This is a genomic window from Acinetobacter sp. S4397-1, from assembly GCF_024129285.1.
In the GTDB taxonomy this organism is placed as follows: domain Bacteria; phylum Pseudomonadota; class Gammaproteobacteria; order Pseudomonadales; family Moraxellaceae; genus Acinetobacter; species Acinetobacter lwoffii_C.
The window spans coordinates 1-57671 of sequence record NZ_JAMXXZ010000011.1 but is presented as its reverse complement, the minus strand read 5'-3'; the positions used below and the strand labels follow the sequence as shown (position 1 = coordinate 57671).

The 57671-nt window shown below is 44.3% G+C and carries 49 protein-coding genes and 1 pseudogene (1 of these 50 running past the window's edge); 22 read left to right on the top strand and 28 right to left on the bottom strand.

Going from position 1 to position 57671, the window contains the following annotated elements; translation table 11 throughout:
• Together NI467_RS07840 and NI467_RS07835 are read left to right on the top strand one after the other, a co-directional pair.
• Positions 1 to 169, top strand: partial view of an SGNH/GDSL hydrolase family protein gene (locus NI467_RS07840; protein ID WP_253152141.1) — the 3' portion only. It extends 542 nt beyond the left edge of the window; only the last 169 of its 711 coding nucleotides appear in the window; its start codon lies off the left edge, out of view; the stop codon is at positions 167 to 169.
• 32 nt (positions 170 to 201) lie between these two features.
• Positions 202 to 786: a uracil-DNA glycosylase family protein gene (locus NI467_RS07835; protein ID WP_253152139.1), complete on the top strand. Its 585-nt coding sequence runs from the start codon at positions 202 to 204 to the stop codon at positions 784 to 786.
• Between the two features lie 154 nt (positions 787 to 940).
• Here the strand turns inward: NI467_RS07835 and NI467_RS07830 are convergent, their stop codons facing one another.
• Complete coding sequence (locus NI467_RS07830; protein WP_253152137.1) at positions 941 to 1378, bottom strand: hypothetical protein; 438 nt, start codon at positions 1376 to 1378, stop codon at positions 941 to 943.
• A 173-nt stretch (positions 1379 to 1551) separates the two neighbouring features.
• Complete coding sequence (locus tag NI467_RS07825; RefSeq protein WP_253152135.1) at positions 1552 to 3105, bottom strand: phospholipase D family protein; 1554 nt, start codon at positions 3103 to 3105, stop codon at positions 1552 to 1554.
• Between the two features lie 120 nt (positions 3106 to 3225).
• Between NI467_RS07825 and NI467_RS07820 the strand changes: the two genes are divergently transcribed.
• From NI467_RS07820 to NI467_RS07810, 3 genes are all read left to right on the top strand, one after another.
• The gene (locus tag NI467_RS07820) at positions 3226 to 4338 is read left to right on the top strand and encodes an S-(hydroxymethyl)glutathione dehydrogenase/class III alcohol dehydrogenase (RefSeq protein ID WP_151207687.1); all 1113 of its coding nucleotides are present in this window, start codon (positions 3226 to 3228) and stop codon (positions 4336 to 4338) included.
• A gap of 404 nt (positions 4339 to 4742) precedes the next feature.
• Entirely contained in the window at positions 4743 to 5273 is a 531-nt protein-coding gene (locus tag NI467_RS07815) for a hypothetical protein (RefSeq protein ID WP_151207689.1), read from the top strand.
• Between the two features lie 520 nt (positions 5274 to 5793).
• Positions 5794 to 6843, top strand: a complete 1050-nt coding sequence (locus NI467_RS07810; RefSeq protein WP_253152134.1) for a 3-deoxy-7-phosphoheptulonate synthase — start codon at positions 5794 to 5796, stop codon at positions 6841 to 6843.
• Positions 6844 to 7294: 451 nt separating this feature from the next.
• Here the strand turns inward: NI467_RS07810 and NI467_RS07805 are convergent, their stop codons facing one another.
• The 10 genes from NI467_RS07805 to NI467_RS07760 form a co-directional block, all read right to left on the bottom strand.
• Positions 7295 to 8467 (bottom strand): MFS transporter, encoded by a 1173-nt coding sequence (locus tag NI467_RS07805; protein ID WP_151207693.1) that lies wholly within the window; start codon positions 8465 to 8467, stop codon positions 7295 to 7297.
• Positions 8468 to 8721: 254 nt separating this feature from the next.
• Entirely contained in the window at positions 8722 to 9096 is a 375-nt protein-coding gene (gcvH, locus tag NI467_RS07800; protein WP_151203382.1) for a glycine cleavage system protein GcvH, read from the bottom strand.
• 81 nt (positions 9097 to 9177) lie between these two features.
• Positions 9178 to 10206, bottom strand: coding sequence for an AraC family transcriptional regulator (locus NI467_RS07795; protein ID WP_253152132.1), 1029 nt, complete (start codon positions 10204 to 10206; stop codon positions 9178 to 9180).
• A 380-nt stretch (positions 10207 to 10586) separates the two neighbouring features.
• The gene (locus NI467_RS07790; protein WP_253152129.1) at positions 10587 to 12443 is read right to left on the bottom strand and encodes an ABC transporter ATP-binding protein; all 1857 of its coding nucleotides are present in this window, start codon (positions 12441 to 12443) and stop codon (positions 10587 to 10589) included.
• 274 nt (positions 12444 to 12717) lie between these two features.
• Positions 12718 to 13974 (bottom strand): mechanosensitive ion channel family protein, encoded by a 1257-nt coding sequence (locus tag NI467_RS07785; RefSeq protein ID WP_151203385.1) that lies wholly within the window; start codon positions 13972 to 13974, stop codon positions 12718 to 12720.
• Positions 13975 to 14172: 198 nt separating this feature from the next.
• Complete coding sequence (locus tag NI467_RS07780) at positions 14173 to 14709, bottom strand: DUF2058 domain-containing protein (RefSeq protein WP_253152128.1); 537 nt, start codon at positions 14707 to 14709, stop codon at positions 14173 to 14175.
• A gap of 15 nt (positions 14710 to 14724) precedes the next feature.
• On the bottom strand, positions 14725 to 15399 hold the full coding sequence (locus NI467_RS07775; RefSeq protein WP_174659822.1) for a YoaK family protein: 675 nt from the start codon (positions 15397 to 15399) through the stop codon (positions 14725 to 14727).
• A 44-nt stretch (positions 15400 to 15443) separates the two neighbouring features.
• Complete coding sequence (gene sstT / locus NI467_RS07770) at positions 15444 to 16640, bottom strand: serine/threonine transporter SstT (protein WP_151203388.1); 1197 nt, start codon at positions 16638 to 16640, stop codon at positions 15444 to 15446.
• A 326-nt stretch (positions 16641 to 16966) separates the two neighbouring features.
• Positions 16967 to 18715 (bottom strand): SulP family inorganic anion transporter, encoded by a 1749-nt coding sequence (locus tag NI467_RS07765; protein WP_253152127.1) that lies wholly within the window; start codon positions 18713 to 18715, stop codon positions 16967 to 16969.
• A gap of 210 nt (positions 18716 to 18925) precedes the next feature.
• A complete protein-coding gene (locus NI467_RS07760; protein ID WP_151206368.1) occupies positions 18926 to 19246 on the bottom strand; it encodes a helix-turn-helix transcriptional regulator in 321 nt (106 codons plus the stop codon).
• Between the two features lie 282 nt (positions 19247 to 19528).
• Here NI467_RS07760 and cysK point away from each other — a divergent pair, with 282 nt between their 5' ends.
• The 5 genes and pseudogenes from cysK to NI467_RS07740 all read left to right on the top strand — a co-directional run bounded on the left by cysK (position 19529) and on the right by NI467_RS07740 (position 24088).
• Positions 19529 to 20527, top strand: coding sequence for a cysteine synthase A (gene cysK, locus NI467_RS07755; protein WP_174659825.1), 999 nt, complete (start codon positions 19529 to 19531; stop codon positions 20525 to 20527).
• A 196-nt stretch (positions 20528 to 20723) separates the two neighbouring features.
• Positions 20724 to 20888: pseudogene (locus tag NI467_RS14915) on the top strand (cation transporter); the annotation flags it as partial.
• Between the two features lie 36 nt (positions 20889 to 20924).
• Positions 20925 to 23414 (top strand): copper-translocating P-type ATPase, encoded by a 2490-nt coding sequence (locus tag NI467_RS07750; RefSeq protein ID WP_374982204.1) that lies wholly within the window; start codon positions 20925 to 20927, stop codon positions 23412 to 23414.
• Complete coding sequence (cueR, locus tag NI467_RS07745; protein WP_253152125.1) at positions 23411 to 23836, top strand: Cu(I)-responsive transcriptional regulator; 426 nt, start codon at positions 23411 to 23413, stop codon at positions 23834 to 23836. The genes NI467_RS07750 and cueR overlap by 4 nt, the downstream gene beginning before the upstream one ends.
• 54 nt (positions 23837 to 23890) lie before the next feature.
• Positions 23891 to 24088, top strand: coding sequence for a heavy-metal-associated domain-containing protein (locus NI467_RS07740; protein WP_253152124.1), 198 nt, complete (start codon positions 23891 to 23893; stop codon positions 24086 to 24088).
• A gap of 15 nt (positions 24089 to 24103) precedes the next feature.
• Here the strand turns inward: NI467_RS07740 and NI467_RS07735 are convergent, their stop codons facing one another.
• A complete protein-coding gene (locus NI467_RS07735; RefSeq protein WP_151203395.1) occupies positions 24104 to 24733 on the bottom strand; it encodes a TetR/AcrR family transcriptional regulator in 630 nt (209 codons plus the stop codon).
• A gap of 312 nt (positions 24734 to 25045) precedes the next feature.
• Between NI467_RS07735 and NI467_RS07730 the strand changes: the two genes are divergently transcribed.
• The 3 genes from NI467_RS07730 to NI467_RS07720 all read left to right on the top strand — a co-directional run bounded on the left by NI467_RS07730 (position 25046) and on the right by NI467_RS07720 (position 29706).
• Positions 25046 to 26827, top strand: a complete 1782-nt coding sequence (locus NI467_RS07730; RefSeq protein WP_151203396.1) for an acyl-CoA dehydrogenase C-terminal domain-containing protein — start codon at positions 25046 to 25048, stop codon at positions 26825 to 26827.
• Positions 26828 to 26925: 98 nt separating this feature from the next.
• Positions 26926 to 28095 carry a thiolase family protein gene (locus NI467_RS07725; RefSeq protein ID WP_253152123.1) on the top strand — a complete coding sequence of 390 codons (1170 nt, stop codon included), beginning with the start codon at positions 26926 to 26928 and terminating at the stop codon, positions 28093 to 28095.
• Between the two features lie 114 nt (positions 28096 to 28209).
• Positions 28210 to 29706 (top strand): succinate CoA transferase, encoded by a 1497-nt coding sequence (locus NI467_RS07720; RefSeq protein ID WP_253152122.1) that lies wholly within the window; start codon positions 28210 to 28212, stop codon positions 29704 to 29706.
• Between the two features lie 82 nt (positions 29707 to 29788).
• Here the strand turns inward: NI467_RS07720 and NI467_RS07715 are convergent, their stop codons facing one another.
• Complete coding sequence (locus NI467_RS07715; protein WP_253152121.1) at positions 29789 to 30856, bottom strand: putative zinc-binding metallopeptidase; 1068 nt, start codon at positions 30854 to 30856, stop codon at positions 29789 to 29791.
• A gap of 597 nt (positions 30857 to 31453) precedes the next feature.
• On the opposite strand from NI467_RS07715, the gene NI467_RS07710 reads away from it, so the two are divergent.
• Positions 31454 to 32335, top strand: a complete 882-nt coding sequence (locus NI467_RS07710; protein ID WP_253152120.1) for an EamA family transporter — start codon at positions 31454 to 31456, stop codon at positions 32333 to 32335.
• Between the two features lie 58 nt (positions 32336 to 32393).
• Here NI467_RS07710 and pcaD read toward each other — a convergent pair whose 3' ends face one another.
• The 12 genes from pcaD to NI467_RS07650 all read right to left on the bottom strand — a co-directional run bounded on the left by pcaD (position 32394) and on the right by NI467_RS07650 (position 43594).
• Complete coding sequence (gene pcaD / locus NI467_RS07705) at positions 32394 to 33173, bottom strand: 3-oxoadipate enol-lactonase (RefSeq protein ID WP_253152119.1); 780 nt, start codon at positions 33171 to 33173, stop codon at positions 32394 to 32396.
• Positions 33174 to 33240: 67 nt separating this feature from the next.
• Positions 33241 to 34446, bottom strand: coding sequence for a 3-oxoadipyl-CoA thiolase (gene pcaF, locus NI467_RS07700; RefSeq protein WP_253152118.1), 1206 nt, complete (start codon positions 34444 to 34446; stop codon positions 33241 to 33243).
• 148 nt (positions 34447 to 34594) lie between these two features.
• Entirely contained in the window at positions 34595 to 35248 is a 654-nt protein-coding gene (locus NI467_RS07695) for a 3-oxoacid CoA-transferase subunit B (RefSeq protein WP_253152117.1), read from the bottom strand.
• 23 nt (positions 35249 to 35271) lie between these two features.
• A complete protein-coding gene (locus NI467_RS07690; RefSeq protein ID WP_253152116.1) occupies positions 35272 to 35940 on the bottom strand; it encodes a 3-oxoacid CoA-transferase subunit A in 669 nt (222 codons plus the stop codon).
• Between the two features lie 27 nt (positions 35941 to 35967).
• A complete protein-coding gene (gene benE, locus NI467_RS07685) occupies positions 35968 to 37185 on the bottom strand; it encodes a benzoate/H(+) symporter BenE (protein WP_253152115.1) in 1218 nt (405 codons plus the stop codon).
• A gap of 52 nt (positions 37186 to 37237) precedes the next feature.
• Positions 37238 to 38023 carry a benzoate diol dehydrogenase BenD gene (gene benD, locus NI467_RS07680; protein WP_253152114.1) on the bottom strand — a complete coding sequence of 262 codons (786 nt, stop codon included), beginning with the start codon at positions 38021 to 38023 and terminating at the stop codon, positions 37238 to 37240.
• Positions 38024 to 38039: 16 nt separating this feature from the next.
• A complete protein-coding gene (gene benC / locus NI467_RS07675) occupies positions 38040 to 39056 on the bottom strand; it encodes a benzoate 1,2-dioxygenase electron transfer component BenC (RefSeq protein ID WP_253152113.1) in 1017 nt (338 codons plus the stop codon).
• 90 nt (positions 39057 to 39146) lie between these two features.
• Complete coding sequence (gene benB, locus NI467_RS07670) at positions 39147 to 39638, bottom strand: benzoate 1,2-dioxygenase small subunit (RefSeq protein WP_151206351.1); 492 nt, start codon at positions 39636 to 39638, stop codon at positions 39147 to 39149.
• Positions 39635 to 41023, bottom strand: coding sequence for a benzoate 1,2-dioxygenase large subunit (benA, locus tag NI467_RS07665; RefSeq protein WP_151203409.1), 1389 nt, complete (start codon positions 41021 to 41023; stop codon positions 39635 to 39637). The genes benB and benA overlap by 4 nt, the downstream gene beginning before the upstream one ends.
• 77 nt (positions 41024 to 41100) lie before the next feature.
• Positions 41101 to 42021: a catechol 1,2-dioxygenase gene (gene catA, locus NI467_RS07660; protein ID WP_253152112.1), complete on the bottom strand. Its 921-nt coding sequence runs from the start codon at positions 42019 to 42021 to the stop codon at positions 41101 to 41103.
• A 157-nt stretch (positions 42022 to 42178) separates the two neighbouring features.
• Positions 42179 to 42469 (bottom strand): muconolactone Delta-isomerase, encoded by a 291-nt coding sequence (catC, locus tag NI467_RS07655; RefSeq protein WP_151206349.1) that lies wholly within the window; start codon positions 42467 to 42469, stop codon positions 42179 to 42181.
• Positions 42470 to 42484: 15 nt separating this feature from the next.
• Positions 42485 to 43594 (bottom strand): muconate/chloromuconate family cycloisomerase, encoded by a 1110-nt coding sequence (locus NI467_RS07650; RefSeq protein WP_253152111.1) that lies wholly within the window; start codon positions 43592 to 43594, stop codon positions 42485 to 42487.
• Positions 43595 to 43710: 116 nt separating this feature from the next.
• Between NI467_RS07650 and NI467_RS07645 the strand changes: the two genes are divergently transcribed.
• The 6 genes from NI467_RS07645 (at position 43711) to NI467_RS07620 (ending at position 52519) form a co-directional block, all read left to right on the top strand.
• A complete protein-coding gene (locus tag NI467_RS07645) occupies positions 43711 to 44622 on the top strand; it encodes a LysR family transcriptional regulator (RefSeq protein ID WP_151203413.1) in 912 nt (303 codons plus the stop codon).
• 224 nt (positions 44623 to 44846) lie between these two features.
• Entirely contained in the window at positions 44847 to 46226 is a 1380-nt protein-coding gene (locus NI467_RS07640; protein ID WP_174659843.1) for an MFS transporter, read from the top strand.
• A gap of 103 nt (positions 46227 to 46329) precedes the next feature.
• Positions 46330 to 47661: a DcaP family trimeric outer membrane transporter gene (locus tag NI467_RS07635; RefSeq protein WP_253152110.1), complete on the top strand. Its 1332-nt coding sequence runs from the start codon at positions 46330 to 46332 to the stop codon at positions 47659 to 47661.
• Between the two features lie 678 nt (positions 47662 to 48339).
• Complete coding sequence (locus NI467_RS07630) at positions 48340 to 49983, top strand: long-chain-fatty-acid--CoA ligase (protein WP_253152173.1); 1644 nt, start codon at positions 48340 to 48342, stop codon at positions 49981 to 49983.
• Positions 49984 to 50289: 306 nt separating this feature from the next.
• The gene (locus tag NI467_RS07625) at positions 50290 to 51312 is read left to right on the top strand and encodes a flavin reductase family protein (RefSeq protein WP_253152109.1); all 1023 of its coding nucleotides are present in this window, start codon (positions 50290 to 50292) and stop codon (positions 51310 to 51312) included.
• Between the two features lie 34 nt (positions 51313 to 51346).
• A complete protein-coding gene (locus NI467_RS07620) occupies positions 51347 to 52519 on the top strand; it encodes an acyl-CoA desaturase (protein ID WP_253152108.1) in 1173 nt (390 codons plus the stop codon).
• A gap of 405 nt (positions 52520 to 52924) precedes the next feature.
• Here NI467_RS07620 and NI467_RS07615 read toward each other — a convergent pair whose 3' ends face one another.
• On the bottom strand, positions 52925 to 53635 hold the full coding sequence (locus tag NI467_RS07615; RefSeq protein WP_253152107.1) for an HAD family phosphatase: 711 nt from the start codon (positions 53633 to 53635) through the stop codon (positions 52925 to 52927).
• 276 nt (positions 53636 to 53911) lie between these two features.
• On the opposite strand from NI467_RS07615, the gene NI467_RS07610 reads away from it, so the two are divergent.
• Both NI467_RS07610 and NI467_RS07605 read left to right on the top strand, forming a co-directional pair.
• The gene (locus NI467_RS07610) at positions 53912 to 54805 is read left to right on the top strand and encodes a LysR family transcriptional regulator (RefSeq protein ID WP_253152106.1); all 894 of its coding nucleotides are present in this window, start codon (positions 53912 to 53914) and stop codon (positions 54803 to 54805) included.
• A gap of 363 nt (positions 54806 to 55168) precedes the next feature.
• Positions 55169 to 57367: an OsmC domain/YcaO domain-containing protein gene (locus NI467_RS07605; RefSeq protein ID WP_253152105.1), complete on the top strand. Its 2199-nt coding sequence runs from the start codon at positions 55169 to 55171 to the stop codon at positions 57365 to 57367.
• 213 nt (positions 57368 to 57580) lie between these two features.
• Here NI467_RS07605 and NI467_RS07600 read toward each other — a convergent pair.
• The coding region (locus NI467_RS07600) for a 4Fe-4S dicluster domain-containing protein (RefSeq protein ID WP_253152171.1) at positions 57581 to 57671 on the bottom strand (91 nt) is incomplete at its 5' end.

Here is a 57671-nt window from a genome sequence, read left to right as displayed (position 1 = left end):
ACTGGCCAGGCTTGTAGGGGAGCAAAATAATATGCAATGGATTGAATATGATCTTGAAAAATATCAGCAATTAAATTTACAGATGGCGCAGGATGGCTTTCATCCGAGCAAGGAAGTTTATACACTTTGGGGACAAGAAGTAACTCACAGGATTCGCCAGGCATTTTAAACTAACCGAAATGCCTGAATTTGGAATAGTTTATGTCGGATATTGAAACCCATCCATTCCTACCATTTTTACCACCGAATGCCGAATTATTGATGTTAGGCAGTTTTCCACCACCTCCTACACGCTGGAAAATGGACTTCTATTATCCAAATTTTAATAATGATATGTGGCGAATTTTCGGATTAATCTTTTTTGACAATAAAGACTATTTTCTGGATTTACCGAATAAAAAATTTCAGGAGGCTTTAATCCGGGAGTTTTTAACCGAAACAGGGATTGCGATTTTTGACAGTGGCTATCAGATTAGACGTCTGAAAGGCAATGCTTCAGATAAGTTTCTGGAAATTATCGTACCGGCTAATTTACAGGAGTTGTTGAAGAAAATACCTAAATGTAATCATATTATGACCACTGGTGACAAAGCGACTGACACCTTGATGCTCTCCATGCCGGAAGGAACCTTGAAACCCAGTATTGGCCAACCCACCCAGGCTCACTTTTTAGGTCGTGATTTTTATTTATACCGAATGCCATCTTCGTCCCGTGCTTATCCTTTGTCTGTAGAGAAAAAAGCTGAAAGCTACCGGAGGATGTTTGAACATGTTGGCTTAATTTAAATTTACGATTTTAAAATAATTGGTCATTCGTGTTCTTTCATGGTCGCAGAAGCTTAGGGAGAAGCTCTTATCACAAGCTCCTCATCCTCTCTTTTGGAGCATGTTCCTCCTACCACCACCGGAAGAAAAACTTTAAATACTCATGAACAACACACTAAGCATCATATTCCACATAATCCCACAAATTAAGTCGTGCTTTTATTTCCTTGCGTATATGCGGCAGCATCGGTAATAGGCTGCCATCAATCCATAGGCTTAAGGCTTGTGCAGAAAGTAATTGCTGCTGTTCATCAATTAACTGGGCGCCTTTTACCACGACTAGAGTTTCTTCTGAAGCTTCGGTTTCTATCCCCTTAAAGAGTACCTGCAACTCATAACCGGTATCCTGAATCAGCCATTCCAGCTCTATCTGGATATTTTCACTAGATTTTAGGACGGCTTGACCTTCTATTAGGTCCGAATTAGATAAACAGTCATGTTCGACTCGAATTTTGCTCAGGAACCATTCCTGTTGCGATAGATCCTGAAGAGTTTTTACGGGTATAAGAATATCACTGAGCTTAAACTGACGGCTTAAATCAAAAAATTGCATGGGAGAAAATGGCAAAAATTCGCAAAATACTAAAAACCAAGATTTTAAAGCACCGCCTCGCTACTGTACAATATTTTGGTGCAGTTTCTTTCTTTTGGTCGATTTATATTCAGCTGTTTAAAGTCAGTTTTATTTTTCAATGCCTCTTTTCGTTAATTGTGCTGATAATGTCATTACATCATCCATTCAATAGGAAGATAAGACACTGCTTTCATCGCAAAACGCTGGAATTTAGTAGATTCCGGATCGTATGAATATTCTGTACTTGAACCATCTTTATGGTGATCGAGCCAAATGACTTCACCTTGTGAATCGAGTTTGAGCTCATAGGCGATTTGCGGTAAATATGTATTTAAAGCCGTAGAAATCTGATTTTGTAAAAGATCAGATTCGACCACCAATCCCACTTCGGTGTTTAAATTGGCTGAGCGTGGATCAAAATTAAAAGAACCAATAAATACCATGCCGTCAATATCAAAAAATTTGGCATGCAAACTGGATGCATTTTTACCCTTAGCGGGAATTACATTACCGGTCACTATCTCGTACCAGGTTCTTTTGGTGCGTTCTATATAGGGTTTAAACTCATACAGTTTTACGCCATTTTTCAGTAAATCTTGGCGATATTGCTGATAGAAAGCATGAACCAAAGGCACATCATTGGCTAAAAATGAATTGGTCAATACCCGAACATTGACCCCATTTTGAACTAAAGTCGCCAAATAGTCTGCGCCTTTACGGGTAGGCACAAAATAAGCCGAAACCAGTTCCAGGTGCTGTTTGGGTTCTCCCATAATATTGATCATCTGCCTGTAAATCAGTTGATCTGGGGAAGCTTGACCACGAATTTTATCGGGGGCATCGGCCACAAAATATGCTTTTGCCCAGTTCATTTTACGGGCTTTTAAATGCTCATTGATCTGTTGTGCAGCAAGTTCAATGCGGCTCTTTAACTGGTCTTTTTGTAAGGCCGTCAATTCATAATATTTGCGTAATCTAGCCAGTTGTTCAGGGTGGCCTTCACCTAATAGTTGCGGAACCGGATAACTTAAATCGTCATGCCAAAACTGGTGGAAAACTGTATTGGCATGCTTGACCGCAGTACCATAAAACAAAATATCCATATCGGTAAATTGGAAGTTGTCACTGGCTTCGAAATACTCGCGGCTGATGTTGCGACCACCAGTAACGGCAATAGCGCCATCTGCAATGATCAGTTTATTGTGCATACGATGATTGATATTTTTGAATCGGAATGCGTAGTCAATCACCCGTAGTTTTCTAAATTTATAGGGATTAAAAATTTTAATTTCAAAGTTGGGATGCTGGGCTAATTGTTTGAGGTTGGAGTCCAGCTGAGTTCCATTTTGGTCATCAATCAATAAACGGACCTTGACACCACGATCTGCTGCCTTGAGCAGTTCAGCCAGCATGAGCTGTCCAATCGAATCATCTTCCCAAATATAATATTGTAAATCGAGATTGTACTGTGCTTTGTTAATCAGATGCAGTCGCGATGCGATGCTAATAAAGGCATCATCCAAAGCCAAATAAGCACTTAAACCTTGGGCGAGCTGTTCATCCACCTTTGCACCATTTAACCAATGCTCAGCATGAGCCTGAATAGGCAATTGCTTTTGTGATTCATTCATAGGCAAACTGCATCCTGTCAAAGTAATGACTACAGATGAAAGTAAAGCAGCTTGAGTGCGTGGTTTAATCTGCATATTTATTATGAAGTCATTAAGTTATCAATATATTAACATCATGTTAATGGTTGAATCCGATAATAAAAAGAGGTTACTGTAGCTCAACTGTTAAAGAACTAAATGAAGGATGAGTTATCTATGAAATCACGTGCAGCGGTCGCATTTGGTCCAGGTCAACCTTTGGAAATTGTTGAAATTGATGTTGCTCCACCGCAAAAAGGTGAAGTATTGGTTAAAATCACGCATACGGGAGTATGCCATACTGATGCATTTACTTTGTCCGGCGATGATCCTGAAGGAGTTTTTCCTGCTGTTTTAGGTCATGAAGGTGCAGGGGTTGTGGTAGAAGTCGGTGAAGGCGTAACCAGCGTGAAACCGGGGGACCATGTTATTCCGCTTTATACCGCAGAATGTGGTGAATGTTTATTCTGTCAGTCAGGTAAAACTAATTTGTGTGTAGCTGTCCGTGCAACTCAGGGCAAAGGCCTGATGCCTGATGGCACAACTCGTTTTTCTTATCAGGGCCAGCCGATTTATCACTATATGGGCTGCTCGACTTTTAGTGAATATACCGTCGTTGCTGAAGTCTCTTTAGCAAAAATCAACCCTGAAGCTAATCATGAACAGGTCTGTTTGCTGGGCTGTGGTGTAACGACAGGCTTGGGAGCAGTAAAAAATACCGCCAAAGTTCAAGAGGGAGATACCGTTGCGGTATTTGGTTTAGGCGGAATTGGTTTGGCCGTAGTTCAAGGTGCCAAGAAAGCCAAAGCCAGCCGTATTATTGCCATTGATACCAATCCTGAAAAATTCAAATTGGCTGAACAATTTGGTGCAACAGAATTCTTAAACCCAAAAGATTATGATCGTCCCATTCAAGAGGTGATTGTTGAAAAAACTGGCTGGGGAGTCGACCATTCTTTTGAATGTATTGGCAATACCAATGTGATGCGTTCGGCATTAGAGTGTGCGCATCGTGGCTGGGGACAATCGATTATTATTGGTGTGGCTGGGGCAGGTCAGGAAATTTCGACCCGTCCATTCCAGCTAGTTACAGGTCGTAGCTGGAAAGGAACCGCTTTTGGTGGGGTGAAAGGCCGTTCACAATTACCAGGTATGGTGGAAGAAGCCATGCAGGGGGATATTCAGCTTGAGCCTTTTGTAACTCATACTATGCCACTTGAGCAGATCAATGAAGCATTTGACTTGATGCACGAAGGCAAGTCAATTCGCAGTGTCATTCATTTTGACTAAGTCATTTGACTCAAAAGACCGGCTTTGACCGGTCTTTTTTTATATTTTTGCTTCCAGATACATTTGCCTATTAAAGCAGCACATAGATTAACTGAAAAAACACAAGCCTTCTAAGGTGATTACATGACATATGTTTATATTAGGAACTATTGACACTTCTTTTCTATGTTTGCAGCATCGCATATTTTTTTAGCTGCTATAAGACATGAGACATGAAATTTAGCCCTTTTGAATGAATGACTCATCACGAGATAGCAGCAACAAATATGCTGGTCCTAAAAGGCTGCAGCTAAAACCCTTTCAGTTTGCGCTGCACCACAATCCATTTATGAAATGTCAATAGTTTCTGATAAGAGCGTATTTATACGTGATTAAAACCATTTTAAAAAATAAGGATAAGCACTATGTCGAATGATAATTTTGATCGTGATGCAATAAAGAACTCTCCAAAGGAAGTCCGGGATGATTTAAATGCCGATCCAATTACCGGTGAACCCGGTGCTCATCCGGTTGGGACAGGTGTTGGTGCTGCCGGTGGTGCAGCAGCAGGTGCAGCTGTTGGTGCTGCCGGTGGGCCTGTCGGAGCAGTCGTCGGTGGCGTAGTGGGGGCAGTCGTCGGAGGTCTTGCAGGTAAAGAAGTCGGTGAAGCGATAAATCCGACTGAAGAAGCCGCTTATTGGCGTGAAAATTCAGTACATACCCCTTATTATTCAGAAGCACGTAGCACTTATAGTGATCTGGATTATGACCGTGACTATGACATAGCTTATCGTGTGGGTTATGAAAATCGCGGGGCTTATGATGCCAATACCCGTTTTGAAGATGCCGAGTCTGATCTGAAGCTCAAATGGGAACAAATGAAAGGTGAATCACGTCTGACCTGGGAACAGGCAAAATATGCAGTACGTGATGCATGGAACCGCGTGACACGCTAATTCTGCTTGTTTAGCAACGAAATGCTGCAAAATTGACAAGACCTGCTTGGATTCAGTGCTTGTCAATTTTGCACTGAGTTGACCAATAATCGGATTAATAAGTAAAAATCATCTAACTCATAAAGATTTTTTTTGTATTTTAGGCTTGTCAAACCGGTTCAGAGCGCGTATTTTAAGTTAAGAACCACATTTTATGAACAGACATAAACATGTTAAAGCAACCTATCATTTCAAACGTTTATTTTTATTTTTGGCAGTTTAGATAATTGCCTGAATGCGTTTGGGCGATGAAAAGGTTGCCCACCAGTTGATACCTGATCGGCAACCCTGATCAGGTTTTTTTATGCATGTAATTTAACAATTTTTTCGGAGACAGCCATGACCAACTTTAACTATTCATACTTTAGCAACTTTTATTGGTCTTATTTTAGCCAGTTAGTAACTCTTTCGATTTCTTCGATCAGACCCATAACGCTCAAATAAAAGTTCGGACTGAGTAGCAGTCCCAGGATGAAAAGTCATGAATACCGCAAATACATTAGTAAAAAATCAAACAGAAACAATTCTAAGCTTACCCCAGCAGCTTAAGCAGCACTTGCCACTGTCTCCTCAGTTGACTGCTCAGGTGGTTGAACATCGCCAAGTTATTCAAAATATTCTAGCCGGTAAGGATCAGCGTTTGCTGGTGATTACCGGACCCTGTTCCATTCATGACGAAGCTTCTGCACTGGATTATGCAAAAAAATTAAAACAGCTCCAGACTCAAGTTGCCGACCAGATTTTTCTGGTCATGCGGGCCTATATTGAAAAACCACGTACCACCGTTGGCTGGAAGGGCTTTCTCTACGATCCCAATCTGGATGGCTCTTCTGATATGCAGCTTGGCTTGGAAAGATCACGTGCACTTTACTTAAATATCCTTGAGATGGGTTTGCCGATTGCCTCAGAGGTCTTAAGTCCTATGGCAACGGTATATTTCGATGATCTTTTGGCTTGGGGTGCGATTGGGGCTCGTACCAGTGAATCCCAGATTCATCGTGAAATTTCCAGCCATATGCCTTATAGCATTGGTTTCAAAAATGGTACCGATGGTTCTATTCAGATTGCACTGGATGCCATCCAATCTGCGTCTAAGCCACATCAGTTCTTAGGCATGAGCCAGTCGGGGCTGCCTTGTATGATTCACTCAGCGGGTAATCCTCAGGCTCATCTTATTCTGCGTGGTTCAAATAATGGGCCAAATTACCAGTTGGCCGACATTGAAAAGATCAAGGCTCAGCATGCAGCAGAGTTGCCCGCTTTGGTAATTGATTGCAGTCATGGAAACAGCTCGAAAAATCCATTACTACAGCCGCAAGTGCTGCATACGATTGTGACAGAACGTCTGAAAACCAATGTGCGCGGAGTGATGCTGGAAAGCCATTTAATAGATGGTAACCAGAAAATTTCTACGGAGATGCAATATGGCCAGTCGGTGACTGATGGCTGTCTGGGCTGGGAGAAAACCGAGCAGCTTTTACTGGAAGTGGCTCATACTCTGGCATCGACTTGTTTAAAACGTAGCGCTTAAATTCAGAGAACAGGACTTTCTTTCCTGAGGAAAGTCCTGTTTGTTTAGCGCTTGATCTGCTTTATAAAAGATAAATATGACATTTATCACACCTTTAAAATAATATTTTTATTGTCAGTAAATTATTTTGTCTCCGGACATAAAGCATTGCACAATTCGTAAAAAATCATTGATTCAATTTTTTTATTGATTTATTACCGCAGATTTTCCGCCAAGTATTAAATATCAAGGCCTGATAAAGCCTTTTAATCAGTAGGATTTAACTGGTAAAAAAACCAAGCTAGCAGACAGTTATTCTCAAGAAGAGCAAAAATCATTGTAAGTGCTAATCTAAGTAAAACTTCTCCTATAAGGTGTCCTGCCATTTATGTACACCCTTAAAATCTCGGCCTAAACTTCTAAAAAAACAGGCAGATTGATCTGCCTGTTTGTATTTTTAATATGGAGCCTGTTAGGTTGATTTGCGCTGAATGACCAGCTTAAAGTACACAATGCTGCTTAGAGTCAACAAGCTACACAGGATAAAGGCGAACTGGTAACTGTAGGCTGCAATAATGGCGCCAATCAACAGGGAACCAATGGCAATGCCCAGATCATAAAAGGTATAAAAAGTCGAAGTTGCATAGCCAATACGGTGTTTAGGTGCACGTTGAATGGCCAGCGTTTGCATACAGGGCTGTACGCTCCCAAAACCTACCCCCACCATCACCGCAGCCAGCATAAACCCCCATAAAGTTTGAATCTGGCTCAGTAGAAACAAGCCCAGACTAAAGGCCACCAGTGCAGGATAAATCACATATTGCGGCCCCTTACGATCATAAACTTTTCCAGTAAGGGGGCGTAAACTCATCATGGAAATTGCAAAAACCACGAAGAATAAGCCGGCATAGGCCATTAAGTTTTTGCTTTCAGCAAAGGGGGCGATAAAGGACATGATACTGGCATAAGAAAATGAAATTAGCATCGCCAGTACGGCAATTGGTAGAACTTTCTTTTCCACCAAATCTGTCAGAGCAATAGACTTTTGATTGGAATGACCAGCGAATTTTTCAGGTTCTTTGACCGGAATCAGAAAACAAAAACCGAAACCGATAAAGACCAGAGCGATCAGCAGGGTACTCACCTCAACATAAGACCAGTATTCAATTAGGCTAAGCCCCAGCAATGGACCAAGCACAATGCCCAGATTGACCGACATGACGAAATAGCCCATACCTTCGCCTTTACGCTGTTCTGGAATAAACTGATTGACTACAGGGACACAAACCGTGGTCAATATACTGAACCAGATCCCATGTAAAAATCGGATGATGAACAGGAGAATCAGCTGATCTGCCAGCAGATAAGCCAAAGAAAACAGGCTAAAGAATACTTCTGAAACAATCAGAGTTTTACGCACCCCAAATTTTTCAATAATCAGGCCACTAAAAGGACGAACTGCAATTGCCGAAACCATAAATAAAGTCATGGCCAGACCTGCTTGGGTCAAGTTGCCACCAAGTTCATTTAAGATATAAATAGGCAAAATTGTCGTTTGCGCAAAATAGAAAATAAATAAAAACAGGTTGTTGGCCAGACAAAGTACAAAGGACTTGGTCCATAACGGCGATGGAGCAGTATTCATGATTTTCCTAAAATGATGTGCTGCGAGATGCGGGGCTTAATATGAAAGAATTATTGTGATAAATAAGCACGACATATCTAGGAGCGAAGCAAGGTGTATAGGAACTTTAAGAAAAATACGTGAAAATTACAATAATATTTTAATGTGATCCATTAAATTGAATACTCACAGGACTTTTATACCATTGAACTGATATAAAAAATCAGCCCTTAAGCTGATTTTTTATATGAACCACTATTTTATAAAAAGTGGAATTATAAGCCTGCTTCATATTCTGTATTGGCGAGCAGCTTGCTCACATCATCCATATTGTCCGGTTTGATTTTATAGATCCAGCCTTTGCCATAAGGGTCGTCATTAATAAAATCTGGATCATCTTCAAGATCAGCATTAACTTCAACCACCACGCCCGATACAGGAGCATGAATGTCAGAGGCGGTTTTAACCGATTCAACTACGCCGGCCTGCTGACCTGCGGTAAGCTGTGCATTCAGTTCAGGTGCTTCGACATAGACCAAATCACCTAGTGCATCCTGTGCATGGTCGGAAATACCGGTCACAACAAGATCACCTTCAATGCGTACCCATTCATGTGTACTTGCGTACTTTAGTTCTGAAGGATGATTCATTGATAACTCCTTAAAAATCTTAAGATCATTTTTGACATGTTTTATACATTCTTTTTGGTCAAAACAAAAGGCTAGGATCCTTTATAAATAAGGATCTTTACGCCAGCTGCTTGGGCTGCGACCACTCCAGCGTTTAAATGCCCGGCTAAAATTGGCCACATCGCTATAACCGAGCTCATCGGCAATCTGTTCTAAAGTAAAGTCGGTCCGCGACAGCAGTGAGGTCGCATGCCGGTAGCGTACTTCATCGACCAGGGTTGAAAAAGAAGTGCCTTCAGCCGCCAACTGGCGTTTTAAGGTGCGGTCGGACATATGCAGACGATCTGCCACACTTTCAATACTCAGATAGTGCTGCTCCGAATGTGTCAGAATATCCCGAACCCGCATCGCAATCCGGTGCCGTTCGCCCAGTGCAGACAGTTCTGCTTCACACTGGTTAATGGCGATCTGGCTGGCAATTGGATCGGCGTGGACCAGCTTGTTCATTAAGTAGCTTTTATCAAAGCTTAAAATTAAATGTGGCTGTTCAAAACGGAACTGGTGATTTGGAAATTTCGCCATGAAACGTTCAAAACCGTCGGGCTTTTTAAAATCAAAATCAATTTCACCGGAGACATGATCAATGCCCGTAATGGCTTTGGCCATGCTGATCATGCCGATAATCAGCGCAATGGAAATTTCGGTACGCAGGGGTTCCAGCTGAATATCTGTTTGTAACTGTACTGTGGCCTTGCTGCCAAAAGTTGAAAAAAACAGTTGCAGAAAGGGCATACGCAACTGGATAAAACGGTTCGCAAGTACCAGTGCATCCGTAATATCGTGAGCTGTCATGATGGCATAGCCGATAAAGCCATGAATCGAAATCCGCATTTGCGTACCCAGATGATAACCCAGTGTTGGTTCACCAGTCAGTTTCAGGGCATGCTTAACCAGCTCATTGGCCACAGTAGTCGGGATCCGAAAATCAGGATCGGCCAGTTGTTCAGCGGTTAGGCCAAATGGTGTAAATAATGATTCACTATTATATCCCCAGCGAGAAATCACATCGAGGAGTAAAAGACCGTATACGCCAGGAATACCCTGGTCTTGGCGTGAGGCTATTATTTTCATGCGCGATCCGTTGCACTCATACAAGTTTTTCTACTTATGCCCTGATATTGGCATGAAACAGTCATTTTTTCATTCATATTGTTCGACAAAAGCTGGCTAAATTGTCCTGCTTAAATTAGAGGATGAGCCTGATTATAGCCAAAAATTGATCTAAAAGTTATATAATTCATGTATCTAAGAGAAAAGTTTATTCTTTCAGAATGATAAAAACCATTTTATTAAAAGGCAATCATGTCAACAGACCGCTTAATGAATGAAAAAAAGAGACATCACAATCAGTCTTAACCAAAGCCGCAGGCCTGATCTGAAAGATGTACATCTAGATCAGGCTTGCGGTTTGGAAGCGTTATTTCTTTTAAATCAAAGCTATTTGAAAAAAGTTATAGATCGGTCGAGGGCGCTTTGTGAGCTTGTTGTTCGATCAGGAAACCGCCTGTTTGTCGCTGCCAGAGATGAGCATAAATACCGTTTAACGCGACCAGCTCCTCATGCGTGCCTTGCTCTGCAATGCGGCCCTGATCCATGACAATCAGGCGATCCATCTGGGCAATGGTCGAGAGGCGATGTGCAATCGCAATCACTGTTTTATCCTGCATCAGGTCATCCAGACTGCTCTGAATTGCCGCTTCTACTTCAGAATCGAGCGCACTTGTCGCTTCATCCAGAATCAGAATAGGGGCATCTTTTAAAAAGACCCGGGCAATTGCAATACGTTGACGCTGGCCACCAGAAAGTTTCACGCCGCGTTCCCCCACATAAGCCTCATAACCTTTACGTCCACGTAAGTCGCTCAAGTTCGGAATAAACTCTTCTGCCTTGGCTTTGCGCACAGCATCATACATTTCTTCATCGGTCGCATCCGGACGGCCATACTTGATATTTTCTGCGACTGTACGATGCAATAAAGAGGTGTCTTGGGTTACCAGGGCAATATTTTTACGTAAACTGTCCTCAGTGACATGATCAATATCCTGACTATCGATCAGGATTCGGCCCTGATCCAGCTGGTAGAAATGTAATAATAATTGAATCAGTGTGGATTTTCCTGCACCTGAACGACCAACGATGCCGATTTTTTCACCCGGACGAATCGTTAGATCAAACTGGTCAATGACCGGTTTTTCATTATAGGCAAAGGTGATATTTTCAAACCTGATTTCTCCTTGCTTGAGCTGCAACTCTTTCGCATCCGAACGGTCTTCAATAGAAATTTTACGTCCCAGCGTACGCATTCCGTCCTGAATGGTGCCGACATTTTCAAATAAGGCAGAGGTTTGCCACATCATAAATTCGGCAATACTGTTCAGTTTCAGCACCATCGCGGTGGTAGCTGCAATAATGCCGAGTTCAGCCTGTCCCTGCATCCAGAGCCAGACCGCCGTCCCTAACACACCTCCATACAGAATTACGCTCAGAAATAAAATGCTGATTTCATATTGGGCGCCCAGACGCATTTGTTTATAAACGGTCTGCATAAACTCCTGCATGGAAGACTTGGCGTACTGACTTTCGCGTCCGGCATGAGCAAAGAGCTTGACCGTTTGGATATTGGTATAAGCATCGGTGACCCGTCCGGTCATCACTGCACGGGCATCAGCCTGTTGCGAGGAAATTTTACTCAGTTTTGGAATAAAGTAACAGGCAGCACAAATAAACAGCAGTAACCATAACAACAGGGGCAGAACCAGTAAAGGAGAAATGGCGCCTAGTACGATATTGATCGTAATGAAGTAAATCAGGACATAGGCCAGCATATCGCCCAGAATCACCCAGAACTCACGAATCGCCAGAGAGGTTTGCATCACTTTGGCAGATAAGCGTCCGGCAAAATCATTATGGAAAAAATCCAGACTTTGTTTAAGTAACAGATTATGAAAGCGCCAGCGCAAGCGCATCGGAAAGTTACTGTATAGAATCTGATGCTTGATAAGCGACTGGGCACTGGCAAATAAAATATTGGCCAGCAGAATAAAGCTTAACCAGATAAGATTACGGGCATGTTCTTGTAAAAAAGTCTCTGGCTGGCTGCGGCTGAGCCAGTTGACCAGTTCGCCAATCTGGGAATAGAGCACGGCTTCAAAGCTGGCAGCACCTGCGGTACATAGCACCAGAATCAGTAAATAACGGCGTACCCCATAGGCCGCCTGCCAGACAAAAGGAAAAAACTGGGTAGGCAAGGGCTGATTCAGATGTTTGGTGGGATAAGGGTCCACCAGCCGTTCAAGCCATCGAAACATTGTCGTACTCTTTTCTCATGCATGCTGCTTTTCAGGAAGTATAAAGGATTCTATTTTTTAAAGTCTGCAATTGGGTGAAATTGCCACACAATGATGAACGAAATCAAACTTTAGATTGCAGGTTGAACGCTTAGATGAGTTGTATCTCTATTGCTGTATTTAAAAGAAATATTTGATGGCATTGGGTAAAGCAGCAGACAATACGCATATACAAAGCCTGAAATGACGCATCATTTCAGGCTTGCATTTAGGCTTGCGCTATTCAGTGAAACGTTTAGTGAATAATTGGCGAAGGTGGTGGAGTAAAAGCTTCTTTTAGATCATGACCTGAAGGAGCCTGATACACTTTCAGCTCAAACTCGGGAATAATCGCCAAGATATGATCCATGATATCGGATTGGATATTCTCATATTCAGTCCAGGCAGTGGTATTGGTAAAGGCATAAATTTCAAGCGGTAAGCCTTCACTGGTCGGTTGTAACTGACGCACCATTAAAGAAAAATCTTTGGCAATCCCGGGATGCTGCTGTAAATAAAACTCCAGATAGGCACGGAACGTTCCCAGATTGGTCAAACGGCGCTGGTTATATTGGGAATGATGCTGTAACTGTTGGTTGAATTTTTCTATTTCTTCACTTTTACTATTCAAATATTGATCCAGCAGGATAAAATTTTTCAGCTTGGTCTGTTCTTCGGCACTCATGAAATGCACACTGCTTTGGTCAATGTGGATTGAACGCTTGATCCGGCGTGCACCAGCTTCCTGCATACCGCGCCAGTTTTTAAAGGTATCCGTGACCAGCTTGTTGGTGGGAATGGTCGTTATGGTTTTGTCAAAGTTTTGCACTGTCACGGTATGTAATGACATATCAATGACATCACCATCGGCATTCAGTGAAGGCATTTCAATCCAGTCACCAATACGTACCATGTCATACGAGGAAATCTGGACTGAAGCCACCAGCGATAAAATCGTGTTCTGAAAAACCAGCATCAGCACCGCGGCCATCGCACCAAAACCGGCCAGCAGGGTAAATACATCCTTTCTCAGGAAGGTACCCAGAATCATCAAGCCGCAAACAATAAAAATAATCAGCTTTACCAACTGCAAATAACCTTTAATCGGCTTGTTACGTGATTTCGGATTACGCTGGTAAATCAGGTTGAAAATATTAAGCAGCTCGCCGAGTGCCAGTGCAATGGTCAGGAAAATAAAGGCTTGCGCGCCCATTTCGATAAGGGCTTGAGCCTTATCTGATAAATGCGGTACGGTACTGATACCATTCATGATCACGATGGCCGGCACAATATTGGCAATCCGGCGAATCACGCTATGCTGAGCAAAAATCGTGTTATTGGCAAAAGGCATTTTGGAAATGAGTTTACGAATTCCACGAACAACCACTTTTTTAGCAAATAAATTGGTAATAAGGGCAAATAGAATCAGGATGCTTAATGAAGACAGCATTTCCAGCCAGGGATACTGATCTGTCCAATCCTGAATGTTCTGAATAAAATTAAACTGTTCCAACTGATCTTTCTCTTAGACTAAAAAATTTGATAGAGTTTATAGCTTTGAAGCTGACTTTTTAATCCTGGATAACTTTTTAAAACATATCCCTCTAGGTCTTATACTTTTTTTAGCCTCATCGTTTCATTGAATATAAAAAAACCGGCAGGTTTGCCGGTTTATATTTCCAGATGTTTTCTGGCGAGGTGGCAGAACAAACTACCACATCAGGTCATCTGGAATGACATAGGCTGCATATGGATCTTCTTCATCAGTAATTTTTTCATTTTTCTCTGAATTGTTAACCAGAATAAAACCTTCCATTTTGGCATTGATACGCTCTGCCAATGCTTTAGGTAAGAAAGCATACTGGGTATTGTCACGTGCAATCACGAGACTGCCAGCCACTAAAGCATTATAAATCTGTTGATTGATATAGACTTTTTTGATTTTATCATTATCAATGAACTGGTAGCTGATTTCGCCATCGGTATCGCAGATTTTATGCTGATTGATCATCTGTATGATGGCAGCTTGCAGTTCTTTTTCCTGTAACTGGGCTTTTTTCGCTCGCTCAATGGCCTGATCTTTGGCCAGCTTTTCCTGTTGGTCCTGTGCAATCTTCGCCTTGATTTCAGCTTCACTGCTGTCACCCGTACGTTTTTCATGTACTGCCTGTTTAGACAGTTTTTTTGCTTTTTTATTATCGACCAGGCCAGCTTTTAACAATTGTGCCTGTAATGCATTTTTAACCATGAGAACTTCCAGAAATTAGTCGTGTTGATGCCGATAACGCAAATAGATGATCCAATAACTCAGGCTTAACAGAAAGCTGAGTGCCGTAGGAATCAGGAATGCATTCAATTTTAAATAAGGATAGGTCCAACTGGCAAGGATACCACCAATCAGAAAACCGAGAAAAATCAGCCCATGCAGAATGACACGGCGAGATTCCACTTCCAGCCTTCGCAGACGATAGCCCAAAGCCAGACCTAAGTCCGTGAGAACACCAGATAAATGGGTGGTCCTGATAATCGTACCTTTATAATGGCTGACCATGGCATTTTGCAGACCCATGGCGACACAGGCCCAAAGCAAGGCATACCGTGGAAAATAGGGCAGTAATAACCAGCACAGGAAAATAAAAAAAGCCACCAGACTGAGAGGGTAGCCATACAGGCGTCCCAGGCGAAAGTGGCTGTTTCCAAGAATCAGGCCACTATACATAGAACCCATTACATAACACAGGATGATCAATACCAGATATAGCATCATTTCTGGCTGCCATTCTAGTAAAGCCATAGTCAGCATGCTGACATTACCGGTCATATGGGAAACAGACTGATTCAATACAGTCAGCAGTCCCAGCACGTTAATCATACCTGCATTCAGGGCAAGTAAAAACGCACCCAACTGTACCCACACGGGCAAACGCTGTAACGGCATAACAACATCATTAACAAAAAAATTATTGATTAATCAATATAAAATCAATTTAAAGCGCGGTCTACTGCTACCGTAAATAAAACATCGGTAGAGGAGTTTAAGGCAGTTTCAGTCGAGTCTTGCAAGACACTAATCACCATACCAATCGCAACCACCTGCATGGCAATATCCGAAGAAATTCCAAACAGGCCACATGCTACTGGAATGAGCAACAGGGAGCCACCGGCTACACCTGAAGCCCCACATGCAGATACCGCCGCAACAACAGACAGAATCAGCATGGTGCTAAAGTCTACGCTGATGCCTAGCGTATGAACTGCGGCTAAAGTAAGTACTGTAATGGTGACTGAAGCACCGCCCATATTGATGGTCGCACCTAGGGGAATTGCTACACTTGAGGTTGACTCACTCACTCCTAAACGCTTGGCCAGATCCAGATTAACAGGAATATTCGCTGCGGAACTGCGGGTAAAGAAGGCGGTAATGCCACTTTCCCGTAAGCAGGTAAAGACCAGAGGATAAGGATTACGGCGTGTGACCAGCGCCACCATTAAGGGGTTAATCACCAGAGCAACAAAAAGCATGGTGCCCAGAAGAACCGTGAGCAATTGGGCGTAGTTGGACAAGGTTTCAAGACCTGCTTCAGCAAAGGTCACTGCCACCAGACCAAAAATACCGACAGGCGCGAAGCTAATCACCAGACGAATCACATGATTCACGGCAGAAGCAGTGTCATTCAGCAAGGTTTTGCTGCTGTCCGAAGCATGGCGAAATGCCATTCCCAAAGCCACTGCCCAAGCCAGAATGCCAATAAAATTGGCTTCCGAAATTGCCACTATCGGGTTTGCCACAAAGCTCAGCACTAAATTCTGCAAAATTTCACCCAGGCTCCCCGGTGGTTGCAAGTCAGCCTGGGCTGCAATGTCCAGAAATAACGTGCTTGGAAACAGCATGCTCGCCACAACGGCACTGAGTGCAGCCAAGAACATGCCGGCACCATACATCAGCATGATGGGACGAATCGCGACATTGGTCTGACCAACTTTAAAATTCGCGATTGAAGCTAAGACCAGAACGAATACCAGAATCGGCGCAACAGATTTTAGTGCTTTAATAAACAGATCACCCAACAGACGGAGTGACGGCGCAGCTTCGGGAAAAACCACAGCTACGGCTACACCTAAAATAATGGCGATAATGATTCGAGAGACTAAACTTATACGCGAAAGGGCAGAAAACATAAGGTTGCCTTGTGAAAATTACGAGGGCGAAATTTAAAAAAAATTGGCACTATTTTATACTTAAATTTCAAAGGGATTGAAAATATTTTCAGATAAAAAATAAACCCTTGATATGAAATGGAAATTATAGTTAAAACCTTTTTTAAAATAATCGACTCTGTCCATAAAATATCTATTTTGGGGCTTATTTTACCTAGAATTCCAGATTTTCATTTATAAAATAAATAGCAATTAAATATTAATCACCTGAAATTATAATTAAATGCAAGATAAAATAACTCATGGTTGAAAGTCCATTTCAACCATGAGTTTGAGCAGGATTGGACTTAAAGATTATCATCCTGAGGCGCTTCAAAAATTTCTGGCGCCAAGTCCTGAATAGCTTGAAAATGGGTCAAATAGATCTGACCACTTAAATAGGTCAACAGTTTGGAGGTATGTAAACGGTCCATCACCGGGCCTTTGACTTCAGCAAAATGCAGGCGAATATTGAGCTTGGCCAATTCAGCATTCAGCTCTTCCAGCATTTCTAGTGCACTCAGATCAATCGCACTGATACTGGAGCAGTTCAGAATAACATGCTGCAACTGATCATTATGGCTCAGCTGATTAATCAGATACCCTTTAAAACTGTTGGCATTTAAAAAGGTCAGGTTTTCATCAATCCTTAAGGATAAGACACGTTCAGAAGTCCGGGTTTGATGGCGCTGAATATTACGAAAATGCTGCGTACCTTCTACCAGTCCCAGCACGGCAATATGCGGCCGGCTGATTCTCCATAACATCAGGGCAAAAGTCGATACAATACCAATCAGCAGGCCTGCACTAATATCAATCAGCACCACGCTGAAGAAGGTAATCCACATCGCAATCCCGTCGGCTTTGGAATAACGCCACGCATCTACAAAAGGCTGAAAATCAACCAGCTTCCAGATGGAAACGATAATCGTAGCGGCCAGAATGGTCAGCGGCAAATCTTCGAAAAAACTGGTAAAGAATAGGCTGACAATAATCAGGGACAATGAAGACAGCACACCTGCCATAGGACTTTTGGCACCCGCATCGGCATTTACCACAGTACGTGACAAACTGCCAGTTACAGGAAATGCCGAACTGATTCCGGCACTGATATTGGCCACCCCAAGTGCAATCAGTTCCTGATTGCTATTTAAATTACTGCGTTGCTGTAAGGCTGTGGCTTGGGCAATGGAAAGTGATTCGACAAAGCTGATCATGGCAATCATGGCGGCACCCGGTAACAGGCTGATCACCAGATCCCAATTCCAGTGTGGAAAAGACAACGGTGGAAAACCAGATGGAATTTCTCCGACCGTCTGAATACCTTGAAGTTTAAGATCCAGAAAAACCACAGCAGTAATCCCGAGACAGACCAAGATCAGCGGTACGGCGCGCACGAGAAAGTCAGTTGACCCGATCAGGCTCTGAATGCGTTGCGATTTTAAAATCTTGGGAAGATAAATCAGTATCAGCAGGGCACAAATGCCGAAAATCAGGCTGGGCAGATGCAGACGCGGCAGATATTCCCATAAGCTTAGCGCCAGTTCCGGAATATTATTGGCTTTTAAGGGTAAATCCACCAGAAACTTGAACTGGCCCAAGGCTATCAGTAAAGCGGAAGCTATAATAAAACTGTGAATGACCGGATGACTGATCAGCTGAATTAAGAAGCCAAACCTGAGTAGACCCAAAAGTAGGGAAATGATACCGACCAGCAGAGCCAGCAATGTGGCTGCTTCAATATACGCCGCTGAACCGACCTCAAACAAGGGATTTAAGGTGGCAAAAGTCATCATTGAAATGATGGCGACGGGACCAATGGATAAAGTAGAACTGCCACCGAGCAAGGCATAAATGATCATCGGCAGAATACTGGCATATAAACCCATCATGGGTGGTAATCCCGCCAGCATTGCATAGGCCATCCCTTGCGGAACCAGCATGGCCACCACAATAAATGCAGCCAGTGCATCAGACTTAAATTTGATTGAATTATATTGGCTTAACCAAGCCCAGGCAGGGATTCTATGCAGCAGTTTGGACTTGGAATTGGGCATATCAAGGTCTAAATCACAAATATAGATATATTATGCACAAATTCTGCTAAGAAGTCTTAAAAATAAAATGCAGCTGATAAATTTTACGCAGCATGAGTAAAAAAGTTTAGATGAAACCTGATCGTCTAAAACTGTTCGATTAAACCTCCATTTAAAATGGTTTCATCTATAACTTAATGTATTTTATCAATTTAAATTAGAATCCATTCTTTAGCCCAAGAGTTCCTGAGGACAATAAAGCCGGTATAAGGTATTCAGCATTTCCACCAAGTGAGGATCTTTAATAGAATAATAAATCTGTTTACCATCGCGGCGGGTACTGACCATGTCGTTCCTGCGTAGCATCATGAGCTGCTGGGAAAGGGTGGGTTGTCTAATCTCGGTCATTTCTTCAATTTGAGAGACGTTCATTTCTGATTGAGAAAGATGACATAAGATAAGCAGACGGTCCGTATTAGCCAGAGACTTTAAAATAGCGACGACCTGTTGTGCTGAATCCCGCATGATGTCAATTTCGAGATCGGTTTTCATTCAGAATGTCCATTTATAAAATTACAGCGTCCCTGATTATATGAACTCATACAGGGGATTACATTGCTCAAAAAGATTAAGTTTTATTATTTTTAATGCGTCCAGTTATTAAAAAAAGTTATGTACTTGATGTTGATATATAAGCAGACTTTAATGCATAGTAAAAATGTTATTTCAGCAAAGTCTCGCCATTTTGTATAGAAGTCATCGGGCATCTACAAACAGAAAAAATGCTTGTATGATGGTGCCAACACTTGAACTTATAACATTAGGGATATACTCATGAGTACAGATCCAGCTTTTCCAACTCCTTCAAATCTCGGTATCGCCGTATATAGTAATAATGCAGACGCGATTGGAAATACACCACTAGTTCGTATTAACCGTGTAATTTCGACTGCGGCAACGGTACTTGCAAAAGTTGAAAGCCGTAATCCTGCTTTTTCAGTGAAATGCCGTATTGGTGCTGCGCTGATTGCCGATGCAGAAAAGTCGGGCAAGTTAAAGCCGGGCATGCATATTGTTGAGCCAACCAGTGGTAATACTGGTATTGCGCTGGCGTTTGTGGCTGCCGCCAAGGGCTATGATATTACTTTAACCATGCCTGCCAGCATGAGTATTGAGCGTCGTAAAGTGGTCAAAGCTTTGGGGGCGAATCTGGTACTGACAGATCCGGCCAAAGGAATGAAAGGTGCAGTCGACGAAGCCACACGTCTTCTTAATGAGAATCCGGATCTGTATTTCCTGCCACAACAGTTTGAAAACCCGGCCAACCCGAAAATTCATGAAGAAACCACCGGACCGGAAATCTGGGAAGCTACTGGTGGTAAGGTAGATATTCTGGTTGCAGGTGTCGGTACGGGGGGCACGATTACGGGTATTTCGCGTTATTTTAAACAGGTTAAAAACCAGCCTCTATATACCGTGGCAGTGGAGCCTGCTGAATCGCCAATTATCGGTCAGGCAAAGCGTGGCGAAACCCTGACACCAGGGCCACACAAAATTCAGGGAATTGGGGCGAACTTTATTCCAGCTAATCTGGATCTGGACCTGGTCGATGAAGTCATTGCCATCAACAGTACTGACGCCGTTGAATGGGCACGTAAGACGGCAACCCAGGAAGGAATTCTGGTGGGTATTTCCTGTGGCGCGGCAATGGCGGCGGCGGCACAACTGGCTGCACGACCTGAAAACGCGGGTAAAAATATTGTGGTCATTTTACCAGACGGTGGTGAGCGCTATTTATCTTCCATTCTGTTTGAAGACATCTCTGCTGAATAAGCTGATTTCGCCATCGTACTTACAATAGACCACACAAAATGTAAAAGACCCGGAACAGCTTCCGGGTTTTTTATTTTAAAAATCAGGTTTTAATTTTTATAGTCACCAGATAGAGAAATACTTGACCTTCCCATAGTGGGAATGTTTAAGCTATAGACTCATAAAAGTAAATATATTCCATGAGCCAGTGGAGAGCATGATGAGCAAAGTCGATAGCCCCCAACTGTATGAACAACAATTGCAGATTTCAGGAATGACCTGTGCTTCATGCGTAGCGCGGGTAGAGAAGGCTTTAAAAAAGGTGGAAGGCGTGACGGATGCGCAGGTCAACCTGGCTACAGAAAAGGCCTGGGTAAAAAGCCAGCAGCCCGTTGCAGCCGCTACCTTGCTACAGGCCATTGAAAAAACCGGCTTTGCTGTGGTGACCCAGCAATTGAATCTGGGCATTGAAGGCATGACCTGTGCCTCGTGTGTGGCACGTGTCGAAAAGGCCTTGAAAAAGGTGGAAGGTGTGACGGATGCGCGAGTTAATCTGGCGACTGAACAGGCACAGGTCATTGCTCTTTCTTCACTACAGACCTCCACTCTGGTTCAGGCGATTGAAAAGGCAGGATTTCATGTCCGTGCGGAACACATTGAGCTAAATATTCAAGGGATGACCTGTGCCTCGTGTGTGGCACGGGTAGAAAAGGCTTTGCTTAAAGTCGAAGGTGTTCAAGGAGCACAGGTCAATCTGGCGACTGAAACCGCGCGTGTACAGGCGTCACGCAGCCTGCTCCCCCAACTGATTGCTGCGGTCGAAAAGGCGGGTTTTCAGGCCAGGGAGCTGAGTCATGCAACCATGGATACTCATGCCGCGTTTCAGGAGAAAAAAGCCGAGGAAACTGCAGAACTCAAGCGTGACCTGTGGATGGCGCTGGCTTTGGCGATTCCGGTATTTATTTTGGAAATGGGCTCGCATCTAATTCCTGCATTTCATCATTTTATTTTGCAGACTCTGGGGACCCAGAATAGCTGGTATTTACAGTTTGTATTGACCACCCTGATTCTGGTCTTTCCGGGAAGACGTTTTTATCAGCATGGAATTCCAGCCTTATTGCGTCTGGCACCGGACATGAATTCGCTGGTGGCAGTAGGTACGCTTGCTGCCTATAGCTTTTCCTGTATTGCAACCTTCCTGCCTGAGCTTTTACCACAGGCAACCGTACATGTGTATTTTGAAGCAGCTGCCGTTATTGTGGCGCTAATTCTGCTGGGACGGTATCTGGAAGCTCGGGCGAAAGGCAAAACCTCGCAGGCTATTCAGTATCTCATTGGTCTGCAGCCTAAAACGGCGCGTATCCAGCAAAATGGAGTCTGGATTGATCTGGATATTGCAGAAGTCCAGCAAGGTATGCTGATTGAAATCCGCCCGGGTGAAAAAGTGGCCGTCGATGGGGAAGTTGTCTCTGGTCAAAGCTATATTGATGAAGCCATGATCAGTGGTGAACCGCTACCGGTCATTAAACAGTCAGGCGATCAGGTCATTGGCGGTACCGTCAACCAGAATGGAACCTTGCAGATCAAGGCCACTGCGGTTGGACAGGATTCGGTACTGGCCCAGATCATTCAGATGGTGGAACAGGCACAGGGCGCCAAACTGCCTATTCAGGCGCTGGTAGACAAGGTCACTTTATGGTTTGTACCTGCGGTGATGGGGCTGGCAGCACTGACCTTTATTATCTGGTTCCTGTTCGGACCGGAGCCGAATCTGACTTATGCACTGGTCAATGCAGTTGCTGTATTGATTATTGCCTGCCCATGTGCCATGGGCCTGGCGACCCCGACTTCCATTATGGTGGGTACAGGCCGTGCCGCCGAGTTAGGGGTTTTATTCCGTAAAGGGGAAGCTTTGCAGCTTTTGCAACGTACGCAAGTGGTTGCTGTCGATAAAACCGGTACGCTGACAGAGGGTAAACCGGCTTTAACCGATTTTGAGGTTACGGAGGGTTTTGAGCCTCAACGAGTTTTACAAATTGTGGCCTCAGTAGAAGCCAAGTCTGAACACCCGATAGCCCATGCAATTGTAGAGGCGGCACAGCAACAGAAGCTTGAGTTGCTGGACGTGAGTGAGTTCGATTCGATTACAGGGGCTGGTGTAAAGGCGCAGGTGGCAGGGTATCAGGTGCATATAGGTGCCGAACGGTTGATGCTGGAACTGGGACTGGATCTTGCCCTGTTTAAACACATGGCTCAGCAACTGGGTGATCAGGGCAGAACGCCGTTATATGTCGCGCTTGACCAGCAACTGGCTGCAATTATTGCGGTGGCCGATCCGATCAAGCCGACGACCTATAGCGCAATTCAGGCTCTGCATGATCAGGGGCTAAAAGTGGCCATGATCACTGGAGATAATGCCTATACTGCACAAGCCATTGCCAGAGAGTTAAAGATTGATCAGGTGATTGCAGAAGTGCTGCCGCATGAAAAAGTTGAAGCTGTACAACAATTACAGCAGCAACATGGCGTTGTGACTTTTGTGGGAGATGGGATTAATGATGCACCGGCTTTGGCTCAGGCTGATGTAGGCATGGCGATTGGCACTGGAACAGATGTCGCAATTGAAGCTGCAGATGTGGTGTTGATGTCAGGAAATTTACAGCATGTGGCGACTGGTATTGGCTTAAGTCAGGCCACAATGCGTAATATTCGCCAGAACCTGTTTTGGGCCTTTATTTATAATATCGCCTTGATTCCGATTGCAGCTGGTGTACTGTATCCATTTTTTGGCATTCTGCTTTCTCCGATGTTTGCCGCCGGTGCGATGGCTTTGTCTTCGGTATTCGTAGTGTCGAATGCGTTAAGATTAAAGACCTATCAGGCCGTCCAGTTTAAGGAACAGTCATGAATATTGGCCAGGCCGCCAGACGTTCGGGGATCTCGGCAAAAATGATCCGCTATTATGAAGAGATTGGATTATTGCCCGAACCGAAGCGCAGCACCTCAGGTTATCGCCTCTATACCGAGCAAGATATTAAAACTCTCAGTTTTATACAGCATGCGCGCGAACTGGGGTTTTCATCAACCCAGATGAAAGAACTGCTGGACTTAAGGCTGAACAGTGCCAGACATAGTGCGGATGTCAAACAGCTGGCGGAACAGCATATACAGCGTTTACAACAGAAAATTGCCGATATGCAGAAAATGATTCATATTTTGCAGCAGTCGGTAGATCAGTGTGCTGGCAATGAAGAATCGGATTGCCAGATTTTAAAACAGATCGAGCAGGGTAGCTTGCCCGAATGTTCCAGTTCAGACTGTCAAAAATAGTCCGGTATTTAAAGCATACACTCAATGAATTTACTTAATGCAATGGAGAAAGAAATGAAATTCCGTATTAACAATATGACCTGTGGTGGCTGTGCGCGCAGTGTGACAGCGACCATTAAAGATCTGGATGACCATGCAACAGTTGTGATTGATGTGGAAAGTAAACTGGTCGAATTGCAAAGCAGCCGTAGCGAAGCTGAAATTGTTGCGGCCCTGACGGAAGATGGTTTTCCACCGGTTCCAGCAACTTAAAATAAGATCAAATGCCTAACTCAAGTTAGGCATTTTTGATTCCATGGAAGAAATTTTATCTGGCGTCATCAGCGCCTGATTAATATACAGCTTGATCAGCCGTTCACGTGAGCCGATTGATTTTTGATAGTGGGTCGAATTGAGCAGCAGTGAAGCTCCATAGGTGACTGTCCAGATATAAGACAGATAATCCCGTATTGACATGGCACTGTCTAAAGACAATAGATAATCATGTGTCATGTCTTTGATCCGGATAATTCGTTCTTCTCGAATCTGGTACAGCTCCTGAAAAAGTTCTTTCAGATTTTTTTCATTATTAGTCAGACGTTCCTCAATCACATGCAATAAAATGGTGCGATTAGAATTCAGCATGTGATACAGCATATATTGGGACACATAGTGCTTGATATCGTTATTGTGATTTTTCGAAATTTCCAGAATTCTTTTTTCGTTGCGAATAATCAATTCCAGATAAAGCTGATTCTTGCTTTTAAAATGTTTATAAATTGTTCCCTTCGCGATATCCAGCTCACTAGCCAATTCACTCAGGGTAATATCCTGATGATTGTCCAGTAACAGGCATTCAGCCATGTTTAATATCTTCTCTTTACGAAGAAGAAAGTTCTGCTGTCTTACAGTCGTCATCTTCTTGGTCCATACGTCTCGAAAAAGAACAGACCCAGATTATGCAATATTTTTGCCAGTGAATATAAAACTAAGGTCGTTATTTTGCTTCAAAGCTGTATGTTTATTCGTCAGTTGGCGTATTTGACTTATATAGAGCGCACCCTTCCTGAAGGATTGTCAAGAAAAATGAACCCTAAAGGTCAGTTTGCTTAAATAAAATTCCCTTTTTACCCTAATTATTCTATTTTCTGCCAAGTAAAGTCATACAGTCATGTAGCTATCACAATATTCAGCTACAGATTTGGGTATCACCATTTAAGGAAGTTGAACATGCCAATTTATAATGCGCCTCTCAAAGACATGGAATTTATTTTAAAGGATGTGTTTCAGGCTGAAAAATTCTGGCAAGACAATGAAAAGCTGGCTCATCTTGACTTGGCCACAGCCCATGCGATTCTGGAAGAAATGGCCAAGTTTTCAAAAAACGTTATTCTGGATCTGAACCGTCCGGCCGATGAAAGCGGTGGCGCTCAATTTCATCAGGGTGAAGTGACCACCCCTGCAGGTTTTAAAGAGGCATTTCGCCAGTTTGCCGAAGGTGGCTGGGTTGGTTTGGGTGCACCCGAAGAATGGGGCGGCCAGAATATGCCTAAAATGCTCACCGTGCTGGCAGACGAGATGATCTGGAGTACCAACCCTTCCTTTATGCTTTATCCGCTATTGACGGTAGGTGCCGGCATGGCGATCAATGACCGGGCTTCTCAGGCGCAAAAAGAAACCTATCTGCCAAAATTTTATACAGGTGAATGGTCTGGCACCATGTGTCTGACTGAGCCACACTCAGGAACCGATTTAGGCATTATTAAAACCAAAGCCGAACCGAATGCTGATGGCAGCTACAATATTACCGGTACCAAAATCTTTATTACCAGTGGTGAGCATGACCTGTGCGACAACATCATTCACCTGGTTCTGGCCAAAACGCCAGATGCGCCGGCCGGTTCGCGCGGAATTTCTCTGTTTATTGTGCCGAAGTTTCTGGTCAATGCTGACGGTTCTTTGGGTGAGCGTAATGCCGTATCGGCCGGTTCTATCGAACATAAAATGGGGATTAAAGGCTCTGCAACCTGTGTAATGAACTTTGACGGCGCCAAAGGCTATCTGGTGGGTAATGAAAATGAAGGTCTGGCCGGCATGTTCGTAATGATGAATTATGAACGTCTGTCGATGGGCATTCAGGGAATTGGTGCTGCGGAGTTTGCCTATCAGAATGCCGCCCAATATGCGACCGACCGTTTACAGGGACGTGCCTCAACAGGTGCAAAATCACCTGAAAAACCGGCAGACTCAATTCTGGTTCATGGTGATGTGCGCCGTATGCTATTGAATGTCCGTGCTAATAATGAAGCTTCACGTGCATTTGCGGTATATGTAGGGCAACAGCTCGACATTACTAAATATTCTAATGATCCGGAAGCAATACGCAAAGCCACAGACCGTGTCGCGCTACTTACCCCAATTGCCAAAGCCTATCTGACCGATAAAGCACTGGATTCTGCACTGGAAGCGCAAATGTGCTTCGGTGGTCATGGTTATATCCGTGAATGGGGAATGGAGCAATGTATTCGCGACCTGCGTATTGCACAGATTTATGAAGGCACCAACGGGGTCCAGGCAATTGACCTGATTGGCCGTAAGACGACCAAATGCAAAGGGGCGTATTTAGCTGAATATCTAAGTGAAATTCGTGAATTTGCCCAAGGCTTGGATGACAGTCTAACGATTAAAGCGGTGACTCTGGATGTGTGTCAAAAACTGGAAGATATTACCGCCTATATCATTACCCAGTCTCAGACTGATTCTGATTTCTCCAATGCCGTTGCAGTAGACTATCTGCATGCCGTGGGACTGCTCAGTTTTGTGTATATGTATGCACGTATCAGTCAGGCAGCCAGCTTAAAAGCGGAAAGTTTCTATCAGCATAAACTGGTTCTGGCCGACTATTATCTTGCCAAAGTTCTGCCGGATCTAGATGCACGTTTGCAACGCATTCAGGCAGGTGCCGATCTGGTCATGCAGTTGCCAGAAGATTATTTTACTGCTCAGGCCTAATGATTAAAAAAGATCAAAAAACTGGTCACCAGAGATACATTGCAGTCTATATAAACTGCAATGTCTGATTACTGAAAAAGAATAGAAGGATGAATATCATGATCGTAATCGTAGAAGCTGTACGTACCGCCATGGGCGGTTTCCAAGGTTCACTCTCTAGCTATACAGCACCAGATTTGGGGGCGGCTGCAATTAAAGAAGTGGTGGCACGTTCGGGTTTACAGCCCAATGAAATTGATGAAGTCATCATGGGCTGTGTACTGCCAGCAGGGCTTAAACAGGGACCGGCACGTCAGGCGATGCGTCAGGCAGGCTTACCTGATGCTACGGGTGCAACCACCATCAATAAAATCTGCGGCTCAGGTATGAAAGCCGTGATGCAGGCCGCAGATGCAATCAAAGCGGGTTCGGCTGAAATTGTGGTAGCAGGTGGCATGGAGTCTATGTCAAATGCGCCCTATTTGATGGATAAGGCACGTGCCGGTTTTCGCATGGGGCATGGCAAAGTCACTGATCATATGTTTCAGGAAGGGCTGGAAGATGCTGAGACAGGCCTGTCAATGGGAATTCTGGCGCAGGACATGGCAGACAAAAAAGGCTATACCCGTGAACAGCAGGATCAATATGCGATTGCTTCACTAAACAAGGCGGTTGCAGCGATTGAGGGCGGGTTCTTTAAAGATGAAATCGTACCGGTGGTGGTCAGCAGCCGCAAAGGCGAGGTCACAGTTGATCAGGATGAACAGCCTTTAAATGCCAAGATAGACAAGATTCCAAGCTTGCGCCCGGCGTTCAAGAAAGACGGCACCATTACTGCGGCAAATGCCAGTTCAATTTCAGATGGTGCCTCTGCATTATTAGTAACTTCAAGCGAGATTGCAGCAGAGCGCGGCTTAACACCGCTTGCCAATATTGTGGCTTATGCCAGCCATTCACAACATCCAAGTGAATTTACCATTGCACCGGTTGGTGCCATTGAAAAAGTATTAAAGCAAACCGGTTGGAATGCCAAAGAAGTCGATCTGTGGGAAATTAATGAAGCATTTGCCATGGTGACGATGGCTGCAATAGATGCCTTTGATCTGGATACAGCCAAAGTCAACATCAATGGCGGTGCCTGCGCTTTAGGTCATCCACTCGGTTCTTCAGGCTCGCGTATTATTGTGACCTTGATTCATGCCTTAAAACGTACCGGCGGCAAGAAGGGCATTGCCGCACTCTGTATCGGCGGCGGTGAAGCAACTGCGATTGCAGTAGAACTGGTTTAAGTCCGTCCAGAACTCAATGCTCGAATGAGCAAAATTAACTATTGATTCAAAGAGTTATGCTTCTGGTTCGCCAGAAGCAACCATTTGTTTATTTTATATTTTTTGAGATTTCTTATGAACGGTTTAGAGCGCATTCGTTTGCTCCCATTACAAGATAAAGTGGTATCTGTAGAACAAGCACTACAACTCATTCAAGAGGGCGATGTCATTGGTTTAAGCGGTTTTGGTGGAGCAGGTGAGGCGAAAACTGTGCCTTTGGCATTGGCTGAGTATGCACGGAAGCATCCAATCCATATTACCTTGGCGACAGGTGCAAGTCTGGGGAACCAGATTGATGGCAAACTTAATGAAGCACACGTTATAACCCGCCGTTATCCTTATCAGGCCGATCCTTCTTTACGTAAAGCGATTAATGCGGGCGAAGTCATGTATGTCGACCAGCATCTCTCTGAGCTGGCCGACAATATCCGTCATAAAAACCTGCCCGCAATTAATGTAGCTATCATTGCAGCCACCGCCATTACCGAAGATGGTCAGATTATTCCAACAGGCTCTTGCGGAAATTCTGCAAATTTCATCGAAATGGCAGACCGGGTCATCATTGAAATTGACATGACGATCAACCCTGTGCTTGAAGGGGTTCACGATATTTATTTGCCACAAGCTCGTCCAAACCGCGGGCCAATTCCGCTGATACAAGCCAGTGACAAGATTGGAACGATCGGGATTCATGTGGCGCCTGAAAAAATTGCTGCGATTGTGATGAACGAGATTCCAGATACTTCCTTTGGTATGGACCAACCAGATGAAGAAACGCTGGCAATTGCAAGTCACCTGATTGATTTTTTTGAGCAGGAGGTCGCAGCAGGGCGTTTACCGGAAAATCTGGGGCCACTGCAATCAGGTGTAGGCTCAGTGGCCAATGCGGTATTTGCCGGCTTTGAACACTCCAGTTTTAATAACTTGGAAATGTATTCTGAAGTTTTGCAGGACTGCACTTTTCAGCTTATCGACTCCGGCAAGATGACCTTTGCTTCTGGCTGTTCCATGACCCTGAGCGATGACTGGGCCGCACGGGTGATGAAGAATTTTGATCAGTATAAAGATAAAATTGTCTTGCGCCCGCAGGAAATTTCCAATAATCCCGAACTGATTCGCCGCCTCGGTATTATTGCGATTAATACGGCACTGGAGTTTGATATTTACGGAAATGTGAACTCCACTCATGTCGCAGGGACCAAGATGATGAATGGTATTGGTGGCTCGGGAGATTTTACCCGCCATGCGCATCTTGCCATCTTTGTGACCAAATCCTATGCCAAAGGTGGGGCAATTTCTTCAGTAGTTCCTCTGGTGAGCCACATTGACCATACCGACCATGACGTAGATATTTTGGTGACTGAGCAAGGTTTGGCAGATCTGCGCGGTCTGGCGCCGCGTGAACGTGCCCGCAAGATTATTGATATCTGTGCTCATCCGGATTATCGCGAAAGTTTGAATGATTATTTTGAGCGTGCTTGTGCACGTGGTGGCCATACACCGCACTTATTAAATGAAGCCTTGTCCTGGCATGCTCAATTTGAAGAAACCGGTTCCATGAAAATCGCTTAAGACTCTTAATTGCATTGATTGTAAAATAAAGCCCGTCTAAGACGGGCTTTATTCAGTTTTTGTCGTTTCAACATTCTTTGAACTATTTAAAAACTTTTTCCAGTACATGGCGGTGAATGAAACGCAGTTTATCTTTGACGCTTTCTGAGAGCTTGAAAGGATAGGCATCTTCTAGCCCCATACTGCGGTTCAACGCATTCAGATTGAAAGTCAGCGTAATCCAGTTTTCTAAAATATGTTCAAAATCCTGTCCGCCAATCGGGCATTCCTTAAAATTCATACTGGCCAGGTCCCGATTATTTCCTTGCACACGCAGGCCCGCATAATAGGCAGTTTCGAGAGTTTCCATCATGTGCAGATAATGCGCCCAGGTTTCGGCCCAGTCTTCCCACGGGTGAGCCGACGCATAGCTGCTGATATAGTTTTCCTGCCAGTTGATGGGTGCGCCTTTGTTATAGTGACGTTCCAGAGATTGACTATAATCTTGCTGTTCATTACCAAAATACTGGCGAAACTCATCCAGCAGTTCAGGATGTAAATGCTGCATGACATTAAAATAGTAATGACCGCTTTCATGGCGAAAGTGCCCCAATAAAGTCCGGTAATTTTCACCCATATTTACCCGTGTTGTTTCTCGATAAACCACATCTGCCTCAATGGCATTCAGGGTAATGACGCCATTGGAGTGTCCTGTCAGCACTGGTTTATCTTCTTCGGGCAGAATAAAATCAAAGCGTATCCCAAAGGGATCATTCTCTGAATATTTCGGACGCGGCATCATATTCATGCCCAGGGCCAGATATAGAAAACGGCGCTTGGCTTCTTCCAGACGGAACCAGTAAATCAGGTTTTCTGTATTCTCCAGATTGGGAATTACATGGGTCAGCTGGCAGGATTCACAGAAATCTTCTTCATCGCTGCTAGGAATCATCCAGTTACAAACCTGATAGTGAGTATAATTATGACAGGGCTTGTAACTGGTATGCCGATACTGCTTGGCCACCGGAATCCATTCCGTCGGGCTTTGTTTCTTGAATGTACACAGCTCTTTTTCAGAAGCGACATAACCGATAGGAAGCAGGCAATGATCACATACTGATTTATAAAAAAAGATCTGCCGATGGCAAATTGCACATTCAAAATATTTCATTTCTGCTCCCTTGCAGTTTTATCTTCTTTACTTACCTCTTTATAAAATAGAGAGGTGATTCCATAAAATAAACTGCATCACGGCATATGTGTTTTAATAAGAATAATAAAAACTTCAGCAAAAACCTGATACTTATAATTTGTAAAGACAAGCATAAAAGCTATATCAGGCATACTTTCTAATTTTTTTTAATTTAAAAATCAAAAGAATAGGCAGGTGATAAAATTAATTTTACGGTTTTAAATTTAGGCAGCCTCTAAGTTATTACCCAATTCGATTGAAAGTGAATGCTTTATTTCGATGCACAAAGATTATTCTGCCGGGTTTGAGCTTCAACTTCTTAGAGTTCAATAAAGCAGCTATTAAAGAGTAAGGTTTTATTGATCGCCCATTTATCCATACTTTATTTTTCTTCGGCAATTCAGACTTCAACTTAGACGCTTATGTGTCGCTGATATTTGCGTATTGATAAATTTAAATTATTTTTTAAGCCACAAAATTAAACTTTCAGCTATTAGATCTCATCCCATTTTTAATTAGTCATACGATGGGCTAAGGCATAGAATTAATTTACTTTTGTGGTCGTGGCATAGGGCAATGAGCTGGATTTTCTTTACTTTAATGGCGGCATTTATGCAAGCCTGGCGTAATGCCTTCCAAAAACAGTTAAGTACAACGGTAGATGTTTGGGGAGTTACCCTTGCGCGCTTTATCTTTGGATTGCCATTTGCCGCGCTTTATCTCAGTAGTTTGTATGATCTGAAACCGGCTGAAAATATCGTGCATTTTAGCCCAAAATTCTGGATCTATATTGTGATTGCCGGCTCAAGTCAGATTTTAGCGACTGCGCTGATGGTGCAGCTCTTTAAGCAGAAAAATTACGCCATTGGCGTAGGACTCGCTAAAAGTGAAGCCATACTGGCTGCCATGATTGGGGTTGCCTTTTTATCCGACCAGTTGTCTGTTTTGGCCTGGACAGGCGTGGCGCTGGGTGCTTATGCCGTTTTTCTCTTGAGTAAAGGTCGGGAGGTGACTGGATTTTCTCCCAAAACTCTGGTTATTGGAATCGGAAGTGGTTTAAGTTTTGCAATTACCTCACTTCTGGTACGCGAAGCCAGTCTGGAGCTGAATACCTTGCCGGCTTTACATCGGGCGGCCTGGGTCTTGATGATGGTCATCAGCTTTCAGTGCCTGAGCATGCTGATGTATCTGAGCATTTTTAGTCGCCAGACTTTAGTAGAAATGTGGCAGCGTCTGGGGTTGGTCTTTAAAGTTAGTATCTGCAGTTTTATGGCATCACTTGGCTGGTTTACTGCCATGAGCATGATGAGCGTACCGGTAGTCAAAACCTTGGGACAAATCGAGATTTTGTTTAGTATGCTGATTTCTGCTTATTTCTTTAAAGAAAAACTGGCCCGTACTGAACATTGGGGATTGGTTCTGGTGGTGATGGCGGCGGTTTTAGTGATATGGGCCTAGAGTCTATATAAAAAAAGCCACTGCTCAGCAGTGGCTTTTCCTTGATCCAACAATGCGTTTAAGCAGCAAGAAATGCCTGAACCGCCTGATTAAAGGCTTCAGCTTGCTCTACACTGGAAATATGTGAGGCATTGATTTCACAGAGCTGGCTATTGACGATACTGTGTTGCATGGCCTGAGCGTCTGCCACTGTGGTAACCGGATCTTGCTGACCTGCCACAATCAGTACCGGCACCGAAACTGATTTGATTTGCTCACGTAAATCCGCTTTAGCCAAAGCTTCACAGCAGCTTGCATAACCTTCCGGGCTGCCAGCTCCAAGGTCGTTTGAAAGTTCTGCCACAATTGCTGCGTTGCTTTGGATAAAGGGTTCGGTAAACCAGCGTGATGCGGCAGTGGATGCGATCGGTGCCAGACCTTGTGCACGAACCAAGGCCGCACGTTCCAGCCAGGCTTGCTCCTGACCGATCTTCGCGGCTGTATTGGCCACAATCACGTGATTAAAACGTTCAGGGTGATTAATTGCCAACCATTGCCCGGTTAGCCCACCCATGGAAATACCGCAAAAATCGGCTTTCTGGATATTCAGATGATTCAGTAAATGGATGACGTCTTGACCTAATTGATCAAGTTGATAGGGGCCTTGTGGTGCTGTTGAGCCTCCATGACCGCGAGTGTCATAACACACCACAAAATAATCTTTTTGAAAAAATTCAATTTGTGGCTGCCACATACTGAATTTAGTACCCAACGAATTGGAAAAAACCAGCGCAGGCTTGGTGGCATCGCCAAAAGTCTGATAATTGATCTGTGCATCATTTGATGTAAATGTTGGCATGAAATATTCCTTTTTAGGTCCTAAACCCTCTTGTTTTATCAAAGGGAGCTGAGGAAGAATTCTTTATTTAAACACGCTCAATAATTAAAGCGATACCTTGACCCACCCCAATACACATGGCGCAGAGGGCATATTGTCCACCGCTCTGTTCCAGCTGATTTAAGGCCGTAGTAACCAGACGCGCACCGGATGCACCGAGTGGATGACCCAAGGCAATCGCACCACCATTCGGGTTAACTTTCTCCGAGCCATCTGCAAGGCCCAGGTCACGGGTGCAGGCCAGAGCCTGAGCTGCAAAAGCTTCGTTTAACTCAATCACATCCATCTGCTCTAGAGTCAGACCGGTTTGAGTGAGCAGCTTTTTGATCGCAGGTGCAGGACCAAACCCCATGATGCGCGGTTCAACCCCTACGACGGTTGAGCCAATAATTTTGGCCCGTGCTTTTAAGCCGTGTTGTGCCATTGCTTCATCCGAGGCAATTAACAGTGCAGCCGCACCATCATTAATCCCTGAGGCATTACCGGCGGTGATGGTTCCGTCTGCTTTGACCACAGGTTTCAGTTTGGCCAACGCCTCTGCCGTGGTTGAAGCACGTGGGTGTTCATCCTGATTCACGACAACCGGATCGCCTTTACGCTGTGGAATGACCACCGGAATAATTTCATGAGTAAAGAAGCCTTTGGCTTGTGCTGCCGCTGTGCGCTGCTGACTGGTCAGGGCAAAACGGTCCTGATCTTCACGGTTAATGTTGAACTGTTGCGCGACGTTTTCCGCCGTTTGCGGCATGGTTTCAACACCATATAATGCTTTGAGTTTTGGATTGATAAAACGCCAGCCCATGGTGGTATCTTCAATGTTCTGGCTACGGCCATAGGCGGTTTCAGATTTGCCCATTACAAAGGGCGCGCGCGACATAGATTCTACCCCACCAGCAACTATCAGGTTGGCTTCACCGGCTTTAATTGCACGTGCTGCCAGGGCGACTGCATCCAGCGACGAGCCACACAGACGGTTGACAGTGGTGGCAGGGACTTGATAAGGCAAACCGGCCAGCAAGGCTGACATACGGCCCACGTTACGGTTATCTTCACCCGCCTGGTTGGCGCAGCCATAGATGACATCATCTACCTGTTCCCAGTTGACGGATGGATTACGTTCCATGAGGGCTTTGATCGGTAATGCGCCCAAGTCATCTGCACGAACAGGCGCGAGACCACCAGCATAACGGCCAAATGGGGTACGAATGGCATCGATAATATATGCGTTTTTCATATCTAATCTCTTCTTTATAAAGTTCCCTCTACTTTATTGGAGAGGGTTAGGGAGAGGTTTGTTAAATTTTCCCTCATCCTAGCCTTCTCCCAGAGGGAGAAGGAACCTCAGGTATCTTTTAGAATGGGGTTTGAATTTGCTAAAGTTCTTAACCCTGAGTCGCATCAATCAGCGTTGCACCCGTCATCGACTGTAATTCTGCAAATGACAAACCTTCTACTTTTTCGACCACTTTCATGCCATCCGCAGTTATATCAATGATGCAGAGGTCAGTATAAATGCGGTCTACACATTTCAGACCGGTTGCCGGATAGCTCAGCTCAGCCACAATCTTAGCTTCCCCATTTTTGGTGACATGATCAGTAGTGATAAAGACTTTTTTGGCGCCCACAGCCAAATCCATTGCACCGCCAACGGCTGGAATCGCATCGGGTGCGCCGGTATGCCAGTTGGCCAAATCTCCATTTTCAGCCACTTGGAAAGCTCCAAGTACCGCAATATCCAGATGACCGCCCCGCATCATGGCGAATGAATCACCGTGATGGAAAAAGCTGCCTCCGGTGAGCATGGTGACGTATTCTTTACCGGCATTAATCAGCTCCGGATCACGGTCTTTTTCCGCAGGAGGCGGGCCGAACGCCAGCAAGCCATTTTCCGAATGCAGAAAGACGTCTTTATCGTCAGGCAGGTAGCTGGCAATTTTAGTCGGCAGGCCAATGCCCAGATTGACATAGGCGCCATCTGGAATGTCTTGTGCCACACGCTCAGCAATCTGGTCACGGGTCAGTTTGATATAGCTCATGAATCTTCTCTCCTTAGCTGCAATTACTGTGCAGGCTGAACCTGAACCACGTGTTGAACAAAAATCCCCGGAGTAATAATGTGCTCCGGGTCCAGGGCACCGAGTTCAACCACTTCAGAAACCTGGGCGATGGTGACATTGGCTGCCATCGCCATGATCGGGCCAAAGTTACGGGCAGATTTACGGTACACCAGATTGCCCCAGCGATCGCCTTGAGACGCTTTGATCAGGGCAAAATCTGCCTTGATCGGATTTTCCAGTACATAGTCTTTGCCTTCATAGTTGAGGGTCGGTTTGCCTTCAGCCAGCAAAGTACCGAAACCAGTTGGTGTATAGATTGGGCCTAGGCCCATGCCAGCCGCCTGAATACGGCAAGCCAGATTACCCTGCGGTACCAGTTCCAGTTCAATCTTTCCGGCACGGTACAGCTCATCAAAGACCCAGGAGTCGGATTGACGCGGGAAAGAACAGATAATTTTACGAACAGCACCAGATTTGAGCAGCTTAGCCAAACCATAATCACCATTTCCGGCATTGTTATTGACAATAATCAGGTCCTTGATGCCCAATTCGATCAGACCATCAATCAGTTCAGCAGGCTGACCTGCTGTACCAAAGCCACCGATCATGACGGTTGAGCCATCCTTAATTTGTGCAAGTGCTTCGGTTAAAGCAGATGATTTATCAATCATAATATTTCCTAATTCAACAAATGGTCATTAACGCTGGGTTTGAGTGCCCGTCACAGCAACAGTCTGGCCAGTGCGTTTGGTTAAAATCACATGTGCCACAATACCGATACAAATGCCCCAGAAGACGGAACTGAGCCCTAAAAAACTCATGCCTGATGCGGTGGCCATAAAGGTAATTAATGCCGAATCACGTTGTGATTCATTGTGCATTGCTGTGGAAATATTAGTGGCAATCGCGCCAAGTAGGGCCAGTCCTGCAAGAGCCGCAACCAGTTCTTTGGGCAAGATGCTGAACAGCATGACAATACTGCCCGCAAACAAACCGCCTAAAATGTAAAAAATGCCGTTGGCAATACCGGCGATATAACGTTTTTCCTTGAGTTCGTGGGCATCTTTACCGGTACACAGCGCGGCGGTAATTGCAGCGAGTACAATCGTAATCCCGCCCACAATCGCCACGCCTACAGAAACAATACTGGCCAGACTCAGGATAGGTTTGGCCGGCATGTCATATCCACTGAGCTTTAAAATGGCCATACCCGGTAAAAACTGTCCTGTCAGACTGACAATGGTCAAAGGCAGGGCCAGGTTTAAAGTGGATGACCAGGTCCATTGCGGCATGATCAGCTCCGGAATAGCCAATGAAAAATTCATGGCAACCGGATTGATCTTCCCAAAGATAAAACTGAGGCTAATGCCTGCAATCAGAACCCAAATAATGGCATAGCGGGGAGAAAAGCGTTTGGCCAGTAAAAAGCACAGCAGCATGCCAAAGACCACATAAGGCATGCTGTCGGTTGCTTTAAATAATCCGATCCCGAATTGAAAGAGAATACCGGCCATCATGCCGGCAGCCAGTCCTTGAGGAATGGCTTTTAAAAGCCGGTCAAATGATCCGGTGACCCCAATGATAAAAATAATGATGGCTGAGCTAATATAAGCCGCCACCATTTCATTGAGAGTAATCCCTGGAAACAGGGCAACCAGTAAAGCTGTACCCGGGGCGGACCAGGCGGTAATCACCGGGACTTTAAATTTGATGGATAAAACAATACCGGTGATGGCTGCCCCAATTGAACTGCCCCAGATCCATGAGGCCATCATGCTGGATGAAACGTCAGCCTGTTGGGCGGCCTGAAAGAAGATAATCATGGGGCCGGCATAGGAAATCAGCACTGCTAAAAATCCTGCAACAGTGGCTGAAATAGACCAGTCATTTTTTAATGTTTTAACTAGGGTTCCCATTGCGATTTGCCTCCTTGCATTCAATGATCCCGTAAACGTTCAGATAGTCTGGTTAACCCAAATCGCCACCGCCTACAGGCACAACCGTTCCAGTAATATATGAAGCATCATCAGAGGCCAGGAATAAAATGGCATTGACCTGCTCCAGAATCGTTCCATAACGACCCATAAAAGTGCGGTCAATCGTCTGGTCGACCACTTCTTGCATCCAGGATTTTTCCTCCTCTGATAACGGTTTAGTGTTACGAGGGATTTTGCGTGGTGGTGCTTCAGTTCCGCCGGTTGCAACGGCATTCACACGAATACCATCTTTGGAATGGCAAAATGCCAGTGATCGGGTTAGTGCATTGACTCCACCTTTGGAGGCCGAGTAAGGAATACGATTGATACCGCAGGTTGCAATGGAAGAGACATTCACAATCACGCCCTCCTTATTTTTCAGCATCTCAGGTAATACTGCATGGCAGCACCATAGCGTCGGAAATAATGAGCGGCTGACTTCTTTTTCAATTTCTTCAGGTGAGAACTCAACGAAGGGCTTCATCCAGATGGCACCCCCCACATTGTTAATGAGCACATCTACACGGCCATAGACTTCGATGGCCTTGGCCACCACGGCCTGAGCGCCGGCATAGGTTTCCAGATCGGCTTTGACAACAATGGCATCACCCTGAAAAGCTTCAATTTCAGCCAGTGTTTCTTCAACATAATCGGAAAAATCAGCCAAGACTACTTGTGCACCTTCGCGGGCTGCTTGCAAAGCCACCCCATGACCAATACCCTGGGCGGCGCCTGTGACAATCACAACTCTTTTTAAAAATCTTTGACGTGCTGACATGGAAAACTTCCTTTTATTAATTCGCAGAAAATTTTTCAAACAGGAAATTCGCAGGCTTTATGCCTTCTGTGTCTAGCCAGCTTCTGACCGCTTCAACCATAGGCACCGGCCCACATAAATAAATATCGACATCGCCGTCATTCAACCATTCATTTTCGATATGACCCGTGACATAGCCTTTACGTTCATGTACCGATTCCGGACTTGCAACCACTGTGCGATATTCAAACCAAGGGCATTTTTCTTGCAGTTCATTTAACTTTTCAAGAGCCACCAAGTCAAAATCATTGGTCACCCCAAAGACCAGACGGACAGGTTGTTCTGAGCCTTTTTCTTCCAATACTTGCAGCATCGACAGGAATGGAGCGATCCCGGTACCACCAGCCAACATCAATACTGGACGGGTCACAGGGCGTAAGTAAAAACTACCGAATGGACCGGCAAAGCTGATTTTATCGCCCGCGGTGGCATTCTTACTCAAGAATTCACTCATTTTGCCATTGGGTACGTTGCGCACCACAAAGCCGGTTAAACGGTTACCCGGTTTAGAGCTGAATGAATAAGAGCGGGTTTCTGTTGTACCTGGAATCGTTACATTGACATATTGACCTGCCAGAAAATGAATGTCCGGTTGACCTTCATCGAGCTGAACATCAAAGGTAATGGTAGATTCCGACAGGTTGTCTACACGTGCCAGGGTGCCCTGAAAAGCATGGATGGTAGTTTTACAGACTTCTGAAGACGCCTGAATCTGGAAGACTGCATCTGAAGTCGGCTTGCATTGGCAGGCCAGAATATAACCCTGTTCAGCTTCTTCCGGCGTTAATGCATCTTCAATATAAGTTTCTTCCGGCATGTCATACGCACCTGATTCACAAAAGGCACGGCATGTTCCGCATGCTCCGTCACGGCAGTCCAAAGGAATATTAATCTTTTGACGGTAAGCTGCATCCGACAAGGTTTCACCTTGGGCAACGCTAATAAAGCGTGTCACGCCATCTTCAAATTGAAGTGCAATATTGTGGTTTGACATGGCTGAATATCCTATATAAATCTTTGAAACTAAACCTTTCAGCCAATTTTCCATCTGGCTGAAAGGTGATACCTGGCTGTGCAGACAGTCTTACAGGTGATAAATGTCGACGACCTGGTTGATGTAGTCGTTTTTCAGTACCACGTATTTGCTTAAAATTTTCGGTTGTTCACCCGAAAAATCGATCACATAACGTGACATGCCGAAGTAGCTATAATTGGTCTTGTAGCGGAAGCTCAAGGTATTCCAGTTAAAACGTACAGTGACCTTGTCACCGTCGCGTTCCACAACTTCAATATTGTTGATGTTATGGCTGGTCCGGGTGTCCGGTATGGTGGCCGATGAACGTTCTGTCTTGATACGGAAGACTCGGTCTTCCAGACCTTGACGGTCCGGATAGTAGATCAAGGAAATTTCAGACTGTGGATCTACAGTCAAGCTGTCATCGTCATCCCATGCCGGCATCCAAAAAGATGCAGTAGGTGCATAACAGTTCAGCCAGTCATCCCATTGCTTGTCATCTAAAAAGCGAGCTTCCTGATAAAGAAACTGGGCAATATTTTCTAAACTGATGTCGCTCATACGGTTTCTCCTTCAGTCTGTGCTGCCAGTTCTTTTTCAGCTGCAATGCCTTTTTTCATCAACTCTAGCCAGTACTGGTGCTGGGCCAGATACAGACCTTCATCTTCAGTCTTGATTCCGGACAGTTTTGGTTTTAAGCCAATTTCATTGGCTGCATCATCTGGGCCTTGAATCCAGTGTTTGGAACCACGGCACATGTCGTTCCATTCCAGCGCGATACCGGCATAACCCGCCTGACAGGCGCGGAATTCTTCCAGGTCATCTGGAGTCGCCATGCCGGATGCGTTAAAGAAGTCTTCATATTGACGGATACGGCGAGTACGGGCTTCCGGCGCTTCGCCGATAGGGCCGATACAGTAAATGGTGACTTCGGTCTTATTGACAGAGATCGGGCGCAATACACGAATTTGTGAGCCAAACTGGTCCATGAAATAAACGTTCGGATAAATACACAGGTTACGTGAACGCTCGATCATCCATTTCGCCATCGCTTCACCGTATTTCTCGGTATATTCATCCTGCTTGGCAAAGTTTGGACGGTCTTCCGGGTTGGCCCATTGTGTCCACAGCAGCATATGGCCATGTTCAAAGCCATAACAACCGCCGCCTTGTTTGCCCCATGCACCGGCGCTCATGGCACGAATGTTATCACCGGCTTCTTTTTCTTTACGCTGCTGGGTAGTGGCCGCATAGTTCCAGTGCACTGCAGATACATGATAACCATCCGCACCATTTTCAGCAGTCAGCTTCCAGTTACCGTCATAGGTATACGTTGAAGAGCCGCGTAAAACCTCTAAACCTTGATCTGACTGGTCTACAATCATGTCAATAATTTTGGTGGTTTCACCCAAGAATTCTTCCAGACTTGGCACATCCGGGTTTAAGCTGCCAAACAGAAAGCCTTTGTAACTTTCAAAACGGGCTACTTTTTTCAGGTCATGTGAGCCGTCCTGGTTGAAGCAGTCTGAATAGCCGGCATCTGTCGGATCTTTTACTTTTAAAAGTTTGCCAGAGTTGTTAAATGTCCAGCCGTGGAAAGGGCAGGTATAAGTTGCCTTGTTGCCTTTTTTATGACGACACAGCTGTGCACCACGGTGTGAACAGGCATTAATCATGGCATTCAGCTCACCCTGGCGGTTACGCGCAATAATAATCGGCTGACGGCCAATATAGGTGGTGTAATAGTCATTGTTGTTTGGAATCTGGCTTTCATGTGCCAGATAGACCCAGTTGCCTTCAAAGATGTATTTCATCTCCAGGTCAAACATGGCTTGGTCTGTAAAGACCGAACGGTGGAGTTTAAATTCACCGGATTCAAAATCATCGACCAGTAATTCATCAATACGGTCTAAATGGCTGGTGTTAATTACAGGAATACGAGGCATGTCCAGTCTCCGACTTTCCAAACAGGGTAAGTCATCGGGATGTCGTTCTTAGACTCTCATCCCGATTCCATAGGGAATTATGCGCTTGCGCGGCGACGTTCAACTTCAGTGCTAGGCGCAGCAGCTTGATCTTTCACAAGTTCAATATTGAATTGAATGTGTTTGAAAGGGCCGTTTAAACCACGACGTGCGATTTCAGCTTCATCGGTAACATCAACTGCTGTAGCGACCAGGCCATCACGCGTTGCAAAGGCAAAGTCATCCCACAGGTATTGATCACCTTCGATGTTGAACTGCGTGGTTAACTTGCGATAACCCGGTGCAGATACAAAATAATGCACGTGTGAAGGGCGGTTACCGTGACGGCCTAATTTGTTCAGTACAAACTGGGTCGTACCTTCTGGGGGACAGCCATAACCGACCGGCATGGTGGTAAGTGCCACATATTTACCATCCTGATCCGTGAAAATAGAACGGCGCAGGTTAAAGTCAGATTGTGACTTATCAAAGAAAGAGTAATTGCCTAGGCTGTTGGCATGCCAGATTTCAACTTTGGCACCTTCAATCAGGTTGCCTTGTGTGTCGGTGACCGTACCTTCAATGATCAGCGTTGGAATTTTCCCTTCCTCAGAGCCATCATCCATGCGGGCAAAACCAACAGATTCCGGTGCACCTGCCACATATAAAGGACCTTCGATGGTACGTGGCGTCCCCCCTGTAATGCCTGCTTTTGCATCTGCAGCATCAGCACGAAGATCTAAATAATGTTCCAGCCCCAATCCTGCAGCCAGTAAGCCTAATTCATTGGCTTGTCCTGCATCGGTAAAATACTCAAGACCTTTCCAGAGTTCTGACTGAGAAATGTCCAGATCTTCAATTGCCTGGAAAAGGTCCCCCAATAAACGCACAACAATTTGCTGTACACGCTCATCTACTGGACCTGTCGCTGTATCGACATTCATTTTCTTTACTAGCGCATCAATTTCTTGGCGGTTCATACTAGTGCTCCTTAAGTATGTTTTTTATATTTGGGTGGCCCATGTTTTTAGCTTGCGTTCGGCTGGCTAAATCTTGCTGGCCACAATCCTTGTGGGGTCGCTCTCTATTGTGTGGATTAGAGGCAAAATCCGGTGATTCCCGTGTTAAAAGGTCTGCTCAGCGGTCATCATCACGAACCGAAGACGGATGACGGTTCAAGGGCATCACTTCAATCTTCATATAGGGATAAAGGGGCAAACCTTGTAACAGGTTGTGCAGCTCTTCATTGCTCTCTACATCAAAAATACTGATATTTGAATATTGGCCACTAATACGCCAGATATGACGCCATTTCCCTTGACGCTGTAAGTCCTGAGAATAGGCTTTTTCTACCGCTTTAATTTCATTGGCCTGTTCCACTGGCATATCTTGTGGAATATTCACGTCCATCCGTACATGGAAAAGCATGGGTTTCTCCTTGAATTATTGACGACGTAAGTTGTCAATCTTGTTGTCATCCAGCTCAATTCCCAGACCTGGGCCTTTGGGAAGCTGAAGTTCAAAGTTTTGATAATTGAGTGGGGTTTTTAAAATGTCTTCGGTCAGTAAGAGCGGGCCAAATAGCTCAGTTGCATAGGCCAGATTCTTAAAGGTAGAGAACACATGGGCAGAGGCAAGGGTTCCCACCGGACCTTCCAGCATGGTGCCGCCGTACAGGTCAATGCCTGCAAGCTGTGCAATGGTACCGACCTCACAACCTTCAATCAGACCACCCGACTGGGCGATCTTGACGGCAAAAACTGAAGCGCCATTCTGCGTGGCAATCTGATAGGCAGATTGCGGCCCCATCAGCGACTCATCTGCCATAATGGCGATGTCAAAACGGCGGGTCAGGCGTTGCATTGCCCCCAGATTATCAATTGCACAAGGCTGTTCGATCAGGTCTACGCCACCATCCTGAAGCAGCTGAATACCTTTAATGGCCTCCAGTTCGGACCAGGCACGGTTCACATCCACACGGACCGAGATGTCTTTGCCTAAGGCGCGTTTAATGGCCAGCACATGTTCAACATCTTCTTCAACCGGGCGTGAACCAATTTTTAGCTTGAAAATATTGTGGCGTTTTGCCGCAATCATTTTTTTTGCTTCTGTAATATCTTTTTCGGTATCGCCAGAAGCCAATACCCACAGTACCGGCACACTGTCGCGTAAACGGCCCCCTAAAACTTCTGAAAGCGGTAAGCCTAAACGCTGCGCCTGAATATCCAGCAGGGCAGTTTGAATGGCACATTTCGCAAAACGGTTGCCATTAATATTCTTTTTAATTGCTCGTAAGGTCTGAGCAACATTTAAACCGGATAGCGTTTTTAAAAGCGGGGTGAAATAAGTATCAATATTCACTTTGATACTTTCCGGACTTTCATCCCCATAACCCAATCCACCAATGGTCGTTGCTTCGCCCCAACCCACATAACCGTCTTCTGTGGTAATTTTGACAAGTACCAAAGTCTGGGTTTGCATGGTGGCCACCGCCATCTTATGTGGGCGGATGGTGGGAATTTCCAACAGCAAGGTTTCAACTGATTTATACATAATTACGGTTCACATTCTTGCTTTCATGCACTGACTTAATATACCTTAAAGGAATAGTTTCGATCAGTCGAAGATCGATTTGGCATTTTTTTATACTTTAAAGGTATTGGTTTGGGATGGAACTTAGACATTTACGCTACTTTGTTGCGGTAGTAGAAGAGCAAAGCTTTACCAAAGCGGCAGAGAAACTATTTATTGCTCAGCCACCTTTAAGCCGGCAAATCCAGAACTTAGAGCAAGAGCTTGATATTCAGCTATTTGAGCGCGGTAGCCGTCCACTCAAGACCACGGAAGCCGGCCAGTTTTTCTATCAGCATGCCGTTAAACTTTTGTCTAATGCAGAAGAAATCAAGTCCATGACGCGACGCATTGGCATTGCAGACCGCAGCATTACTATTGGTTTTGTCGGTTCTTTATTATTCGGTTTGCTATCACGAATTCTGTTTTTATTTAAACAGCAGCATCCTTATCTCAAGATTGAGATGATGGAAATGAATACCTATGAACAGATTCAGGCGCTGAAAGAAGGGCGCATTGATGTGGGATTCGGCCGGTTGAGAATTTCCGATCCTGCGGTTAAAAGAATGTTACTACGTGAAGAACGTCTGGTGATGGCAGCACATACCAGTCACCCCTTGGCACAGCAAGAAGGGGTGTATTTATCTGAACTGGTAGAGCAGCCTCTGTTTTTATATCCCAATAGCGGTAAAGCCAACTTTGCCAGCCAGACTCTGGGGATCTTCTCTGAATATGGATTAGAGCCTAAAAACATACGGACTGTACGTGAATTACAGCTTGCCCTGGGTTTTGTGGCAGCGGGGGAAGGGATATGCATTACACCAGAAAGTGCCAAGAATATTAAACTGGCTCATCTGAACTTTATACCCATACTCGACCATTTAGCCGTCAGTCCAGTATTTATGGCAATCCGCAATATGGATGAAAGTGAATATATCCGTCATCTATTCGATTCGGTTTATCAGGTCTATGACCTTGAGGCTATTTCCTATGACCGTTCAGTCTTTTGAAAATATGCAGCCTGAGTTCTTTATGATAAAGGATTGCAAATGAAACCTGTCTGCTCACAGAGACTTATGTTTTTCTTTTTTAAATATATTCTTTAATAAAATAAACCACTTGGATAACAGTAGACTTTATAGGTATGGAAGCATGCCTATTCAGTTTTGGACATTTTTTCCTATCTTCTGCATTGTGAGCCTCATTCATTGAACTTCACAGTTAGGAGGTGGAGATGTCTACGAATAAAGTGAATATAAATACACTCATCGATGAAGCGAAGTTTACGCCTTTTCACTGGGGAGTACTGATCTGGTGTTTGCTGATCATTATTTTTGATGGTTATGACTTGGTCATTTATGGGGTCGCATTACCACTTTTAATGCAGGAATGGGCATTGACCGCAGTGCAGGCAGGAATGCTGGCCAGTACCGCACTGTTCGGGATGATGTTTGGTGCCATGACTTTTGGAACCCTGTCAGATAAGCTCGGCCGTAAAAAGACCATTATGATCTGTGTGGCAATTTTTAGTGGTTTTACCTTTATGGGCGCTTTTGCCACCACACCGGTTGAATTTGGCATTTTACGTTTTATTGCAGGTCTCGGGATTGGTGGAGTCATGCCCAACGTAGTGGCATTGATGACAGAATACGCACCAAAACGTATCCGTAGCACGCTGGTTGCTTTAATGTTTAGTGGCTATGCCATTGGTGGTATGACATCAGCTCTGTTAGGTGCCTGGCTGGTTCCTCAGTTTGGCTGGAAAATCATGTTCTATCTTGCGGGTATTCCACTGCTGATTTTGCCAGTGTTATGGCGGTATCTGCCAGAATCCTTGATGTATCTGACCAACAAAAAGCAAACTGCTGAGGCACACAGTATTATTCAGAAAATCTCTCCAACCCAAGTGATTGGTCAAGATACTGAGTTTGTATTGAGTGAAGTACAAAAAGGCGATGAAGCCCCATTAAAAGCACTGTTCCAGCACGGTCGCAGTTTCAGTACCTTTATGTTCTGGCTGGCTTTTTTCATGTGTTTATTGATGGTTTATGCCCTAGGCAGCTGGTTGCCGAAACTCATGATTCAGGCAGGTTATTCGCTAGGCGCGAGTATGATCTTCCTGTTTGCCCTGAATATTGGGGGAATGATCGGTGCAATTGGCGGTGGCTATCTGGCTGACCGTTTCCATATCAAGACAGTACTGACCATTATGTTCCTCGGTGGTGCAACGGCCCTGATCCTGCTGGGTTATAACAGTCCACAATTTGTTTTATATACCTTGATTGCCGTGGCAGGTGCCGCCACCATCGGTGCACAAATCCTGCTTTATACTTTCGTCGCACAGTACTATCCGTCTACTGTGCGCTCTACAGGAATGGGCTGGGCATCGGGTATAGGCCGCATCGGTGCTATCGTTGGACCGGTTTTGACAGGTGCTTTATTGACCATGAACCTGCCTCACCAAATGAACTTCTTTGCAATTGCGATTCCTGGCCTAATCGCTGCGATGGCAATTTTCCTGGTCAATTTAAAATACTCCGTCGATGGTAAAAGCCTTGCAGCATCTGGGCTAGAAGCGGATTCAACATCGAAAAAAGCCAACCCATCATTTTGAAATAGTTGAAAAGTGTAATTTCCTCAATGATATAGATCGCCATCGCAAGCCTTGGCGGTCTATTGCTAGAATCCGATCGGACAATAAAAAAAGTGAGTTTAGGATGAACACAGCTGCATTATTTAACCAACCAACAATTACATTGAAACGTACAGTATTGATGAGCATGATCGCTGTGAGTCTAGGGGGCATCAGTCTATCGACCCAAGCGCAAACCACAGCGCAGGCAAACCAGCAGGAAATTGAGCAGCTACGCCAAGAAGTGCAAGCTTTACGTAGCATGATTGAACAGCAGAAAGCCCAAACTCAGCAGATTGCAACGGCAGTGCAAACACCTGTTGCACCCCTTTCTTCAGTACCCTCTAAAGCTGCAACAAGCCCGGTGATGAGAATTGCCAGCGGCGCCGAATTTAATCTTTACGGAAATATTCGTGCCGATGCTTCTTATCAGGTAGAAGGTGGTGCTAAGGATATGCCTTATAACCAGATTAATGCGGTACCACTTGAAGGTAATGGTGAAAATAGCGATCGTCTCAGATCGACTTTAGCTGCTACACGTTTAGGAATGGACTTTAAAGCACCTGTGGGTGCCGGGGACAATGCCCTTAGCGGTAAACTTGAAGTCGACTTCCTGGGTGGAGCGAACTTGGATAACCTGCGTATTCGGCATGCCTATATTAGCTATGCGAACTGGTTGATCGGTCAAACCTGGTCAAACTTTGCGCTCCCTGATTATATGCCGGAAACTGTAGATGCTTTGGCTTATGCAGGGGGGGCGGTAAAACGTACACCGCAGGTTCGCCATACTACGACGTTTAGCCCGGCTACCAATCTGGTTGTTGCAGTAGAAGATCCAAAAGACAGCTCTATTCAGCAACGTTTACCTGCTTTAACTGCACGTTTAAACCATAAACTGGCAGATAATTTTGCAGTAAGCGCACGTGCCATGGGCCATGAAAAGCGTATTAACGAGCAGGAAGAAACCGCATGGGGCGTGGGTCTGGGCGCAAAATATGATGTTATGCCAGGAACGACTGTAAAAGCGGATTATTACCATGTAAAAGGCGACAGCAGCTTTGTCTCTTATGCTAACCCGGGTGTCGTTGCAGCAGGTGGAAACCTTTATCAAAGCGAATTTGACTCAATTACTGTCGGCCTGACTCAGCAGTTTAATGACAAATTACGTGGCACTTTAGGTTATGGTTATATGACCTTCGATCAAGATGCTAATTATGTGCAGAGTGTTACAGATAAAACCAAAATCAATAAAGACCTCTGGCAGGCGTGGGCCAATGTCTTCTATAGTCCGACGAAGCCTCTAAGTTTTGGTCTGGAATATGTCTATGGTGAACGTGAAGCTGTAGCTTCAGCGTCAAATGGCAGTACCAAAGGTGAAGATAACCGAATTAATGCGGTTGCCGTTTACAACTTCTAAGCTACTTTTAAACTGAAGTTATTCAACTGATAAAAACGCGGATGGATTCATCCGCGTTTTTATTTTTCAAAATGATCTGTACTGCAGTGCTTTTTGGCTCTTGATAAAACTTTTTTATCCACTTCTTAATTTTTTAAAATGATACCGAAACTGCCTTAAAATTTTCATCATGAGAATATGAAATACATTTGATGCGTGCATTTGGAGGATAAGGGAGGCTCTATTAACGGGCTTATTCACTAGAAATATCGAGTTGTATCAGCATAGAATTAAATTGCCAGGTTTCGTTAAGGCTTAAGTGCTTCAATAAGCCTATACCATTCTGATTGTTACTACTGCTTTTTTTACCGGTTAAGCCCAAATTTGCATGAATCTAGACTGATATAACAGCTCTCTATGTGCAAAGCCAAACTCAAAGTACAAACTGTGTAGAAAGCTAGAAGACTCAGGAGATTAGATTTGTTTATTAGCTCTTTGAATGACTTTGATTGATTTGCTGTACGTCCCAGTCACTTCTATTAATTTGTCACAATTTGACAATCACACCTGAGCCATTCCCTGTTAAATTCAGTGGGCATGATGACCGGAACTGACTGATTTTTTTTCAGTCAGTCCTATACTGTCAGGCTAAGAAAACAAATAAAACATGGACTAATAAAAATGAAACGGGAGTGTGAAATGCTGGGAAATATGATGTTTCAGCCTTTATTGATCAGTAGCATGATTGAACATGCCGGGCGTTATCATGCCGACACTGAAGTGATTTCCAAAAATACCGATACCAGTATTACGATTACCAACTGGGGAGAGATTCGACAAAATTCAAAACGTTTTGCCAATGTTTTAATGCAGTTTGGCTTAGAACTGAGTGATCGTGTTGCAACAATTGCCTGGAACAACCACCGTCACCTAGAGTCTTGGTATGCCATTTCAGGAAGTGGTCTGGTCTGCCACACGATTAATCCGCGTTTGTTTCCAGAACAGCTGGTTTTTATTATTAATGATGCTGCGGACCGCGTTCTGCTCTTTGATAAAACCTTTGCCCCTTTGATCAAGGCCATTAAACCGCTATTAAAAACTGTGGAGCAATATATCTGTCTGGATGCCGAAGATCCGGCAATAACTGAAGCATTGCCAGAAGTCCAGTTTTATGACTCCCTTATTGCCCAGCAAAGTGCAGAATTCAGCTGGCCTGAGCTGGATGAAAATACTGCCAGTTCACTCTGTTATACCTCGGGAACCACGGGAAATCCGAAAGGCGTATTGTATAGCCATCGCTCTACCACCTTGCATAGTTATGCCATCAGCCTGCCTGATTCTTTAAATGTCTCTGCACGTGACATCATGCTACCGGTTGTGCCGATGTTCCATGTGAATGCTTGGGGAACGCCATATGCTGCTGCGATGGTGGGATGTACCTTAGTCTTGCCAGGACCTGGCCTAGATGGAGCGAGCCTGGTCAATATGATTGATACTTACAAAGTTTCCGTTGCACTCGGTGTGCCTACCATCTGGCAGGGGCTGATTGCCGCTGCCCAGCAATCTGGTTCAAAGCTGGAAGGCCTGAAACGCAATGTGGTGGGCGGTTCAGCATGTCCACCCGCCATGCTAAAAATCTTTAAAGAACAATTTGATTGTGAAACCATTCATGCTTGGGGAATGACCGAGACCAGTCCGCTCGGTAGCGCGAATCAGATTAAAACCAAACATCTTAATCTGTCAGATGAAGAATGCCTGAAAGTGCGTTTATCGCAAGGTCGTCCACCTTTTGGTGTAGATCTGCGCTTGACGGATGAAGAGAAAGGCACCCACGAAATTGCCCGGGATGGCAAAAACGTCGGGAATCTGCAAATTAAAGGTCACTGGATTATTGATCATTATTTTGGCAAGGAAGAATCTGCACTGACCACAGATGGCTGGTTCGATACCGGTGATATTGCCACTTTAAATGAAGATGGCTTTATGACTCTTTGTGACCGTGCGAAGGATTTAATCAAGTCGGGCGGGGAGTGGATTTCTTCAGTCGAACTGGAAAATATTGCCATGGGTCATCCGGAAGTTGCGATGGCTGCTGTGATTGCAGCACAACATCCGAAATGGGATGAGCGCCCGGTTCTGATTGTGGTGAAAAAATCTGAAAGCCGAATCAGTGAAACGGAACTTCTCGATTATTATGATGACAAGATTGCCAAATGGCAGATTCCGGACAAGGTTATTTTTGTAGATAGCATTCCACTGAGCGGAACTGGAAAAATGCTGAAAAAGGATTTACGTGAATCTTATGGTTCCATCCTGACGGAACAAGAACAAGTGCCAAGTTAAGAAGCAAAAAGACGCTAATCTTTCACGTTGAGGAAATATAAAAAACCAAAACCGGTCTGGATTCAGGCCGGTTTTTTTTATTGGTTTTTAAAACAAGCTTTATACAAGCAAGGTATTTATTGGACTTCAAACGAGCTAAATCAGCTTTTCTATGCAATATTGTCCTACAAAAAACCTCATCATGGATTCTCGGCCCATAATTTGTCCTGCATTGATATGGTTTGAAACTCAAAACTTTTTATCCTGAACCACATAATAAATAGACGATTGTATATTAATAAACACCTACGGATTAAGGGAATAAAAATGACAAATATAACCACCTACCGGCCGCATTGGGTACGTGAAGACTTTATTGACTTCATAGGTGAAAAAATACATCCGACCTGGGCACTAAAAAGAGTCAAAGCTGAGGTCATTAAGATCCAGGCAGTCAGTCCGGATTTTTTCAAGATTCAATTACGTCCAAACCGCAACTTTAAAGGACGACTGTTTCAAGCTGGCCAGCATATTGCGGTGACAGTAGCACTGGATGGGATTCACCATCAGCGTCATTATTCTATTGTGACAATTTTAACCAATGGTGATATTCTGATTGCAGTTCGACAGCAAGGCAAAGTATCACGTGCGCTGAGTCTGATGCAGCTGGGTGCGGTTATTGAGCTTTCTCAAGCTCAGGGTAATTTCACTTTGGGTGATTCTGACAGACCTTTGTTGTTTTTGGCCTCTGGCAGTGGCATTACCGCAATTTATTCACTTTTGCAAAAAGCCGTAGTGCAGTCACTCGAACCAATCGACCTGATTTATTTTACCCGTGACAATGCTTTTCATGCCGAGCTCAAAACGCTGGCTTTGATGCATCCCAACTTCGAATATCATCATTTTAATACCCTCGAACATGCACAGCATTTGAATCAGACTTTGCTACGAAAGCGAGTGCCTGATTTTGAAAAACGTGAAATCTATGCTTGTGGTTCAGACAGCATGATGAAAGCAGCACTTAGAATAGTAGCTAAATTTGACCTCCAGCCGCATTTTCATACTGAATACTTCCAGCTGATCACGGATAAAAAAGTAAAGGCACAGCCAGTACAGTTTTTAAGGTCTCAACAAGCGTTTCAGGCTGAGTCTAATTTGCTGGAAAGTGCAGAGCAGGCCGGGCTTAAGCCTGCACATGGGTGTCGTAGGGGCATTTGTAATACCTGCTCCTGCACCAAAGTGAGTGGTTCGGTACGCAACATATTAACCGGTGAACTTGATCACGCTCACAACACCCAGATTAAACTTTGTATTTCACAGGCGGTTAGTCCTGTGGTAATTAACTTATAACCACAATTAAACAAATAAATAAAAAGGTCTATTCATGAATCTATCGGTTAATTTTAACAAACACAGCAAATCCCAATTTCTCAGTCTTGAACAGGTTGAAGAATTTGGGGGCAAGATGGATGCAATCCGCCGTCAGGTCATGGATGACTTGGGTGAAAAAGACGCAGAGTATATTTATAAAATCCGGAATTTTATCCGTTATAGCGAAATTACTTCGCGCGGCATGTTGATGTTGGCTGGATGGTTGCCACCCGTGTGGCTATTAGGTACGGGTTTATTGGGTATTTCCAAAATTGTGGAGAATATGGAGCTGGGCCATAATGTCATGCATGGTCAGTTCGACTGGATGAACGATCCGAGCTTGAATGGTGCCAATTATGACTGGGATACCATTGCGACCGGAGATGACTGGAAGTATACCCATAATTATATGCATCATACGTATACCAATATCGTCGGGATGGATCATGATGTAGGTTATGGCCTGATTCGTGTCAGTGAATCCCAGAAATGGGAACCGCGCTTCCTGTTTAATATTCCAGTGGCAATGCAACTGATGGTCTTTTTTGAATGGTATGTGGGCGTGCAGCGTCTACATCTGGAAGAGGTGATTGTCTATAAAACCAAAACTTGGGCACAGGTGTGGGAAGAAGCTGCGCCCCTACGCCAGAAAATGCGCCGTCAAATCGTGAAAGATTATCTGTTTTTTCCGCTGATTGCGGGGCCGAATGCGCTTCCTGTTTTTACCGGAAATGCTGTCGCCAATATCATTCGTAACTTATGGGCCTCAGCGGTCATTTTTAATGGTCACTTTACGGAAGATGCAGAAACATTTGAATTTGAAATGGATAATATCGAGAAGGAAACCCGGGGTGAATGGTATTTACGCCAGATCCGGGGATCAAGTAATTTTAGCGGTGCTGCCTGGTTGCATATATTAAGTGGTAATTTGAGCCATCAAATTGAGCATCACTTATTCCCCGATATGCCTGCCAATCGCTATGCCGAAGTTGCCCCGAAAATTAAAGCGCTCTGTGCAGAATATGGGATTCATTATAATGAAGCCAGCTTTATCAAACAGTTTTCAACGGTTTGGATCGGTCTGGCAAAATGCTCGCTGCCTCAGGAATGGAATAAGCAGATGGTAGAAAAAATCCAGATTCTGAAATCAGGCTGGAATGATTTAAAGAATAAACTGATCAAATAATTTAGATACTTTTACTGCTTATCCCTCTGGATACTCCTCAATAGATTTGGATGGTTTATTGAGGATTTTTTTCATTAGAATTGGAGATTAAGACTAGGGCTATCTATTATAGTTTATCAATCATAGTTATCACGCCAAACTTAAAGTTCTCGTATGGGCAGAGAAGCCCTATCAAGTTCTGCGCCAAGATTCAGCATCTCGCTCTAATACCATCAATCGTGTAATTAATACTTTAGGTTGAAAGCTGACAGTTCAAAATACTTAAAATTAGTAAAAATGGCAGCTACACGCTCCGATTTTTTTGAATTCGCATAACAGCCACGATGTGCAATAGGCTAGCTAGTAGCCAAGAGTTAATCTTTACTTTTTAGTGGGTAGGTCAGCTTAGATCACAACTAAATACTTTTAACTCACTAAACGTAGTAGTGCTGCAAAATCTTCTACATAATAATCAGCTTTGGCTTTAATCAAGTCGATTTCATGAGCAGAATATTGATCATAAATTGCGATGACATCAATACCGGCTTGATTGGCAGCTTCAACACCTACCAAAGAATCTTCAATAATTACACAGTCCTGAGCAGAAAGTTTAAAATGCTTGAGTGCATTCAAATAGACTTCTGGATGCGGCTTAATATTCTCGACATTTTCTCGCGTCCAGATCATAGAAAAATCATGTTCAAAACTAAGTTTGCGATTAATATTCTGATTATTTTCCTGATAGCGCTGAATATTGGATAAGCTGGTAGTTGTGGTTAGCGCGATATGTAGACCTTGCTGTTTCAGGGCAGAAATCAAGGTTTCTGCATGCGGTTTCAGCTCAATCACGTGGTCAAGAAAATGCTGTGAAATATGATAACGGCGTGACTTTACCTCTTCTTTACTAAGATTAAAGCCATAAAGTTCTCTTAAATAACCACAATATTCCAGATAAGGATCAAGCGAATGTTTAAAGGCTTTCAGTTGTTGATCGCGTTGCTGCTGAATTTGGCTTAAACCGACCTGCACATGAGAAAGTTCCTGAATCAGGGCAGCATCTACCTGATTCCAGATGCCGACAGAATCAATCAGAGTGCCATCCAAATCAAAGCAGACCAGCTTTTTGCCCCGGAACATTTGACGTTTCCCCCAATTTTTTACAGCTTATTGTGTGCGGCAGAGTATATAACAGGAGTCCTGATTTTTTTTGATCGCTTCAAAAAAAATCCAGCCTGGCTATTTTGAAAAAATATTAAAAAAACAGCAGAAGGAAAAGTATTTTTTACTTGCCTTCGTATTGGAATGGAGGGTATGGCGGGTGTAAAAGTGTTATATTTCGATAATGGCAGTGGATAAAACAATATGGATAATTCGCATGCCAAATGATGCAAAAGTAAAAGGGAATATGTTGTTGTGTTTGAACTTGACTGTAAATTACTCAGTATTTTTTATTATGTATATAAATTCAAAAATGTCTCACAGGCAGCCGAACATCTGGAAATGAGCCAGCCAGCGGTCAGTAATTTACTCAATAAAGTTCGTCAGCATTATAGTGACCCTCTGTTTTTGCGTATTGGCAATGAAATGCTACCGACCGAGTTGTCTAAGCAGCTGTTTCCTTTGGTTAGTGAAGCACTGAGTAAAGTGGAGGCCATCAATAATTTTACCATTGATTTTGATCAGGCCACTTCGCAGCAACAGTTTACGCTGGCCATGACCGATGTATCACATCTGGTACTCTTGCCAAAAATTTCCCAATATCTCAAACAGCATGCTTCTCATATTCGGCTGAATGTACGCCCCATTACTTCAGAAACCAGTTATCAGATGGCCAATGGCGAAATTGATCTGGCTTTGGGTTTTTTGCCTAATTTTGAAAATGGTTTTTATCAGCAGAAGCTGTTTGAACAATACTATGTGGTGATTGCAGCCAAAGACCATCCACGGCTAACAGGTGACATCCTGACCACGAAAGAGTATTTACATGAAACTCATATTGATATTGATGCAGGCATGGGGCATTACCATATTGAAAATGAGTTACTCCGCCTGGAGTTAAAACGTGATATTTTGATGCGTTTGCCAAGCTATTTAGGGGTAGGTCTGGTGGTACAAGAGACTGATGCCATTGCAACCGTGCCGTATTATTTAAGTGAAGTACTCTTGTCTCGCGGTAATTTGAAAATTTTTAATGCGCCCATTGCTTTTCCGACCTATTCAGTAAAACAGTATTGGCATGCTTCTTGTCATCATAAGATTAGCCATCAGTGGTTGCGTCATACTTTCTATGAAATTTTAAGTAAATAGTTTTTTTAATTTTAATAACAGGATAAAGACCAGACAAAGGACGGGGGGGTAATTACGCACAGTGTATATGAGCAGGTGAATCATCAGATCATTCATTTCCCGGATGATTTGCCCTGCGAACAGGTGAATAAGGAATCAAGCTCTTTTAAATCGGGCAGAAACTCAGACAAATATTATCAATTTCATAAAATAATTCTATAATAGCGCCCATTCGGGTCAGGGTTCATCTAAACCATAGATGCAGATGTCTCATGCTGACCATTTTCTACTTTTCATTCAAGTTCTCCTCTGTGATCCGGCTTGTATATTCAGATTTAGCATCTTATTTGTCCATGACGGCACATAAGAATATTAGGTATCCACATGGAAATTAAGGTCAATTATCTCAATAATCTTCGCCAGGAAGCCAAGTTTGATGACTTCACGGTAATCGCTGATCAGCCGATCCGTTATAAGGGTGATGGCTCAGCGCCGGGTCCATTCGATTATTTTCTGGCCTCATCGGCACTTTGTGCTGCTTATTTTGTGAAAGTGTACTGCGCGGCGCGGAATATCCCGACTGACAATATCCGTCTGTCACAGAACAATATTGTCGATCCGGAAAACCGCTATAAACAGATTTTTAAAATTCAGATTGAACTGCCGACCGATATTTCTGATAAAGATCGCCAAGGTATTTTACGTTCAATTGACCGCTGTACGGTAAAAAAAGTCATTCAAACCGGCCCTGAATTTATCATTGAAGAAGTGGAAAGCATTGATGCCGATGCTCAAGCCTTATTGATGCCAAGTCTGGCTTCTGACCATACGACGTTCATTGCGGGTAAAGACCTGCCGCTGGAAGAAACTATTGCCAATATGTCTGCCATTCTGGCCGGTCTCGGCATGAAGATTGAAATTGCATCTTGGCGCAATATTGTGCCGAATGTCTGGTCATTGCATATTCGTGATGCGCAGTCGCCAATGTGCTTTACCAATGGTAAGGGATCGACCAAGGAAAGCGCACTGGCGTCAGCATTGGGTGAGTTCATTGAACGTCTCAACTGTAACTTTTTCTACAATGACCAGTTCTGGGGTGAGGAAATTGCCAATGCCGAATTTGTGCATTATCCTGACGAGAAGTGGTTCCAGCCAGGTCCGAATGGCGAACTACCTGTAGAAATTTTAGATGAACATACCCGTGAAATTTATGATCCTGAAGATGAGCTTTTAGGCATCCATCTTTATGATACCAACTCCGGGAATATGGCACGTGGTATCTGTTCATTGCCATTTGTGCGACAGTCTGATGGTGAAACCGTATATTTTCCATCCAATCTGATTGAAAACCTGTATTTAAGTAATGGTATGAGTGCTGGCAATACCTTGGCTGAAGCTCAAGTTCAGTGCCTGTCTGAAATCTTTGAACGTGCGGTTAAACGTGAAATTCTGCAAGGGGAATTGGCCCTGCCGGATGTGCCGGAACATGTATTGGCAAAATATCCAAAAATTGTGGCAGGTATTCAAGCTTTAGAGGAACAAGGTTTCCCGGTACTGGTAAAAGATGCGTCTTTAGGCGGTCAGTTCCCGGTAATGAGTGTGACCTTGATGAATCCGCGCACGGGTGGGGTATTTGCTTCATTTGGGGCTCATCCAAACTTTGAAGTAGCTTTAGAACGTAGCCTGACTGAGCTGTTGCAAGGCCGTAGTTTTGAAGGCTTAAATGATCTGCCACAACCCACTTTCAGCAGCAATGCCGTGACTGAGCCAAATAACTTTGTCGAGCATTTTATTGACTCCAGCGGTGTAGTGTCTTGGCGTTTCTTTAGCGCAAAGTCAGATTATGATTTTGTCGAATGGGACTTTACCAATAATGGCCAAAACTCGAATGCGGATGAAGCCCAGGCATTGTTCAGCATTCTGAAAGATATGGGCCATGAAGTCTATATGGCCATCTACCAGCATCTTGGTGCAACGGCTTGTCGCATTCTGGTGCCGGGTTATTCGGAAGTGTATCTGGTTGAAGATCTGGTTTGGGATAATACCAATAAGGCCTTGCAGTACCGTGAAGACATTCTCAACCTGCATCGTCTGGATAATGAACAACTGGAGGCGCTAGTAGAGCGTCTGGAAGAGTGTGAACTGGATGACTATACCGAAATCCGCACCTTAATCGGGATTGAGTTTGATGAAAATACCGAATGGGGCCAGTTAACGATTCTGGAACTGAAATTGCTGATTTATCTGGCGCTACAGCAGTTTGAAGAAGCCAAAGATCTGGTGGAGCAGTTCCTGCAATACAATACTAATACGGTTGAACGCGGTCTGTTCTACCAGTGCATGAATGTGGTGCTTGAAGTTATTCTCGATGATGAACTGGAACTGGAAGACTACGCCTATAACTTCCGCCGTATGTTTGGTGATGCACATATGGATGCAGTTATAGGTTCAGTCGAGGGTACAGTACGTTTCCATGGCCTAAGCGAAACCAATATGCAGCTTAAAGGACTAGATCGTCATTTACGTCTGATCGAAAGTTACAAGAAACTGCATGCAGCCCGTGCCAAGTTTGTAGCGAGTTAAATCATGAGTCTTGAAAATGGCTTGGGGGAGGGAGCCGCTAAACTGTTTTTGAGCGTCACCCATAGCGGTTGAAGGCATGTCCTGTTATCTATTAATCCCAGCTCCCTGGGGAACTGGGATTACCTAAAAAATTAAAGTGAAGTGTTAACAATAACGGCTTCAGGGTTGGGTATATGAATAAAAGGAACATGCCTTTTATTCACCAGAATTACCTTACATATTCGGATAATTCGGACCACCGCCACCTTCCGGTGTTACCCAGGTGATATTCTGGGATGGATCTTTGATGTCACAGGTCTTGCAG

Excerpts from the sequence above, each read along its gene's own strand:
- sstT (WP_151203388.1), bottom strand. The coding sequence starts at position 16,640 with ATGTTTTCTGCCCTTTCGCGTATAAGTTTAGTCTCTCGAATCATTATC.
- NI467_RS07830 (WP_253152137.1), bottom strand. The coding sequence starts at position 1,378 with ATGCAATTTTTTGATTTAAGCCGTCAGTTTAAGCTCAGTGATATTCTT.
- benC (WP_253152113.1), bottom strand. The coding sequence starts at position 39,056 with ATGTCAAACCACAATATTGCACTTCAATTTGAAGATGGCGTGACACGC.
- benE (WP_253152115.1), bottom strand. The coding sequence starts at position 37,185 with ATGGGAACCCTAGTTAAAACATTAAAAAATGACTGGTCTATTTCAGCC.
- NI467_RS07690 (WP_253152116.1), bottom strand. The coding sequence starts at position 35,940 with ATGATTGATAAATCATCTGCTTTAACCGAAGCACTTGCACAAATTAAG.
- NI467_RS07625 (WP_253152109.1), top strand. The coding sequence starts at position 50,290 with ATGACAAATATAACCACCTACCGGCCGCATTGGGTACGTGAAGACTTT.
- NI467_RS07635 (WP_253152110.1), top strand. The coding sequence starts at position 46,330 with ATGAACACAGCTGCATTATTTAACCAACCAACAATTACATTGAAACGT.
- pcaF (WP_253152118.1), bottom strand. The coding sequence starts at position 34,446 with ATGAAAAACGCATATATTATCGATGCCATTCGTACCCCATTTGGCCGT.
- NI467_RS07775 (WP_174659822.1), bottom strand. The coding sequence starts at position 15,399 with ATGCCGTTACAGCGTTTGCCCGTGTGGGTACAGTTGGGTGCGTTTTTA.
- catA (WP_253152112.1), bottom strand. The coding sequence starts at position 42,021 with ATGAACCGCCAAGAAATTGATGCGCTAGTAAAGAAAATGAATGTCGAT.
- NI467_RS07645 (WP_151203413.1), top strand. The coding sequence starts at position 43,711 with ATGGAACTTAGACATTTACGCTACTTTGTTGCGGTAGTAGAAGAGCAA.
- benD (WP_253152114.1), bottom strand. The coding sequence starts at position 38,023 with ATGTCAGCACGTCAAAGATTTTTAAAAAGAGTTGTGATTGTCACAGGC.
- cueR (WP_253152125.1), top strand. The coding sequence starts at position 23,411 with ATGAATATTGGCCAGGCCGCCAGACGTTCGGGGATCTCGGCAAAAATG.
- benA (WP_151203409.1), bottom strand. The coding sequence starts at position 41,023 with ATGCCTCGTATTCCTGTAATTAACACCAGCCATTTAGACCGTATTGAT.
- NI467_RS07730 (WP_151203396.1), top strand. The coding sequence starts at position 25,046 with ATGCCAATTTATAATGCGCCTCTCAAAGACATGGAATTTATTTTAAAG.
- NI467_RS07820 (WP_151207687.1), top strand. The coding sequence starts at position 3,226 with ATGAAATCACGTGCAGCGGTCGCATTTGGTCCAGGTCAACCTTTGGAA.
- NI467_RS07715 (WP_253152121.1), bottom strand. The coding sequence starts at position 30,856 with ATGAAATATTTTGAATGTGCAATTTGCCATCGGCAGATCTTTTTTTAT.
- pcaD (WP_253152119.1), bottom strand. The coding sequence starts at position 33,173 with ATGCCAACATTTACATCAAATGATGCACAGATCAATTATCAGACTTTT.
- cysK (WP_174659825.1), top strand. The coding sequence starts at position 19,529 with ATGAGTACAGATCCAGCTTTTCCAACTCCTTCAAATCTCGGTATCGCC.
- NI467_RS07795 (WP_253152132.1), bottom strand. The coding sequence starts at position 10,206 with ATGAAAATAATAGCCTCACGCCAAGACCAGGGTATTCCTGGCGTATAC.
- NI467_RS07765 (WP_253152127.1), bottom strand. The coding sequence starts at position 18,715 with ATGCCCAATTCCAAGTCCAAACTGCTGCATAGAATCCCTGCCTGGGCT.
- benB (WP_151206351.1), bottom strand. The coding sequence starts at position 39,638 with ATGAGCGACATCAGTTTAGAAAATATTGCCCAGTTTCTTTATCAGGAA.
- NI467_RS07710 (WP_253152120.1), top strand. The coding sequence starts at position 31,454 with ATGAGCTGGATTTTCTTTACTTTAATGGCGGCATTTATGCAAGCCTGG.
- NI467_RS07835 (WP_253152139.1), top strand. The coding sequence starts at position 202 with ATGTCGGATATTGAAACCCATCCATTCCTACCATTTTTACCACCGAAT.
- NI467_RS07825 (WP_253152135.1), bottom strand. The coding sequence starts at position 3,105 with ATGCAGATTAAACCACGCACTCAAGCTGCTTTACTTTCATCTGTAGTC.
- NI467_RS07695 (WP_253152117.1), bottom strand. The coding sequence starts at position 35,248 with ATGAGCTATATCAAACTGACCCGTGACCAGATTGCTGAGCGTGTGGCA.
- NI467_RS07605 (WP_253152105.1), top strand. The coding sequence starts at position 55,169 with ATGGAAATTAAGGTCAATTATCTCAATAATCTTCGCCAGGAAGCCAAG.
- NI467_RS07735 (WP_151203395.1), bottom strand. The coding sequence starts at position 24,733 with ATGACGACTGTAAGACAGCAGAACTTTCTTCTTCGTAAAGAGAAGATA.
- NI467_RS07615 (WP_253152107.1), bottom strand. The coding sequence starts at position 53,635 with ATGTTCCGGGGCAAAAAGCTGGTCTGCTTTGATTTGGATGGCACTCTG.
- NI467_RS07780 (WP_253152128.1), bottom strand. The coding sequence starts at position 14,709 with ATGGTTAAAAATGCATTACAGGCACAATTGTTAAAAGCTGGCCTGGTC.
- gcvH (WP_151203382.1), bottom strand. The coding sequence starts at position 9,096 with ATGAATCATCCTTCAGAACTAAAGTACGCAAGTACACATGAATGGGTA.
- NI467_RS07740 (WP_253152124.1), top strand. The coding sequence starts at position 23,891 with ATGAAATTCCGTATTAACAATATGACCTGTGGTGGCTGTGCGCGCAGT.
- NI467_RS07760 (WP_151206368.1), bottom strand. The coding sequence starts at position 19,246 with ATGAAAACCGATCTCGAAATTGACATCATGCGGGATTCAGCACAACAG.
- NI467_RS07725 (WP_253152123.1), top strand. The coding sequence starts at position 26,926 with ATGATCGTAATCGTAGAAGCTGTACGTACCGCCATGGGCGGTTTCCAA.
- NI467_RS07650 (WP_253152111.1), bottom strand. The coding sequence starts at position 43,594 with ATGTATAAATCAGTTGAAACCTTGCTGTTGGAAATTCCCACCATCCGC.
- NI467_RS07640 (WP_174659843.1), top strand. The coding sequence starts at position 44,847 with ATGTCTACGAATAAAGTGAATATAAATACACTCATCGATGAAGCGAAG.
- NI467_RS07720 (WP_253152122.1), top strand. The coding sequence starts at position 28,210 with ATGAACGGTTTAGAGCGCATTCGTTTGCTCCCATTACAAGATAAAGTG.
- NI467_RS07630 (WP_253152173.1), top strand. The coding sequence starts at position 48,340 with ATGCTGGGAAATATGATGTTTCAGCCTTTATTGATCAGTAGCATGATT.
- NI467_RS07790 (WP_253152129.1), bottom strand. The coding sequence starts at position 12,443 with ATGTTTCGATGGCTTGAACGGCTGGTGGACCCTTATCCCACCAAACAT.
- catC (WP_151206349.1), bottom strand. The coding sequence starts at position 42,469 with ATGCTTTTCCATGTACGGATGGACGTGAATATTCCACAAGATATGCCA.
- NI467_RS07805 (WP_151207693.1), bottom strand. The coding sequence starts at position 8,467 with ATGAATACTGCTCCATCGCCGTTATGGACCAAGTCCTTTGTACTTTGT.
- NI467_RS07810 (WP_253152134.1), top strand. The coding sequence starts at position 5,794 with ATGAATACCGCAAATACATTAGTAAAAAATCAAACAGAAACAATTCTA.
- NI467_RS07620 (WP_253152108.1), top strand. The coding sequence starts at position 51,347 with ATGAATCTATCGGTTAATTTTAACAAACACAGCAAATCCCAATTTCTC.
- NI467_RS07815 (WP_151207689.1), top strand. The coding sequence starts at position 4,743 with ATGTCGAATGATAATTTTGATCGTGATGCAATAAAGAACTCTCCAAAG.